This is a genomic window from Sulfidibacter corallicola, from assembly GCF_017498545.1.
GTDB lineage: Bacteria > Acidobacteriota > Holophagae > Acanthopleuribacterales > Acanthopleuribacteraceae > Sulfidibacter > Sulfidibacter corallicola.
Genome location: NZ_CP071793.1, coordinates 1,845,485 through 1,903,155 on the forward strand (window position 1 = coordinate 1,845,485; position 57,671 = coordinate 1,903,155).

General features: G+C 60.3%; 40 protein-coding genes (2 of these 40 running past the window's edge). 18 read left to right on the top strand and 22 right to left on the bottom strand.

The features are described 5' to 3' along the window. The 3 genes from J3U87_RS05325 to J3U87_RS05335 all read right to left on the bottom strand — a co-directional run. On the bottom strand, nt 1-579 hold the 5' portion of the coding sequence (locus J3U87_RS05325; protein WP_237381996.1) for a TlpA family protein disulfide reductase. It extends 525 nt beyond the left edge of the window; only the first 579 of its 1,104 coding nucleotides appear in the window; the start codon lies at nt 577-579; its stop codon lies beyond the left edge, outside the window. A 165-nt stretch (nt 580-744) separates the two neighbouring features. After that, nucleotides 745-2,973: a winged helix-turn-helix domain-containing protein gene (locus tag J3U87_RS05330; protein WP_237381997.1), complete on the bottom strand. Its 2,229-nt coding sequence runs from the start codon at nt 2,971-2,973 to the stop codon at nt 745-747. 69 nt (nt 2,974-3,042) lie between these two features. Further along, nucleotides 3,043-3,732, bottom strand: a complete 690-nt coding sequence (locus tag J3U87_RS05335) for a hypothetical protein (protein ID WP_237381998.1) — start codon at nt 3,730-3,732, stop codon at nt 3,043-3,045. A 268-nt stretch (nt 3,733-4,000) separates the two neighbouring features. Between J3U87_RS05335 and J3U87_RS05340 the strand changes: the two genes are divergently transcribed. From J3U87_RS05340 to J3U87_RS05355, 4 genes are all read left to right on the top strand, one after another. After that, complete coding sequence (locus J3U87_RS05340; protein WP_237381999.1) at nt 4,001-5,254, top strand: sensor histidine kinase; 1,254 nt, start codon at nt 4,001-4,003, stop codon at nt 5,252-5,254. Further along, on the top strand, nt 5,251-5,919 hold the full coding sequence (locus J3U87_RS05345; RefSeq protein ID WP_237382000.1) for a response regulator transcription factor: 669 nt from the start codon (nt 5,251-5,253) through the stop codon (nt 5,917-5,919). Before J3U87_RS05340 ends, J3U87_RS05345 begins: the two co-directional genes overlap by 4 nt. 454 nt (nt 5,920-6,373) lie before the next feature. Then, nucleotides 6,374-7,378: a tetratricopeptide repeat protein gene (locus J3U87_RS05350; RefSeq protein ID WP_237382001.1), complete on the top strand. Its 1,005-nt coding sequence runs from the start codon at nt 6,374-6,376 to the stop codon at nt 7,376-7,378. Between the two features lie 45 nt (nt 7,379-7,423). Beyond that, nucleotides 7,424-8,980, top strand: a complete 1,557-nt coding sequence (locus J3U87_RS05355; protein WP_237382002.1) for a carotenoid oxygenase family protein — start codon at nt 7,424-7,426, stop codon at nt 8,978-8,980. A 106-nt stretch (nt 8,981-9,086) separates the two neighbouring features. Here the strand turns inward: J3U87_RS05355 and J3U87_RS05360 are convergent, their stop codons facing one another. The 6 genes from J3U87_RS05360 to lexA form a co-directional block, all read right to left on the bottom strand. Next, nucleotides 9,087-10,364 carry a glutamyl-tRNA reductase gene (locus tag J3U87_RS05360; protein WP_237382003.1) on the bottom strand — a complete coding sequence of 426 codons (1,278 nt, stop codon included), beginning with the start codon at nt 10,362-10,364 and terminating at the stop codon, nt 9,087-9,089. Between the two features lie 261 nt (nt 10,365-10,625). After that, nucleotides 10,626-13,283 carry a response regulator gene (locus tag J3U87_RS05365; protein ID WP_237382004.1) on the bottom strand — a complete coding sequence of 886 codons (2,658 nt, stop codon included), beginning with the start codon at nt 13,281-13,283 and terminating at the stop codon, nt 10,626-10,628. A gap of 1,028 nt (nt 13,284-14,311) precedes the next feature. Further along, entirely contained in the window at nt 14,312-15,157 is an 846-nt protein-coding gene (locus tag J3U87_RS05370; protein ID WP_237382005.1) for a response regulator, read from the bottom strand. A gap of 460 nt (nt 15,158-15,617) precedes the next feature. Further along, nucleotides 15,618-18,623: a DNA polymerase III subunit alpha gene (locus J3U87_RS05375; protein ID WP_237382006.1), complete on the bottom strand. Its 3,006-nt coding sequence runs from the start codon at nt 18,621-18,623 to the stop codon at nt 15,618-15,620. After that, on the bottom strand, nt 18,623-19,780 hold the full coding sequence (locus J3U87_RS05380) for a DNA polymerase Y family protein (protein WP_237382007.1): 1,158 nt from the start codon (nt 19,778-19,780) through the stop codon (nt 18,623-18,625). The genes J3U87_RS05375 and J3U87_RS05380 overlap by 1 nt, the downstream gene beginning before the upstream one ends. Nucleotides 19,781-20,380: 600 nt before the next feature. Continuing rightward, a complete protein-coding gene (gene lexA / locus J3U87_RS05385; RefSeq protein ID WP_237382008.1) occupies nt 20,381-21,028 on the bottom strand; it encodes a transcriptional repressor LexA in 648 nt (215 codons plus the stop codon). Between the two features lie 749 nt (nt 21,029-21,777). Between lexA and J3U87_RS05390 the strand changes: the two genes are divergently transcribed. Next, the gene (locus J3U87_RS05390) at nt 21,778-23,106 is read left to right on the top strand and encodes a bifunctional folylpolyglutamate synthase/dihydrofolate synthase (protein ID WP_237382009.1); all 1,329 of its coding nucleotides are present in this window, start codon (nt 21,778-21,780) and stop codon (nt 23,104-23,106) included. Nucleotides 23,107-23,163: 57 nt separating this feature from the next. Here J3U87_RS05390 and J3U87_RS05395 read toward each other — a convergent pair whose 3' ends face one another. Next, nucleotides 23,164-24,108 carry an SMP-30/gluconolactonase/LRE family protein gene (locus J3U87_RS05395; protein WP_237382010.1) on the bottom strand — a complete coding sequence of 315 codons (945 nt, stop codon included), beginning with the start codon at nt 24,106-24,108 and terminating at the stop codon, nt 23,164-23,166. Nucleotides 24,109-25,126: 1,018 nt separating this feature from the next. On the opposite strand from J3U87_RS05395, the gene J3U87_RS05400 reads away from it, so the two are divergent. Then, on the top strand, nt 25,127-27,448 hold the full coding sequence (locus J3U87_RS05400) for an FHA domain-containing protein (protein WP_237382011.1): 2,322 nt from the start codon (nt 25,127-25,129) through the stop codon (nt 27,446-27,448). A gap of 1,017 nt (nt 27,449-28,465) precedes the next feature. After that, nucleotides 28,466-29,212 (top strand): DUF4097 family beta strand repeat-containing protein, encoded by a 747-nt coding sequence (locus J3U87_RS05405; RefSeq protein ID WP_237382012.1) that lies wholly within the window; start codon nt 28,466-28,468, stop codon nt 29,210-29,212. Here J3U87_RS05405 and J3U87_RS05410 read toward each other — a convergent pair. Together J3U87_RS05410 and J3U87_RS05415 are read right to left on the bottom strand one after the other, a co-directional pair. Beyond that, complete coding sequence (locus J3U87_RS05410) at nt 29,206-29,730, bottom strand: hemerythrin domain-containing protein (RefSeq protein ID WP_237382013.1); 525 nt, start codon at nt 29,728-29,730, stop codon at nt 29,206-29,208. The genes J3U87_RS05405 and J3U87_RS05410 overlap by 7 nt on opposite strands. Continuing rightward, nucleotides 29,727-30,311, bottom strand: coding sequence for a hypothetical protein (locus J3U87_RS05415; RefSeq protein ID WP_237382014.1), 585 nt, complete (start codon nt 30,309-30,311; stop codon nt 29,727-29,729). The genes J3U87_RS05410 and J3U87_RS05415 overlap by 4 nt, the downstream gene beginning before the upstream one ends. A gap of 337 nt (nt 30,312-30,648) precedes the next feature. On the opposite strand from J3U87_RS05415, the gene J3U87_RS05420 reads away from it, so the two are divergent. Then, nucleotides 30,649-31,425, top strand: coding sequence for a phospholipid scramblase-related protein (locus J3U87_RS05420; protein ID WP_237382015.1), 777 nt, complete (start codon nt 30,649-30,651; stop codon nt 31,423-31,425). 511 nt (nt 31,426-31,936) lie between these two features. Here J3U87_RS05420 and J3U87_RS05425 read toward each other — a convergent pair. Further along, nucleotides 31,937-32,311, bottom strand: coding sequence for a hypothetical protein (locus J3U87_RS05425; protein WP_420038284.1), 375 nt, complete (start codon nt 32,309-32,311; stop codon nt 31,937-31,939). A gap of 418 nt (nt 32,312-32,729) precedes the next feature. Between J3U87_RS05425 and J3U87_RS05430 the strand changes: the two genes are divergently transcribed. Further along, complete coding sequence (locus tag J3U87_RS05430) at nt 32,730-36,470, top strand: hypothetical protein (RefSeq protein WP_237382017.1); 3,741 nt, start codon at nt 32,730-32,732, stop codon at nt 36,468-36,470. Between the two features lie 45 nt (nt 36,471-36,515). Here the strand turns inward: J3U87_RS05430 and J3U87_RS05435 are convergent, their stop codons facing one another. From J3U87_RS05435 to J3U87_RS05445, 3 genes are all read right to left on the bottom strand, one after another. Then, nucleotides 36,516-37,850, bottom strand: a complete 1,335-nt coding sequence (locus tag J3U87_RS05435) for a hypothetical protein (protein WP_237382018.1) — start codon at nt 37,848-37,850, stop codon at nt 36,516-36,518. Nucleotides 37,851-37,895: 45 nt separating this feature from the next. After that, nucleotides 37,896-38,615 carry a KAP family P-loop NTPase fold protein gene (locus J3U87_RS05440; RefSeq protein ID WP_237382019.1) on the bottom strand — a complete coding sequence of 240 codons (720 nt, stop codon included), beginning with the start codon at nt 38,613-38,615 and terminating at the stop codon, nt 37,896-37,898. 117 nt (nt 38,616-38,732) lie between these two features. Next, nucleotides 38,733-39,002: a hypothetical protein gene (locus J3U87_RS05445; protein WP_237382020.1), complete on the bottom strand. Its 270-nt coding sequence runs from the start codon at nt 39,000-39,002 to the stop codon at nt 38,733-38,735. 923 nt (nt 39,003-39,925) lie between these two features. Between J3U87_RS05445 and J3U87_RS05450 the strand changes: the two genes are divergently transcribed. The 5 genes from J3U87_RS05450 (at nt 39,926) to J3U87_RS35210 (ending at nt 47,860) form a co-directional block, all read left to right on the top strand. Continuing rightward, nucleotides 39,926-41,830, top strand: coding sequence for a DUF1549 domain-containing protein (locus J3U87_RS05450; protein WP_237382021.1), 1,905 nt, complete (start codon nt 39,926-39,928; stop codon nt 41,828-41,830). Nucleotides 41,831-41,846: 16 nt separating this feature from the next. Further along, nucleotides 41,847-43,178 (top strand): DUF1501 domain-containing protein, encoded by a 1,332-nt coding sequence (locus tag J3U87_RS05455; protein WP_237384482.1) that lies wholly within the window; start codon nt 41,847-41,849, stop codon nt 43,176-43,178. Nucleotides 43,179-43,257: 79 nt separating this feature from the next. After that, complete coding sequence (locus J3U87_RS05460) at nt 43,258-47,106, top strand: proprotein convertase P-domain-containing protein (protein WP_237384483.1); 3,849 nt, start codon at nt 43,258-43,260, stop codon at nt 47,104-47,106. A gap of 203 nt (nt 47,107-47,309) precedes the next feature. Then, nucleotides 47,310-47,573 (top strand): type II toxin-antitoxin system ParD family antitoxin, encoded by a 264-nt coding sequence (locus J3U87_RS35205; protein ID WP_420038254.1) that lies wholly within the window; start codon nt 47,310-47,312, stop codon nt 47,571-47,573. After that, a complete protein-coding gene (locus tag J3U87_RS35210) occupies nt 47,570-47,860 on the top strand; it encodes a type II toxin-antitoxin system RelE/ParE family toxin (protein ID WP_420038255.1) in 291 nt (96 codons plus the stop codon). Before J3U87_RS35205 ends, J3U87_RS35210 begins: the two co-directional genes overlap by 4 nt. A gap of 21 nt (nt 47,861-47,881) precedes the next feature. Here J3U87_RS35210 and J3U87_RS05465 read toward each other — a convergent pair whose 3' ends face one another. From J3U87_RS05465 to J3U87_RS05490, 6 genes are all read right to left on the bottom strand, one after another. Beyond that, nucleotides 47,882-48,424, bottom strand: coding sequence for a phage tail protein (locus tag J3U87_RS05465; protein WP_237382022.1), 543 nt, complete (start codon nt 48,422-48,424; stop codon nt 47,882-47,884). An 11-nt stretch (nt 48,425-48,435) separates the two neighbouring features. Then, nucleotides 48,436-48,960, bottom strand: coding sequence for a phage tail protein (locus tag J3U87_RS05470; protein WP_237382023.1), 525 nt, complete (start codon nt 48,958-48,960; stop codon nt 48,436-48,438). Between the two features lie 22 nt (nt 48,961-48,982). Further along, nucleotides 48,983-49,492: a phage tail protein gene (locus J3U87_RS05475; protein WP_272932461.1), complete on the bottom strand. Its 510-nt coding sequence runs from the start codon at nt 49,490-49,492 to the stop codon at nt 48,983-48,985. A 511-nt stretch (nt 49,493-50,003) separates the two neighbouring features. After that, nucleotides 50,004-51,458, bottom strand: coding sequence for an FkbM family methyltransferase (locus J3U87_RS05480; protein WP_237382025.1), 1,455 nt, complete (start codon nt 51,456-51,458; stop codon nt 50,004-50,006). Nucleotides 51,459-51,612: 154 nt separating this feature from the next. Further along, nucleotides 51,613-51,969 carry a PilZ domain-containing protein gene (locus J3U87_RS05485; RefSeq protein WP_237382026.1) on the bottom strand — a complete coding sequence of 119 codons (357 nt, stop codon included), beginning with the start codon at nt 51,967-51,969 and terminating at the stop codon, nt 51,613-51,615. A gap of 72 nt (nt 51,970-52,041) precedes the next feature. Continuing rightward, nucleotides 52,042-52,536, bottom strand: coding sequence for a hypothetical protein (locus tag J3U87_RS05490; protein WP_237382027.1), 495 nt, complete (start codon nt 52,534-52,536; stop codon nt 52,042-52,044). 323 nt (nt 52,537-52,859) lie between these two features. Here J3U87_RS05490 and J3U87_RS05495 point away from each other — a divergent pair, with 323 nt between their 5' ends. The 4 genes from J3U87_RS05495 to J3U87_RS05510 all read left to right on the top strand — a co-directional run. Continuing rightward, nucleotides 52,860-53,984 carry a pyridoxal-phosphate-dependent aminotransferase family protein gene (locus J3U87_RS05495; RefSeq protein ID WP_420038285.1) on the top strand — a complete coding sequence of 375 codons (1,125 nt, stop codon included), beginning with the start codon at nt 52,860-52,862 and terminating at the stop codon, nt 53,982-53,984. Between the two features lie 3 nt (nt 53,985-53,987). Further along, nucleotides 53,988-55,448 (top strand): FAD-binding oxidoreductase, encoded by a 1,461-nt coding sequence (locus J3U87_RS05500; protein WP_237382029.1) that lies wholly within the window; start codon nt 53,988-53,990, stop codon nt 55,446-55,448. Further along, entirely contained in the window at nt 55,445-56,626 is a 1,182-nt protein-coding gene (locus tag J3U87_RS05505; protein ID WP_237382030.1) for an FAD-binding oxidoreductase, read from the top strand. The genes J3U87_RS05500 and J3U87_RS05505 overlap by 4 nt, the downstream gene beginning before the upstream one ends. A 91-nt stretch (nt 56,627-56,717) precedes the next feature. Beyond that, nucleotides 56,718-57,671, top strand: partial view of a (Fe-S)-binding protein gene (locus tag J3U87_RS05510; RefSeq protein ID WP_237382031.1) — the 5' portion only. It continues 483 nt past the right edge of the window; 954 of the gene's 1,437 nt are visible here — the first part of the coding sequence; it begins with the start codon at nt 56,718-56,720; its stop codon lies beyond the right edge, outside the window.

A 57,671-nucleotide genomic window follows, 5' to 3' on the forward strand; every position in this document is an offset into this window, starting at 1 on the left:
CACCATACTGGCCTTGGACCAACCGCCCCAGTCCGGAAAGGTCATGGCCAACTTGCGCAGAAAGCCACGGTCGTTCACGGTGGCGCGCGCCAGGGCGCCGTTCGCCAACTCGATCTCGATCGTGGTGTCGCCGGGATTGTCGGCGGTCACGATTCGCGGGGAGGGACTCGACGCCAAATAGGCCAAGCCCTCATATGCCAGGAACTTTCGACGATCGTCGTTGGGCATGCCGACGCGATGGAGCGGGTTGTGGAACACTACCTTGGCCGCGTGGTCATACCGGAACACTCGTTGATCCTTGACCATCAATTCGCGATCGCCGGACTTGAGCCAGGCCGTCGTGTACTGGCCGGGCTGCCCCTTTTTGGTGGGCCGAATGAGGACGACGCCTTCCTGGGGCGGGACCTGTTGGGCCATGACGCCGGTGCCGTAATAGCGGTAATCGTACGTCAGGGTCGATACCGCCATCATGGTTTCGATACAACGGCGAATGTGTGTCTTGGCATCGCTCCCCGGTGGGTCTGAATGGGGCCCGGCGAGATGGCCGACCGCGATGAGAACAGTGAGAAAAAGTGTCAAGAAATCCTCCCGGAACCAGTTTGGCGCCAGTGCGCTCTTGGCTTGGGAGATTCCCGTTTTTTGGCTGAAAAGTCCTTTGATCCATCCAAAAAAGATCTGAAATTCGAGGATGAATGGCCCTCACCCGAGGTTTTTCGCCGTTTGCGGAGGTCGGGCAGATACCCACTATTGACTGAGGACTTGACGGTTGCGGGTTTCCAGGTACACCAGCAGCGGATGTTTCAGAGGTTGGAGTTCCTGCGCTCGACCCGTCTTCAGGGCTTCTTCGCAGGCGTACCAAAAATTCTCCTCGGCGGGACGCCAGCGGTCGCCCTCGATCGAGCGGGCGAACGCCAACTGTTCCATCGCTTTTTCGAATTGGCCGAGCTGGTAGAAGCAGCGAGCCCGGTACACGTGGTGGAGGGCGGGGGCAGGGGTGGTCGTTTCTCTCCTGGTCAGGGCCAGTTCGTAATCCCCGCGATCCATATCCAGCACCATCAGGCAGATGAGGGCCATCCAACGGTCCTCGGGAACATCCAGGTCCGTTCCCAATTGGAGGGCTCGCTCGAATCGGTGCTCGGCCTCGTCGGGTTGTCGGCGTTCTCGCTCGATCATCCCCAGCCCGATGTGGTTGACCGTGACCAGGCGAATCTCCAACCGGTGACGTCGATAGATCGCCAGCGACTCCGAAAGACGGCGATGGGCCAGGTGGAGGCCGTCGTAGTCGCCGTGCAGATGGCCCAAAAGCGTGTTGAGGCCCAGGTAGAACAAGGCTTTCGCCTCACCGAGCGGGTCGCCCAGGTTTCGATACAGTGCGGTTGCGTGGTCCAGGTGCTCGCCGGCCATTTGGGTTTGCCCTTGAAGAAGACAAAGGTAACCCAAGTCGGTCAGGGTGCGGGCCGTCCCTTTTCGGTAACCGACCTCGGCAAAGAGATCGAGCGCCCCGTTCAGAAGGCGCCGTTTTTCGGCCAGGCTGATGTCGTCTCGATTGGCCAATTGAAGGAGGGTGACCGCCTCGTTGTGGCGATCGCCCAATTCGCGGTACCAGGCCAGTTCGGCATTCAGGTGTCGCGTTTCACCGGGCAGCCCCAACAGCGAGGAAATACGCAGGCGGCTCTGGGTGACATCCATGAGAGCTTCGACGGTTTCGTCGGGGTCGACCGTCGGGGACAATTGCCGCTCGCCGGCGAGGAAGCGTGCCATGGCGAGTTGTTTGACCGTCTCCGGCGCCCGGATCCCCAACGCTTCAGCCTCGTCCCGAGCGTGTGACAGGTGTTGGGTAGCCGCGTGCAACTCCATTTGATTCAACGCGATGAGGCCCAGGTTGCGATGAATGGCGAGGCGCGCCAGGGGATCTTCTGAAGCCAGGGGCAGCGCCTTTCGAAGTGAGGTGCGGCTGCCTTCGATATCGCCCAGGATGTCCATACAGAATGCCAGCATGATCTTGGCCCGCACGAAATGCGGATCCGCTGTCGAGGCACGCTCGAAATGGACCCGTGCCGTCGCGGCTCCGGAGGTGGCCAGCGCCCGAATGCCGTCGGCGTAGGCCGTCTCCGCGCGCGGTACCTGCGATCCCCGATGACCTGTCGGAAGGTGCAACCGCTTGACGATCTCGGCTACCGCATCGAGCGGTCGATCCAGGTTGCTGCGGTACTGCTGGACCTGGGTCCCATCGTACGATCGTTGCCAGTGGATCACATAGGCCCCCTGGGATGATTCGAGACGCGCCGACAGCCGGTCGAGCGGTTCCGTTTCGAGGAAGGACGCCGGTTGACGATTCCTGAGGTGTACCACGGGAAGGCCGTTGCGGCTCAGCTCGTCGGCGAGCAGGTCCGGCAGGCCCTGTTCGATCCAGTCCAATGAGGGATCACCGGTCTCGTTGACAAAAGGCGACAGGGCCAGCGTGGCAGAGCCTGGCGGTGGACTCGGGGCGGTCGACGGGTGACGGGCGGGTGAAAGGAAGAAGACCGGCAGGAGCAGGACCGCCACGCCGACAAGGGCCGGGCCCAGCCACCGCCTGCGCGGTCGATCGCTTTCGACGGGTGGCACCGGCGGGTCTGGTGTGGGTCCAGGCGTCGAGGAGGGCTCGCGGGGATCCGGATCCAGCATAACCGGGTGAAAGATCCATTGATAGCCCCGTCTTGGCCAGGTCTTGACGAAGTCGGGATTTCTCGCGTTGTCTCCCAGCAATTTCCGCAGCTCTTGAATCCCTTGCATGAGGGTGTTCTCGCTGACGACCACGTCGCCCCACACCGCTGCCATGATTTCGTCCTTGGTGCAGATGCGATGGTGGTTGTCCAGCAAATAAGCGAGCACGGCCGCGGTTTTCGGCCGCAGGTCATGGGTTTCGTCATCTTTGGACAAACACCATGTGTCGGTGTCGAAAACGAATGCATCGAAACTGTAGCGCGTCATGCTCCCTCCCGATCTGCCAGGCGCCGTTCCGGGTCGGTTACCGGCCTGGCGGCCAATCCCGCGAGCGCGTCACCGGGCATCCAGCGTGGAAAGCGTCCAGGCCTTGCGGGCCCGTTTTTCCAGGCCCCCGATAAAGCCCTTCCAGTAGGGCGTTTCTCGATCGTCGGATCCATAGAAATCCGCGATGGTCTTCGCCGCATCGGGTTCCGGCTCCACGTAGAAGAGGATCAGCTCGTGGCGTTTGGCCGCGTCGGGAACGGTCAACCAGCGGTACATGCGCCAGATGTCGTCGAAAGTGTACCCCTTTTCCCGCAGGAAGCGCACGGTGAGCGCGGCTTCGTTTTTGGGATTGTGGGTCGCTTCGTAGTGGTTGCTGAAGGCGTAGGGGTTGCCGCGGAAGCGGTAGCCGGCCATGGGTTCGGCCGAGGAAAGGTCGTAGTTGTATCGATGGTCGTTGCCGGGCAGGAACCCCTCGAATTGGGCGATGACCAGTCGCTTGACGTGGCGGTTTCGATCGGCCTCCACAAACACGTACCGTGTCCCGAACGCGATGCCCTTCAGGGTGAAGGAGAACGAGCCCACGTAGGTGAATCCGTCGGCCACCGCCATGCGCAGTGCGGGCAGTGTTTCCGATGTGAGTACGCGGCCTTCCACCACGCGTTTCGGTGCCGGTGCACCGTTTTGGCCGACGAGAAAGGTCAATGATCCCGCAAGGACGATCATCCACCTCAATCCGAGAACCAAGCAGCATCGATTCATGATGTCCTCCGATGTTGGGTTGCATGAAGCATAATCACGTATTCGGTGAAGACGGTCGGGAAAGTTGCCCCAAAGGTCCTTTCCCTCGGAGACCACCGCCGTTTTCTTCGCCGCCTCGTTCGCTTGGCGGTGGTCCAGGGGTTCCGCGTATGGCGGAATCGGGACCCTGTCGCGATGGCTCCATCGATTTGCGGCTACCTCGCCAAAAGCATTGCGGGTATGATGAGGCGCGAACCACCATATCCATTCCCCCTGACGAGAGACTCCCTTGGTCGACCCTTCGTTCGAGCATCGCCCGCTTTCGCCCTTTATGAACCGCGCCGCGTTCTGGGCCCTGATTTCCGTGTATGTGGCCGTGTACGTGTCCAGCTACATGGAGAACGATCTCAGCCTGTCGCAGTTCCTGTTGATGGGCCTGCTGGGCTTTCTTCTGCTCGGTTCCATCCAGTTTTCCACGCCCCTGTTCGCGCTCATCGGAAGCGAGCGCATGGGGTTCGCGGTCATCTTTCCCTTTCAGGTGTTGTTGAGTTTCGCGGTGGTGTTCATCGATATGTCCGGTACCGATCCCGGGGTGGTATGGCTGATCACGATGCCGCTGATGTCCTATATCTGCTTCCACAAGTTGCGCCTGCCAGTTCTCTTGGCCTGTGGTCTGTTGGTCATGGCCAGTTTCCTGGTGCCGTTGGGTTTCCGCGTCGGTTTCGAGAAGATCGGGCTCTTCACTTTCGAGATCCTGCCCGCCTATGTCTTCGTCGTGGTTTTCGCCCAGCTCGCGGTGCGTGAAATCGCGGCGCGCAACGAAAAAGAAATCTTGGCCAATGAACTGGAAGCCGCCAACCGGAAACTGCGCAACCATGCGGCCCAAGCCGAGGAACTGGCCGCCACGCGCGAGCGCAACCGGCTCGCGCGAGACATTCACGACAGTTTGGGACACTATTTGACCGCGGTACATATGCAGGCCGCGGCCGCCCAGGCGGTCCTCGATCAAAAGCCCGAAACCGCTTCGGCCATGTTGGGCCAAATCCAGGCCATGGCCAAACAGGGCCTCGAAGAGGTGCGCCACTCCGTGGCCGCCTTGCGCGAGGATCCGCTGTTGGGCAAGGAGCCGGGGCAGATGCTGCGGGAGCTGGCCACAACCTGCGAGCGAGACGGCATCGCGGTGGAGATTCATGTCGAAGGTGCGGAACGTCCCTTGACCGCCAAGGTGATGCAGACTCTGTTTCGCACGGCTCAGGAAGGGCTGACCAATATGCGAAAATATGCCGAGGCTTCGCGGGTCGTGCTGCGTCTGACCTTCGATGCGGACGCGGTCACTTTCGATTTGGAGGATGACGGTCGCGGTGCGGATGCCCTCCAGGGCGGATTCGGCCTGACCGGCATCCGCGAACGGGCCCAGATCCTCGGAGGTCGTGCCGCCTTCGTGACCGAGCCCGGTCAGGGGTTTCACATCCAGGTGGTCATACCGACCGGTCGCGCGGAAGGCGCGGGCGACATTTCAGCGCAGGAGCAGACGCCATCATGACCATTCGCATTGTCATTGCCGACGATCAGCCGCTGTTCCGAGAAGGCCTGCGGACCCTGCTTTCCGTGCAGGGAGACATGGAGGTCGTCGGTGAGGCCGCCAACGGCGCCGAAGCGATCGAACTCACCCGCGAGTTGGGTCCGGACGTGGTGCTGATGGACCTGCGCATGCCCGAAATCAACGGGGTCGCCGCCACCCGGCGCATTCAAAGGGAATGCCCCAAATCCAAGGTACTGATCCTGACCACCTTCGACGATGACGAATTCATCTTCGACGGTCTGCGCGCGGGCGCCATCGGCTATTTGTTGAAGGACGCCGATTCCGCCAAGTTGTTCGAGGCCGTTCGCGCCGCGGCACGGGGCGAGTCCACCCTGCATCCCCTGGTGGCGACCAAGCTCATTTCCGAGTACAACCGGTTGGCGCGGGGGTCCGGATCCTCCGAAAGCGAAAACCGCCAGGCCGAGGTGTCCCTGTCCCAGCGCGAGTACGAGATCCTGCGCGAGCTGGCCAAAGGCGTGGGCAACAAGGAGATCGGCGCGCGTCTCTTCATCGCCGAGGGCACCGTGAAAAACCACATCACCAATCTCTTCGCCAAGTTGGGTGTCGGCAGCCGCCTTGCCGCGGTCACCAAAGCGCGCGAGCTGGGCCTGATCCAAGATCCCTAGTCCGCGCCCATCCGGAAGCGGGTATTTTTGAAGGTCAACTTCGGGACCGGCAGGCTCTCGTTGCAAACGGGTATCGGTATCCAGGTGTTAACGAATTACCTGTGAACAAGTATCTTGCTGAGACCATAGACCAGAGACCAGAGACCAGAGACCAGAGGCCTGAAACCTGTGACCAAGCCCTTGCGGACGGACCGCCTGGGCGGTGGAAAGGATTTCGTTCCCGGGCGGCCACCAGCCCGCGTTCCACATGCCGCCGGGTGACGGTCATGGGTCGACCGTGACATTGGTCATGGGGTCATTCGTGACCTCGCGGTGACCGATAGCCTAAAGCCTTTTTCGAGCCCGGCGCCTAAGCTTAAGAGTGTGCTCGGGACCCTTGCCGGTTTCGCCGAAATGCGGCGCAAGCGAGAGGTTCCACCACTTCGGTGGCCGACACATTTTTTGGAGGAACAACATGGCCCGGTCTCTACTCACTACCGCTACCACACTCATTTTGGTGTTGATGCTGATCTCTTCATGGACGTCCATGCCGAGTTTTGCCGGGGAAACCGGTCCGGACTGGTCCCACATCGAAACTCTTTTGGAAACGCACCCCGATCGAGCCCTGGACCTGCTCGACAAATGGGAAGCCCAGCCGGACACTGTCGGTCGGGTTCTGACGCTGCAGACCCGCGCCTATACACGGATGAAGCGCGCCAAGGAAGCGATCGCGACCGGAAAGAAGGCGATCTCCCAGGCCCCCGACACCGCCCAGGCCCACCTGGCCTATGCCAATGCGCTGTTGCTGCGCATCTCCAAAGAGCCGATGTTCGCCATGGCCAACACGGGTCGCTATCTCAAGTCCCTGGATCGCGCGATCGATTTGGAGCCGACGGAAGGCGAAGCCTGGATCCACAAGGCCATGTTCTACCTCGAGGCGCCCGCGATCGCCGGTGGCAGCAAGGCCAAAGCGGTGAACATCCAGGAGAAGTTGGCCAAGATCAGCGAACCTCACGCGATATTGGTGCAACTGGCGATTCTCGCCAAGGAGGACAAGACGAAAGAGCAGGAGCCGCTGCTGGAACGGTTGTTGGTCTTGGATCCTGAATCGAGCGCGTTCGCCGTACGCTACGGCGATTATTTGAGACGGCACGAACGGCATGCCGAGGCCATCGCGGTTTACGGGCCGCGCACCGCCGAGGAGCCCGACGATTGGCGGCTGCTCTTCGGCCTGGCGAGCGCCCGGATTTCCGGCCGCCAGGATGTGGCCCGAGGCGTACGGGAAATGACGCGCTATGCGGAGCGGAAGCCTGAGTACGCGCGCGGTCCTTCTTCTGCATCGGCCTGGGTTTGGGTCGGTTGGGGTCACTACATCGAAGGCGACAGCGATCGGGCTCGGGCGGCTTACGAAAAAGCGTTGGAATTGGATCCCAAACACCGGTCCGCCAAAGAGAAGTTGGCCGAACTGGAATCGAATTGATCGAAAGGAAACGCGCCGAGCGCCATGAGTAAGGAGACGCCGACCATGTCCAAAACCGACGAGACGACCCAACCCGACCGACCGCCCCGATCCAAGCGAATCGGGCCCCTCATGAATCGCCGCCAATTCGCGGCCCTGGCTTCGGGGTTGGCGGCCTGGGGATTGCTCCCGCGTTCCCTCGAAGCGGCCCTGCCTGTACCGTCCTCTACCTTGCGGCTCAGTCGCCGTGCCCGGCAGGTGGCCGGCCGCCAGGGGAAATGGCAGCCGACCCACGTCGAAGGCGCCATCCCGCGCGACCTGAACGGCACGTTCTACCGTGTCGCGCCGGGCCAGGACGAAAAATTCGGCGTGACCCTGAAGCACCGTTTCGACGGCGATCCCTTCTTCAGCGCCTTTCGATTCGAAGGCGGCCGACTCCAGGTGACCGCGCGCTATTTGGCCACACCCGAATACCTCGCCGAGCAACAAGCCGGACGCATGCTGTTCCACGAGTTCGGAACCCTTGCGCCGGCCTCCGCCGATCCCGACGACGAGCCGCCGCGCTTCAAGAATTCGCCCAGTGTCAACGTCATCCGCTACGACGGTCGGTTGCTGGGTCTGTCCGAGGGCGGCCCGCCCACGGCGCTGGATCCGGTGACACTTGAATACCAGGGGTTTTGGCACTTCCACGGCACGCTACCGTCCCACACCAGCTTCACTGCGCACCCCAAGTTCGACCTTGGCACCGGTGAGGGTTTCGCCTGGGGCGTTCACCAAGGGGATCCGATGGAGCTGCGCGTCTTTCGCATGAAGGGCGACGGCCGGCTCGAGACCCTGCATCGGGTTCCGTTGTCGCGCTATGCCATGATCCACGACATGGCGTTTACCCGTCATTACCTGGTGTTCGCCGTTCCGCCGGTCTATTTCGATTTTTCACGTCTTTTCATGGGCGAAGCCAGTCTGGCCGACGCGCTCCGATTCGCCGAAAGGGAACCGCTGCGCTACCTGATCCTGCGGCGCGACGGCACCGGTGATCCCGTTTGGATCGAGGCGCCCACGGCGGTGGTCTTCCACAACGGCAACGCCTACGAAGATGGGGGCCACATCGTGCTCGATTCCGTTTTGTCGCCCGACGACAGCGTGCTTCGTCTTCTCTACGCCGCGAGTAAGGAGCGGTTGCCCGAGGTCACGTCGACCCGGCTGGCCCGCGTCCGACTGGACCCCCGGGCGGGCCGCCTCGTGCGTCGCGACCGGTTGGACGAGTGGTTGGAGTTCCCGCGCTTCGACGAGCGTCGCGCCTCCGAAGACGTACGTTTCCTCTACAGCGCCGGCGAGCATCGCCAAGATCCCCTGGGCCACGATCGACTCAACGCGTTCGATCTCCATCGCGGAAAAAAGCGAGTGGTTACCTTCGAGGCCCATCAAACCATCGAGGAATCGGTGCACGTGCCCAAGGCCGGTGGGGCGAAGAGCGAAGCCGGTTGGTTGCTCACCCAGGGCTACGACGGCCGCAAGAACGAGAACTTCCTGGACGTTCGCGATGCGCCCAGCCTGGAACGTGTCGCCCGCATCTGGTTGGGCACCCACCTACCACTCGGCTTTCACGGCAACTTCGTGGGGTGATGGGAGGTGTCCGGCGGGCATCGGATGTGGTGCATCTGTGTGATTCGGGAAAATTTTTTCTTGAATCACATCTATGACCTGAATGCGGGAAGTCCATCGACTGGATTCATCCAAGCCTGGTGAGGGAGGCGTCCTTGAACAAGGCGCTGCCGTCGCCGATGGCTTCGATCGCCGCCCGCACGCCCTCGGTGCCGTGGCTGCGGGCGATGCCGCGCATGCTCAGGATCGGAATGACGGCCAAGCGCTTGCCGATGCGGCTCAACAGCTTCTCCATCTCCTGTCGCGAGACGACGTCGCTGCCCGGATGGGATGCCTCGGCCAAGTACTTTCCGGCCAGGTCGAGCGGGACCCGTGCGAAATAGTCTTGGATCTCGCTGACCCACTGCGATATCTGCAGGGACTGCTTGCGCGCCTCGAAACGGGCCAGCTCCTCTTCGATGATGCGCTCGGCCTTGGGGATCTCGCATTGGCGCTCGCGCCAATTGCGTCGCAGCGCCTCCTCGAGACCGGCCGGCAGTAGGAGCGACACTCCGGGGATGTCCGCCGCGCTGGGATCGATGTCGGGCGGGGTGGCCGCATCGAACAGAATCCGGCGCTTGCCGCGCCCGGTTCGTTCGAGCCAGTCGCGGCCGAACAAGACGGTGTTGGACCCGGTCGCGGAAATCAGTGCATCGAACTCGGGAGGGTTGGCGAGGAACCCGTCCAACCCGATCGCCATCCCGCCGAAGTGAGCCGCCATGTCGGAAGGGGAGCGGTTCACGAAGATCTTTTCGAAGCGATGATCCCTGCCGAAGTGAGGCACCAGGCGGCGCATGTAAGGACCGGCTCCGACGAATACGATCCGCTTGCCGCCGAATGCGGCCAAGGCGCCGCGAACCTGCCGGTAGATCAAGCTCAGCGGAGAGACCACCTGGCGGCCGATCTGGGTTTCGGCACGGACCCGCTTGCCCGCCCGAACGGCGGCGTCGACCAGCGCGCCCAGATACTTGCCCACGAGGCCCGCGCTCCTGGCCGCGGCCACCTGCTGCTTGATCTGATGGGCGATCTCCGGTTCACCCAAGGCCAACGAAGCCAGGGAGGAGGCGACCTCGAACAGATGACGCACGCAGCTTTGGCCTTCGCGCAACCGGAACCCCAACACCCGACCCTCACCGGCAAAGCGGCCTTCGAAAAAGGGGACCCACCCGTTGGGATCGACGGGTTCTCCATCGGAAACCAGGTAGAACTCGCGGCGGTTACAGGTCTTGAGGAAGAACAGTTCCACGATGCCGAATGCATCGCGCAATTCCGCCGCAAAGGCCTCCAGTTCCGCTTCGGTGAGATCGACCCGGCCCAGGTCGGCAGGGGAGGCCAGATGGTAATCGATGGAAATGGAGTAATACACGGTCGTCGCTCCTTCATGAGGTCATGATGGAAGCGATAGAAGGCAAGCCCGGTACCATATGTGCAATCGTCTGAAATGTATGGTGTTACAGGAAAGTAGCGCAGTGATTCGATCCGCGTATTCTCGCGAAACACCGACATATCGGTGGGGTGTACCGATATGTCGCGACTTTATCACCGCGGCATCGGTGTCGGTTATTACCCCTGACCACGGATGGCGCCCCCACGCATCGCTGGGGAAGGCCTTCGCGAACCGGGCCGCTCAGCCCATCATCCACTTTTCCTCGATGGCACGGACCCTGGCCAGGATGTCCTTGGCGTGGAAGGGTTTGAGCACGATCGTGTCGACTCCGAATTGCGATACCTCGAGTAGCTCCTCGCGGTTGCGGTTGCCGGTCAGGATCATGGTGAATCGCGGTTTCACCTTCTGGTGGACCGCATTCTGCAAAAACTCGGCGCCGGAGAGCTCGGGCATTTTCAAATCGAGGATCAGGAGATCGAACTTGTGGCTGCTCAGGCGCTGCAGGCCGAGCATCGGCTTGTTCTCCTGGGCCACCTGGTAGCCCTTGGTCTGGAGAATGCGGGCCACCAGTTCGGTGATGTAGTGGGAGTCATCCATCACCAGGATGCTCTTGATCAGCGAGACGCGCAGCTTCTCGTTGAGCGGCAGTTGCAGGGCGTTCCGCGCCGCCTGTGACACCGCCATGTTGGGATGTTTCAGGTACGATTCGATCTTGCCCTTCAAGGCGGGCAACCCGATCTTGCCGGCCACGTTGATGGCCAGGATTTCCATCTTGTGGGCGTTCTCGTGGCGATCCAGAAACTCCCGCAGTTCCAGGATCAGGGGGAGCAGGGCGTCGGGATTGTCCTCGAGCATCTCGCGCTGATAGGCCTGTTCCAGTTCGCGCAGTGCCTGCAGTTTCTCGAATTGGGAATCCTGTTGAAGGCGTTCGAGGATTTCGTTGAACCGCTGGCGCATGGTTTCCGATTTGTGGATCTCCTCGAGGCGGACATTGATGCGCAAGAGGCTGCGACGCAACAGCTCCAGCTCTTCCTTGTTGCGATCGTCGGTATGGGTGTGCAGGGCCTGTTGGAAGATCGCGACCCATTCGGCGATGCCGTGCTCCTCCCAGGCGACCTTGTCCAGCAGCTTGACCGTGGCCTTGCGTACCGCGGCTTGATCGTGGTTGAGACAAAGCTCCCAGAAGTCTTGCAAGGCCAGGAAGCTCGACACGTCCTTGGAGCGGGGGACTTCCTGGATTTCCTCGACGAAGGCTTCGAACATCTCCGAAAAGTGGCGACCGGGATAATCCCTCAAGACATCGGTGATCATGCTGTAACGATTGGCGCCGCCGGCCTTGATGATGGTCCGCAGGGTTTGGGCGCGCACTTTCAAGGGTCGTGGCATCGTCATGAAGCGTTGCACGGCCTGGGCGGTGCGCTCGTCGTCGAACGATTCCAGCGCTTCGAGGATGACCAACAGGAAGCTGACCTGGTTGTCCAAATGGAGCAGATCCAACAGGTCCTTGTAGCAGGGTTCGACTTGATGCTCGGCGATCGCCTTGACGGCATCGGCGCGGACCACTACGGACTCGTGTTCGAGGAGCGGGCGCAAATGCGCGGGCCCGTTGGGGCTGTTGGCGATCAGCTCGATGGCGCGTTGACGGACCGGCCCATTTTTCGGGTCGCCGGCCAGGTCGATTACGGTCTCCGGAACATCGTCAAGGACGAACGTGTTGAGTGCGTCCAGCACCTTGGTCATGGCAGCGGGCGAGGAGTTCATGTAGTCCAAAAGGTGCTGTTTGGCGCTTTGGCTCTTCAAACCGGCGAGGGCGGAAAAGATCAGCGTTTCGCGCTCGGGCAGATCGGGAGGCATCATCTCTTCGAGCTGGCTGACGAAGGCCTCGGACTCCGATTGCCGGTTGATGTGCGACATGGCGAGCACGATTTCGTGCAGGCGTTCGATGAGGTGCTCGATTCGGGTGTGCACCGCCTGTCGCAGCTTGCCGCGCGCCACATCGTCGAGTTTCTTGTCGGCGTTACACAAATCCTCCAGCGATTCCTTGGCTCTCTGGTAGAGGGAGCCGTCGCGGAAACCGAAGGGAATCAGGAGGTTGACGATGGCGGCATCGTGGTTTCCCGAAAGGTATTCATCCATCAGGTCCATGCGATCTGCCTCGTCCCAGCCGGTGTCGATCGCCACATCGATCACGTCGATCAATTTGGAAAGGTCGAATTGTTCGACGTGCTCCTTGAAAAACGGCATGTCGAGAAAGACGTCGGCGTGCATGCGGTCGACCGCCAGTTTCCTGAAGAGCAGGCTCAGCGGCTCGTACGAGCTTTGGTTGCCCAGTTTCTGCAAGACGCGAACGGCTTCGCGGGCCACGCCGGCATCGTCCGCGGCCAACATCTCGTTGAGAAAGGGGATGTAGTCCGGATGAGGCGCCTTGATCATCATTTCGGCGGCCTGCTTGATGCGTTTGGGATTGGAGCCACCGCGCTTGAATTCGCGCATGTAATTGTATTCGCGGAAGTTCGCCTTGAGTTTTCCCAAGGAGCGCTGCCACTGCATGCGTGCTTCGGTCGGCAGTCCCTGTTCCAGTGCCTCCAAGGCGTCGATGGCTTCCGGATGATGGAGGTTGGAGAAGTGGAGCAGGTGGTTTTTGAAGTAGAGCGGATTTTTTTCTTTGCGGATGATGCTGATGAGACGGGGAATCATGTCGGCGCCGTTGTCTTTGACCATCAACTGGAAAAAGGTATCGCGCAGCTTGGCGTCGACGTCGAACATGAGGGTCTCGAGATCTTCGATGGCGCTCTCCCGGAAGCTCTCCAAGCCGCCGAGGACGATGTCTTCCAGTTCCTTGCGGCGGCCATCGCGATAGGCTTCCAGAATATGATCTTTAAAGGTCCCTGGTGTCATGTGGCTCACTCTCTTCCGGTGTTCTATGACTTGAACGATGATCGATAAATCGGGATCGAGGTAATGCGCCCTGTGCACTCGGGAAGGCTGCAGATCAAAGTGGTTTATTTATTTCAACGGCAGTCCCGAGCAGACCTTGAGAAACCCGAGGGATCCTCCCTCCGGCATCAATTCTCTCGCGGAAATGAAACGGCCGGGATCGCGAAACGCCCTTTCGATCCGCCGGCCGCGGGAAAAGGTATTTCGGATGGAGACGCTCGGATGGCGAAACTCCAGGCATCGATACAAATGGCTTCCGTGGTTTGTCGAACATTCTAGCACTTGCTGGAAAAGCTTTGGAGAAAGGTTTTGTCGGAAAACCTACTATTTTGGGGAACAGAGTGACTTTGTCAGGATAATTAATGAACTTCCGTGGGCGCCCCAAAGGGTCCACCAAAACCACGAATTGCTCGAGTGTGGGAAAGGGGTCCACTTTGTCCACTAAAACCTGTCCACCAAAACCTGTCCACTAAAACCACGAAAAGACACGAAAAAACAGATCCCTGCAGGGTCGGTTCCTCCCCGCGGGGGATCGCGGTCGACATTTTCTGTTTGCCCACGAATCACACGGACTGACACGGATCGACAGGAGCCATGGGTGCCACACGGCAGGTACCCTGAGAGGAACCCGAGCTTAAGGCTGAAAATAGCAACCGCTTATGCGGGTTTTGTTGTCATTTTGAATCATTTGGGATCGTGTTCCGTTCCGTGAAAACAACGCAACGACCTCGGCCGGAATGACCGTGTTCGAATTCGTGTGAATCTGTGTGATCCGTGGACAAGTCATCAAATGCCGCAGGTGACGCGTCGCCACGCAGGAACCGAACCCGTTGGCCTTTTGAGCAACGTTTCCTGAAACCCATCGAAGAAGCGTTCGGCTCACTGAGTAGGGAAGGCCGGGAGGTTCCCTTTCGTGTTTTTTCGTGCTTTTCGTGGACAAGGGTCTTCGTGCTTTTAGTGGACAAGCTTCGTGCTTTCCGTGGACTGGCTCAGTCCTCGTCGTCTTCTTCCTGGATCTCTTTCAGCATGGAGGACATGGCCGATTCGTAACACTGCGGGCAGACGCTATGACTGACGTTGGCCACCGTGTGACCCTGCAGATACTCGTCGACGCGCTGCCAGTAGTTGTCGTCGTCCCGAATCTTGTTGCAGTACATGCACATCGGCAGGATACCCTGCAAGACCTGGATCTCGTCCATCGCCTTTTGAAGCTCTTCGACCTTCTGGTTCAACTCACGGGTGCGATCGGCGACGGCCCGTTCCAAATCCTCGACGTATCGCCGAGCCTTGCGACCCAGGTTCCACTTCTTGGTGAGCGCCAACGCCATCTGCTTGACCGAAATCACGTCGAACGGCTTGCGCAGGAACATCAACTGATCGGTGGTCCCCACCTTCTGGAGGATTTTTTCCCAGGAATAATCGGAATAGGCGGTACAGATCACCATCTCGATGTGCGGCCACTTCTCCCAAATGCGCTTGATGGTCTCGATGCCGTCCCATCCCGGCGGCATGCGGACATCCATAAAAATGAGGGCGAACGGTTTGTCGTCGCCTTCCGCTTTTTCCACCAGCTTGTAGGCTTCTTCACCCTGGTACGCGTGCGTCAACTCGTAGTACGCGGGATCCGGTGTGGGCTGTGTGAACTCCGCATCTTCCATGTCGCCGAAGAGACCCTTCTCCAAGTCGTCGAAAGAATCCAGCTCTTCCGGTTGACTGGGCAGGATCTTGGTGAAGTCCTCGTGGATCGCGGCATTGTCATCGACGATGAGAATACGGCGGTTGTCCTCGTCTTCCGACATGTACAGCTTTTCTTCGGCCACCTTGGTGTTCTGCATGGATGTCCCCTTCCTTTCCAAATTGACCTACCTCATTTGATGCGCCATATGCGGGGATGAACCGTCACGTACCGTCTCTGCTTGACTCTGTGCGCCTTGGGGGGTGGTGTTGAAGGTCGGGCGCGTCACGCGCCGTATCGATGAAACTGGTTTCATTATAACTCTAATCGGGGAAAGGTTAAAATGTCGTTAACATTGATTCCTGTCGCCCATTCCCGGGCCCCGACGACCGTCGGTTTGGGCCCTCTGATCGACACGTGCGTTGTGAAATGGTTTGAGGCTGTCTGTATTTTGCTCCATAGCTGACGCCATTTCAAGTATTTCGCTGTGATTCTCGCAAACGGGTTGTAACGCTTGCGTTCAACCTGCACTACGAGTTTCCTTAGTTCGGTCCCCGTTCATATTTCCTTTAGTTTCGAAGGTCGCGGCTCGGTTGCGGCCTCGTGCTTTTCGGCGTCCGTCACGAGCCCGCGGTCTGGGGTGAGAGGCGAATGACCTCCTGCAGGGTGACCGAGATCGCCCCCATGTCCGAAGTTACCTCACCACGCAGAATATAGGCGTTGGCGTAATCGAGACAAGCGGCGAACTGAGCGAAGGGTTCGGGAAACAAGACGGTTTCGAACAGACCGCTCTCGTCCTCGAAGGTGAGAAAGCTCATGGGTTCGTCGTGTTTGGTGCGCACCGTCTTTCCCGTAACCAGCCAACCCGCCAGCGTCACCTTGCGGCCGACCTGGCGCGGCAGCTCCGTGGCGGCGATGCGCGGCACGCGTTCCAGCGCTTCGCGGTACAGTTCCAGGGGATGACAGGAAATCAGGAAGCCCAGCAGCCGCCGTTCCAGCGCGAGTTTGGTGCGCCGATCGTAGTCTTCCATGCGCGGCAGATCCTCGACCCGAATCGGTTCGGGAAACAGATCCTCGCTCTGGCGCCGGTGTAGGGCGTGCCAGTGCAGTGCCCGCCAGATGAGCGAGGGTCGGTTGAGGTCCGGCTCGAGGCGGTCGAAGCAACCGGCGAGAATCAGGCGCTTGGCCTCTTCCAGCGAGGGACGTACGCGGAACATGAAATCGCCGAAGTCGTGAAACAGCCCGTCCTGACGCGCCTTCAGAATGCGCTCGCCGGTTTCGCGCTTGAGACCCTTGATCTGCATGAAACCGATGCGAATGCGGCCCCGATAGCCGCGATAGGTCACGCGGCTGTCGTTGATGTCGGGACCGAGCACCTCGAGCCCGTTGCGACGGGCGTGTGACAGATAGGCGTGCGCGGAGTAGAAGCCGCCCTGATTGGAAATGACGGCGGCCATGAATTCGGCCGGATAGTGGAATTTGAGGAAGGCCGACTTGAAGCTGACCATCGCGTAGGATGCCGAATGGGGCTTGCAGAAAGAGTAGCCGGCGAACGAGAGGATCATGTCCCAGATGTCCTGAATGCGCTCGTCGGCGAGACCGTTGGCGCGGCAGCCTTCGATGAAGCGGGCGTGATAGTCGCGCAGCACCTTCTGTTTGTCCTTCTTGCTGATGATCTTGCGCAGGCGGTCGCCGTCGCAGGCGTTGAAGCCGGCCAGTGCCATGGCCGTGCGCGTCACGTCCTCCTGGTAGACCATCAGCCCGTGGGTCTCCGCCAGGACCTCCTCGAGATCGGGATGGATCGGCCGCCAGTTGGGTTTGCGGTTCGGGCGCGGGCGTCCCTGTTCGTCGTGCATCCAGCGGTGGCGGCGCACCCACTCGGCGGAAATCACGTTGGCGGCGGGGCGAATGATCGAGGAGACGGCGACCAGCGTTTCGTAGTCGCCCATGCGCACCTTCTGCAGCAGTTGACGGGTCGCGGGGGATTCCACGTAGAAGCAGCCCATGGTGTTGCCCTCGCGGATCAGGGTCTGGGTTTGGGGATCGTCGATGGGGTTCAGGGTGTCGTAGCGGATGTCGACGCGATAGTTTTCGCGAACCGATTGCAGGCAGTCGCGAATCACGGCCAGCGAGCGGTTGCCCAGGAAGTCGAGTTTGACGAAGCCGTAGTCTTCGACCCCGTCCTTGTCCCAGGGCACCACGTCGTAGCCGATCGGCATGGGGCGCAGCGGACAGTGGTGGGTGATGGGGTCGGGTGTGATGACCACGCCGCCGCAGTGGACGCTGATGTGGCGGGGAAAGCCTTCCAGGCGGCGGGCCATGGCGAGGATGTCGGGCCAGGGGTCGGGCAGGTCCGTGGGGCGCGTGTCCTTGTGCTTCGGCGAACGCTTGAGCTGGAGGAGGTGGTGGGCCATCTTGGCGATCTCCTTGTCGCCCAGTCCGTAGACCTTGGCCATCTCGCGCACCGCCGAGCGGGCCTGCATGCGGTTGTGGTTGCAGACCATCGCGATGTGGGCCCCGCCGTATTTGCCCCAGAGGTAGTCGCGCACGCGATCGCGCTCGTCCCACGCGAAGTCGATGTCGATGTCGGGCGGGTCCTTGCGGCCGGGGTTCAGAAAGCGTTCGAAGAACAGGTTGTGGGCGATGGGGTCCACGTGGGTGATGCCGAGCGCGAAGGACACGATGCTGGCCGCGGCGCTGCCGCGACCGCAGGTCAGCGAGAAGCGGCTGACGACGTCTTCGATGACGAGAAAGCAGTTGGAGAAATTTTTACGGCGGATCATGTCGAGTTCGTAGTCGGCGCGCCGGGTGATGGTGGGCGTGAGTCGTTCGTAGCGCCGGGCCAGGCCGGCATAGGTCTTCTCGCGCAGGATCTTGAAGTTCTCGTCGTACTCCGAGGGGGGAAAGATCAGCTCGCCGATGGTGGGCGTGAAGGTGCAGGCCTCGGCGATTTCGACGGTGCGGGCCAGGGCCTGCGGTTCGGTCTCGAAGCGTGCACACATTTCCTCCGGCGAGGCCAGATAGCTCGCGCGCGGCATGAAGCCGCCCGGCGGCAGGCGCGACAGCTTGCTGTTGGTGTCGATGGCGCGCAGCATCAGGTGCAGCGGATAGGCGCGCGACGAAACGGTGTAGGCGTGGGCGGTGGCCACCAGCGGCAGCTTCCACTTGCGATGGCAGGCCCGCGTGCGGGTTGTATCTCCTGGCCACAGATCGATGTAGACTTCGGCCGTGTCGTGGATCGCGTGCAGCACGTCGTCGTCCTGGGTGATGACGACGAGGCCCTCGTAATGGTCGCGCAGCGCACGGGGTAGCTTCCAGGACGGTTCGTGGTACTGGTCGGTGAGCATGTGGCAGAGGTTCTGGTAACCCTGACGGGTCTTGACCAGGCACAGCGCCTGATGGTCCTTCGTCACCAGTTCGCAGCCGATGATCGGCTCCAATTCGTATTCGCGACACAATTGCAGGTGGTCGACCAACCCGTAGAGGCCGTTGCGGTCGGTCAGCGGGAAGAAACGCTGGCCGTTTTCGCGCAGGTGTCGGGCCAGCCCCTCGATGGGGGCGGTTCCCCACATCAGTGAATAGTTGCTGTGGACGTGCAGGTGCTGAAAATCGGTGGCAGGGTGCATTACGACGCCTGGCCCCACAGCGCGCGGCCGCGCTGGATGGCATGTGATCCGAAGCGTTTCCGGATGCGATCGAGGTGTGGCGACAGGGCGTCCGGTTTCGGTGCGGCGAAGAGCGACAGTTGTTGCTGGTTCTCGCGCGTGGCTTGGAAACTCAGGCTCAGGTAGCGCACCCGTTGGCGACGATCGCACCAGCGCGTGTAGCTCTCGAGCAGTGTCTGGTGAATGGTACGCTCGGTTTGCGTGCGGGTGAAACTGAAGCGCCGGTGGCGCCAGACGTCGTCGGTGAAGCGCAGTGCCAGCCGCGCGCTGGCGGTGCTGGCCCGTTCGGTACGCAGGCGTGCGCACAGCCGTTCGACCAGTTGGAACAGCGTCGCCTGAATCACTTCGTCGTCGTTGGTGTCCGGCTGAAAACAGTGTTCGGCGGCGAAAGCGTCGTGATCCTGCGGCGGGGTGACCGGACGGGGATCGACGCCGTAGGCGTGACGGTGCAATTGGAGTCCGGCGGCCCCCGCCGCGAAGCCCATGAGTTGCAGCGGCAGGGCCTGGATGTGGCGAATGCGGCGCAGATTGAGTTCGAACAGCAGTTTGCGGATGGCGCGTTCGTGCCACTCGGGCAGGGCCTTGGCGGTCAACGGCGCCAGGAACTTGGGCTCCGTGCCCGGATCGACGGTGCACAGCGGTTCGCGGTATTTCTGGATCTCCTTGGCGGCGATGGTGCTCACCAGCTTGTTGGGCGCCAGCCCCACGGTGGCGGGCAGGCGCGTTCGCGTGCGCAGTTCGCGGTTCAGTTTCAGGGCGGCGTTTTCCAGGTTGCCGTAGAGCCGCCGCATGCCGCTCATGTCGATGGCGATGTGACCGTAGCTGATCGGCTCGACGACGGGGCTGAAGTCGCGAACCAGATCGAGCACCTCGCGATGGGCGCGCCGGTAGCGATCCGGGCTGGGGACCTTGATGTGGATGTCGGGGAAGTAGCGGCGCACGTACTGGATCGGCATGCCCTTGTCGACGCCGATCTGTTTGGCGTCGGGCGAGGCCGCGACCACGGTGGCGCGTCCGGTCTCGGGCGCGATCACCAGGGGACGGCGCGCCAGTTCGGGATCGTCGATGCGCTCCACGGTGGTGATGAAGGATTCGATGTCCAGATGGAAGACGGTCATATGAGCTACCTCGAGACGGAGTTCTCCCCGTGCGCGGGCGGACCGCGCCAGGCGGAGGAACGATGGTGACGGATGGGATCCGATATCGGGAATTCGGGCACACGGGCACGAACGGCCCGCACGGCGATGCCGTGTGAACGGGGATGGACGATTCGCGATCGAATCGCCGCGGGGGATCGTTTGGGCGGAATCGGGGCGCACCGATGCCGAGGCGCACGGAGACCCGGTGGTCTCGGCCGGAAGGGGCCGCCGCGGTATCCGCGAGGAGACGGAGCTCTGCCGCATGCCCGAGAAGCGTGGGCATCGTCGCGATGAGCGTGGTGACGGCGGCGTGGATGCGATGCGGTTGTCACATATCGTGATCGGTGGGGCGCGGGTGGGGGGCGCGCCGCGTGTGTGCGGTACCGGCCGGCATCGTGCGCGGGGTGAACCGGTTCACGGGGATGGGCCGAAGTGGCGTGGGACCTTGCGGAACTTTGTGTGCCTGATCGGCGGGCGTCGATCAGCTACACAAAGCGCCGAAGCGGCGGATTTGCGACATATGAGGCGTGAATAAAAAGGGTTGATAGTGAGAAGGGGGGCCGGTGCGGCCGCTGGGGATCAGTCGGTCGCTTCCTGCTCCGCTTCGGTTGCGTGTCCGGACGGGTTGGCCTCCTCGAAGCGGCGGTACAGGGCGTAGACCACACCGCGAATCTCGAAGGCATCCTCGGGACTGGCGTAGATCGGTGAGAGTGTCGCGTTGGCCGGTTGCAGCCGGATGCGGTCGCCCTCGTGATAGTAGCGTTTGAGGGTGGCTTCGTCGTTGACGACGGCGACCACGGTCTGGCCGTTGAAGGCCATGGTCTGGCGCCGGATGATGACGATGTCGCCGTTCAGGATGCCGTCCTCGATCATGGATTGGCCCTGGACTTCCAGAGCGTACACCTGACCGCGCGGGACCTGGTTGGCGGGTACCTCCACGTAACGTTGGCTTTCCACCGGTTCCAGCGGTTGGCCGGCCGCGATGCGTCCCAGCAGGGGAATGCGTACGGCCTGCGGTGGCGGTTCGACGAGTTCGATGCTGCGTCGCTTGTTGGGATCGCGGACGATCAACTCCGCTTTCTCCAGGGCTTTCAAGTTCTTGGACATCGCCTGTTGGGTGATGCCGAACATCTGACCCAGCTCGGCGACCGTGGGTATGGGTGCCCCCTTTTCCAAAATCTCCTTGAGTTTGTTGTAGATGGATTGCTGGCGTTCGTTCAGTCGCAAAAGGTATCCTCACCATTGATGGATCCGGGGGTCAGGGACGCCCGGGTTTGATGTCTGTCGTGGGTGTTGCGGTTCGGTTCGCCATTGTCATCAGCCCGAAAGTTGCCAACGCGTTGATCAGCCTTACAAAACCTATCTTAGGTTGTGGACGGGTTGTTGTCAATGGATGATTTAGGGATTTTAGGTTGTAAAAAACACGTCGAATCAGGCAGTTAGATGCCGGTGACGAATCGTGTTTTCCCATAGTTTGGATGGTTCGAAAATCTGTAATTTCCGTAGATCGGAGCGGAATACATATTGGAATTACTGAAGTTGGTCACGCGTCACCCGGGTCGCGGGAGACTCGCAAACACATTATTTTAGAAAAAAACGGGCAAAAGTGATGAGAGAAAAATAAGGTTTCCTTGCCGATAATTCAGGTTTCTTCTTAACCGTGACATGGGATACCGTCTGGTGAGGCTTGGGAATGGCCCTTTTCCCGAGCCCCACGGCCCCAGGTATCGGGTGTCGGGTATCAACAGGTAAGGCGCATGCTTGCAGTGGCTTACCTGAGACCTGAAACCTGGCGCCTGATACCTTGCGGTCGGGTATCAGCAGATAAGGTGCATATTCGTAGTGGCTTGCCTGAAACCTGGCATCGGCGGCCCGAAACCCGAACTCTCCCTTGTTGATTCCGGATCGCTTCCCGGATATGGTGGAGCACGCGGCTCGCCCGCGTTTCCCGTCATTCCCGTTTTGGAGCCTGCCCCATGAGTTCTCGTCGCGACGATGCATCACCCACTTTCCCTTTCGATCCCGAACGCTTCGACCCGGCCTATCTGGTGACGCTCGACGAGCTCTACCACAGCGGCTGGGCGGCCCGTAAAAAGCGCCGGATCGCCTTCATGCGCGAAGCGGTGGCGCACTTCTGGCCCAAGGGTCATCCCACGCGCCTGATCCACATCACCGGTACCAACGGCAAGGGCTCGGTGGCCCACTACCTGTGCGGCGGTCTGCGCTTTGCCGGCGGTACCGGTTCCTGGACGGGGCCGCACGTCTTCGATTACGCCGAGCGCTTTCACCTCGATGGTGAGAAGGTGGGTCACGACGAAATCGTCACCGTGTACCGCAAGATCATCGAGCCCTATCAACAGGCGTTCATGGCGCGCCATCCCGGCGAGTCGCTGACGTTCGCCGAGCAGGGGATCCTGCTCGCGCTGCACCTGTTCCAAAGGCACGCGGTGGTGTGGGGCGTGATGGAAGTGGGTGCCGGCGGACGTTACACGCCGCTGATGGCGCTCGACGTCCACGCCTGCGTGTTGACCAACGTGGCCGAGGATCATCCCAAGACGTTGGGTGAGCACGGCTGGCAGCGGGCCCTGGAGAAGGCCGGGATCGCGCGGCACGGCAGGCCGTTCTTCACGGCGGCGGAAGGGGTGAACCGGCCGTTCGTGGAGAAGACCGCACAGGCGGAGGGCGCCGAGGTCATCGGTGTCGCCGACGGCGATCCGGACGCGATCCAGGCGGTGCTGCCGCGTCGCGAACCGGGGTTCAAGCTGCGCAACCTGGCGCTGGCCTGCAAGGTCATTCGGCATTTCTACCCGGGCTTGAGCCTGGAGGTCCTGACGGAGAACATGGTCCATCACCTGCCGGCCCGCTTTTGGCGCCTGGCCCCGAACGTGGTGGCCGACGTGGCCCACAACGCCGACAAGATCGCCAAACTGGCCGAGCAACTGCGCCTGGCGTACCCCTCGGAATCGTTGCGCCTGATCGTCGGCCTGACGCGCAACCGCGACGCGCGCGCCGTGTTTCGGCCGCTGCTTCGCATCGCCGATCACGTCGTCGTCACCAGTGCCTCGTACGTGGGGCAGTCACCGCGGGACATCGCCGAGGCGTTGCGGCCCGAACACGATCGGATCGAGGTCGTGGACGATCCGGCGGAGGCCTATCGGCGCGAACGCACGCGCTTGGCGGACGGGGAAGTGCTGGTCCTGACCGGTTCGGCCTACATGATCGACCAGGCCCTGAACGAGAATCCGTTTCTGCGCCACGTCAATGCCAGCTTCGGCTGGCGCAACGCCCCGAGCGACATGAATTGAGCGAGTGCGCCGTTTCGGGCCCGTTGCGGGAAAGGTGGGGGAAACGGCGCGTCGAAATCAGGGCGAGCCGCAGCGAACGCTGCGCAGTTCCAGAACGCGGCGATTGTGCTCCAGGCCGGTGATGCCACCGCCCTCGGTGATATAGAGCGAGCACGAATCGAACCCGGGCCCCCTGCCCCAGGCGATCGCGGTCGGGTTGGTGACGCCGTCGTCGAGTACGACGGAAATGGGCAGCTCGTCGTCGGGTCGCGCGTTCAAATCGACCGAGACCACCCGACCCTTGGCGAAGTCGACGCCGTAGAGCCGCTGGCCGCCGGCGTCCAGGACAATGTCGTCCAGCCACTCCAGGTGCAGGGGTTGCAGCACCTGCACGCTGTGCAGCCGTTCGCCGTCGCGGAGGTCGTGGACGTGAACCTTGCCGGTCGCCAGTTCGCCCACGTAGAGCTGACGGGTGGCGTCGTCGATGGCGAGCCCGTTGGCGTGGGTCAGGCCGTTGACGAAGGTACCCACGATGCCGGTGTCCAAATTGATGCGGTAGACCGCGGCCTGGCCCGGCAGGAACGTGCCCGCGGTGGTGATGTACGCGTGGCCTCCGTGTAGCGCCAGGCCGTTGCCGGCACACGACAGCTCGGCGACGATGCGGTACATGCCGGGGTAATCGGCCTTGAATCCGACCAAGTAGTTATGGGGTAGTCGCCAGCGCCCGTCGAGCCGTACGACCACGGCAAAGATTTCGTCGTTCTCCGGATCGTAGGCCATGCCCAGTACGGACTTGAAGTCGTCCTGCATCAACTCCATGGCGTACTGGGTCTCGCCGCGGTAGATACGCCAGATCTCACCGTGCGTGTTCTCCGAAACGAAGAGGTTCCCTTTGCTGTCGAAGCACAGATTCTCCACCCAGGAAAATCCGTTGGCGATGGTGTTCAGGGCATGCGCCTGGGGGAGGCACAAAATGCAGAACCATCCCGCGAGAACGAGAAAGAATCGATGGAATCGTGTCATGAGCGTCTATCTCCTCGGCACCACGACCATCCAGCCAGCGAGTCGGGTGCGGTAAAGCAGGCATGTCTAGATTCATTACAAGGAGCAGAAGGGCAGGTCCGGAAGACCTGGAAAAGGTTCAGGTAGCGGGAACTAAATGGAGGAAGGACGTAAGGGCGGGGTGGCAAAAATTCCGAGATAGATCGGTGTGACGGGAGATGGCGTTTTTTGCCGAAGCGTATGCATTGATATTTGAAATCGCCTTATTCTAAGTGAGTCAAGCGTGAAATTCATCTAAATCTTACTCGTTTGTTACGCTGGACACATTTTTTCCCAGAAGAAAAACCTTTGGCGTTGGTACGGCGGTGTTCAGATTTTTGCGGATCGGATCTATGGCATTTTCGGAAGGCTTCGCCAAAACAAGGCTGGTGCCTGGCTGGACTTGAAGAAAGGAACCGCGAGGCGACGGCCCAAAATCTAGTCTTTGGCCTCGATCGGCGGCGGCTCCGGATGTTTGCCTTGAATGTTAAGATGTTTAAAACGTGGTGGCTGGATGTTTTCGTGCCTCGAGGCGGCGTCCGGCAATCGGTCAATGGGCAGGAGCGACCGTGCGAAGGTGATTCCAGGCGACGACTGGGACCCATCTTCCCGGCCTGCTCCCTGGGTTCGTTCCTTCATGGTTTTCCGAATTTTCCACGGACGTTCCGGACGGCGACCGCTTTTGCGTTCGGTTTGTGGGGTTTCCGCGTGAGGACGGCCGTGATCGGCGCGGATCGCGCACCGCCGATGTTGCCTGTCGCCGATTTTAGGAACATGCTAAATGCTTTGATCCAGCAGGTTTAGTTTTTCGTGACGGAGAGGTCCGCGTACTTCTGGTTAGCATTTCGATGAGAATCCATTAGAATCATAGGCGTTATCACGGTTTTCCGAAGATACTCCGGTTATGGGATCTGCGTGTGACGGTCTCTTCGAGTTTGGATCGAGTCATGGTGTGTGACGTCCCGGATGGTATGTGTCGTACCGGCAGGTGGGCCACGTGTTGAAACTTCATATTATTCCCGGCGAAAGCGAGCCCTTTTTCCACATGGTCCAGGGAACCAATCTCGTGATCGGCCGATCGCCTTCCGCGGATCTGGTGATCCCGGAGCAGAGCATCTCGCGCCGCCATGCCCGCATGTTCTGCCGCGAAAAGCAGTGGTTCATCGAGGACTTGGGTTCGCACAACGGCACGGTGGTCAACGATTACCTGGTGCGGCATCCCACGGTGTTGACGCCAGGAGCGGTGGTGCGGCTTTCCAACGCCAAGATCATCGTGAACAAGTATCAGGAGGACGAGACCCTGACCGGTGATCACGACCGCCCGATGGGGTCGCATCGCCTGTTCAAGAGCGCCTCCGAGATGCTCGACAGCGCGCCGGGCAACGTTTTGACGGTAGAAGGGGAGCAGGAGCTGCGACGCGCTGCCGATCGGCTCAAGCTGCTCAACGACATTCACGCCGCCCTCAGCCACCCGATCACCCGGGAAGAGTTGTTGGATCTGGTCCTGGAGCGGGTTTTCGGACTGCTGAATCCCGAAGAGGGCGCTATTTTCCTGAAGGACGCCGACGGCGAATTCACGCCCGCGGCCACCCGAACGGTCTATCCGCCGGCCAATCCCCATACCTTCACCTATTCGCGCAGCCTGGTTCGCGAAGTCACCGAAAAGCGCATGGCGGCCCTGGTGGCCGATGCCGAGAACGACGAACGCTTCTCCGGTTCCAACAGCATCGTGGGCATGGGCGTGCGCTCGCTGGTCGCCGCGCCGCTGTTGGATTCCGAAGGCGCGCTGGGCATGATCGTGCTCGTGTCGCGCGCCTTCGTGCGCCAGTTCTCCGAGGAGGACATGGCGCTGCTGGTGTCGCTGGCCTCGGTGGCCGCGCTACGGCTGCGCAACATGATCCTGGTGGACGAAGCGGCCGAACAACTGCGCCGCCTCAACCGCACCCTCGAAAAGAAGGTGGCCGAGCGGACGCGCGAGTTGCAGGCGCGCAACGAAGAGCTGGCCGGACTGGATCGCGTCGTCCGTATGACCAATCGCGAGCTGGCCCTGGATCGTGTGGTCCAGACGATTCTCGACCAGGGGCTGATCCTCTTTCCCCAGACCGAGCGCGGCGCTTATCTGCAGTGGGACGAGCGTTGCGAGGTCTTCCGGTTCGCGGCCACCGCGGGATACGAAACCGAACAGTTGGGCGATGTGAGCTTCACCCGCGCCGAACTGGAGAAAAATTACATGACCAGTGCCTCCGAGGTTCACGAGGGCGTCTTTTTGCGGCGGACCCTGACCGACGAGCTGGATACGGCGATCCAGCCCGGCGCCACGCTCTCGATGGCCGTCAACCTCAACGATCGACTGGTGGGCTATCTCGTGCTCGACTGTTTTTCGCGCGCCGATGCCTTCGACGAGGCCGACGCCCGCAAGCTCGAGCGCTACCGCGAACACGCCATTTCGGCGGTGGCCAAGGCCCGTTACGTTCAGGAGTTGCACGACAAGAATCAGGAAATCGTGCGCAAGCAGAGCCAGTTGATCATGAAGGAGAAGATGGCCTCGATCGGGACGCTCGCCGCCGGCATCGCCCACGAGATCAAGAACCCGCTGAATTTCATCAACAACCTGGCCGAAGTGGCGGACGAGCTGGTGCGCGATCTCGAGGACAAACTGGGCGAATGCCGCGAGCAGTTCGAAGCGGACGATTTCGACCAGATTCGCGACCTGGTGCAGGATCTGGAGCAGAATGCCGGGGTTTCCCGCGAGCAGGGACGCAAGGCCGACCGCATCGTCACCAGCATGATGGACCTGGCCCAGGCCTCCAGCAAGAACCGCCGTTTGGTGGATTTCAATGCGCTCATCGAAAAGTACTCCAGCATGGCCTATCACGGCATCGGCGACCTGGAGCAGAAGAACTGTCCGCTGGTGATCGAAAAGGAGTTGGACTCCGAGGTGGGCATGGTCGTCGTGGGCCCGCAGAGTCTCAGTCGCACGGTCATCAACCTGGTCACCAACGCCATCGAGTCGGTCCTGACCAAGTGGATCAACCTGGGCGACGGCTACCAGCCCCAGGTGCAGGTGTCCACGGTGACCCAGTCCGAGGTCATCGAACTGCGCGTGCGCGACAACGGGATGGGGATCCCGGCAGCCGATCGCGACCGCATTTTTACGCCCTTTTTCACCACCAAACCCGGTGGCAAGAACATCGGTTTGGGCCTTTCGATCGCCTACGACATCGTGGTCCTGGAACACCACGGCAGTTTCGACGTGCAGACGTTGGAAGGCGAACACACGGAAATGATCGTGCGCATCCCGAGGACGTTGCGGGAAGAATAGGCGCCGGTGGCTCGGGTAATCCGAGCGGGGCGACGAGCGCCTGATCCGAAAAATGACGACCGTGGTTCGGTGAAAACCGGATGACGGTAATTACCTTTTGCGAGGCAAAAACAGGTAATGCCTGTTGTTTGCGAAAATTTGGAAAATGATGATTGACCCGACAATTGAGTCGTGTTTATGATTAGAGGTGTTGCGATAGCCAACGAGATCGGGCGTAAATCGCATCCCCTGACCCTTCGTGTCGATTTTTTCGCCCGATGACCCTGTGCTTTTTCATGTCGCACAACCGGTCCCGTTTCCTTTCCGGTACGGCAACCATTCGTGCTTCTTTTCACAACCCTGCTGATCGCCCCTCTCTCCATGAGTTTCCCATTCACGAAGGGATCGTGTATCGCATTCCGTCATTCGTTTCCACGAAGCGAGGCCGGCTTCGGTACCGCGTTACCCGTAGTCCTTGAGAAAATAGTGTTCACCGGTTTTCTCCCGAGGCACGAGGCGCTTGGGATGGATGTTTCTCGATTTTTTCGAATCCGGCAGTGTCGCAGTGGCGACCTTGAATTATTGATGGAAAGAGGCGCGCAGCAGATGGCATTCCGCCGTGTCCGACAACCGCGGTCTGGTATGCGCTTCCGGCGACAGTTCTCCTATCACCATGTCGGACGCCCCAAGCGAGGCCTTTGATTCCCTCGCCATCGGGGGAGGGGACAGCGCGGGTGCGTCGCTCGCTCGTTCGCCGAGCGGTTCAAGATTATATCTCCCTCGGGCGGGTCTGTCTTCGGATCGACCTGTTCCACCACCGGGCATTCGTCTCCCAGCGGATGTCCGGTTTTTTTTATTGTGAGCTTCCTCGCGAATGGTGGTTCCGATGGCTTGACCCGGCACCCGGGATCTGGGCATGATATGGAATTCTCGTCCTGTCCCCATATATCCTGCCTATTGGGCAAGCTAAATTATCGATGCGGAACCCTGACGCACCTGTCTCTTCTTGCGTCCTGGCGCCCGAAAAGGAGCCCCCACATGCTGGCCCCATTGCTCTGTTTGCTTCTGCTGCCGAGTGGAGAGCCGCCGGCGACAACCGATTGGCACATTGAAAAGTACGAGTGGGAAGGCGTCGTCAAAGCCCACCACCCGATCGAGATCGTCAACGATTACGGCGATGTGCGCACGCGTTTGGCCAACGATCAAACCCTCGCGGTGTCGGGCATGATCCAGCGCGCACCCACCGATCCCGACAACATGAAAATCAAAGTGGAACAGACGACCGAGAAGACGGTGATTCGGGTTACCTTTCCCGGTGAGGTGCAAGGCGCCCCCCTGCGGCGGCGAATCGACGTCACGGCGTTCATTCCCAAGCAGTCACCCCTGACGATTCGCACCTATCGCGGTTTGATCGAAGCCAAGGGCCTCGAGAGCGACCTGTTGCTGTCGACGGATCAGGGACGCGTCGTCTTTTCGACGACCGGCACGGCGGAAGTCAGCACCCGGCAAGGTGATGTGAAGGGCTACTTCAAGACGGCCAGCTGGTCCAAACCGCCGCGGTTCACCTCGGTGCTCGGCAACCTGATGCTTCACTTCCCGAAGGCGACCGATGCGGTGGTCGATGTGGCGACGCGCGGCAAGATCACCAGCGACTACACGATGGAACTCAGCTTCGAGGATGCCTCACGGCTGAAGAAGGCCCGGGTGAAACTGGGTTCGGGCAAGGTTCCGGTCACCATCGACGCGGGCCGCGGCAACGTGGAGCTGTTGCGCGGCATTCACTGAGTCGGCGACGTGCGATCGAGGTACGCCTGCCAGGTGGCCTCGATCTGCGCGAGCCGATCGCGGCGTTCGGCGATCGTGGAAACCTGGTCCAGGAGAGGGAAAAGCGCCATTTCTTCGCGTTGCTCGTGGTGCTCGCACAGGTGCTTGAACGTGGTTTCGAAGTCCAGAAGGGCCAAGAGGGCGCGATTCTCGTCGCGGCGCCCGGTGGCCTGGGGCAGGGCTTCCAACTGGGTGGTGGCGCGTGCCAGCAGGCGTCGCAATTTCTCGTGTTCGCCCAGGTAGACGCGGGCGGGCCAGCGCTCCACCTTGCCCGCGCGGGCCATCAACGGCAGCAACAGCCCCTCCTCGTGCTCCATGTGCAGCAGCAGGCCCTCGCGGAACCTGGCCAACGCCGACGAGGCGCCGGGCCAATCGCGATCGAGCAAGGCTTCCTGGTGGCGTAGAAACAGTTCCGCCATTTGGACGTGGATCTCCGCCAGCATCGCGAATTCGGGGGTCGGGTTGGCCTGCTCGCTCATGGGTGACGTTCCGCGTCGCGGGGGACGAAGCTTTCGAAATAGTCGCGGCCGGCATCGCCGCTGAGTGCCGCGGTCTCCGCGATTAGGGTGCGGTCGTCCCCGGCCGCGCCTGGCGATCCGACGTTGTGGCAGGCGCGAATCAGATCGTTTGTGGCCGCATCGATCCGGCGGTGGATGTCGCGATGGTCGAGGATGGCTAGCAGGGTCCAGATCTCGCGGGCCTTTTCCGGAGCCAGGATCTCGTGGGCCAGCAGGGATACGGCCGTTTCCACGATGGTGAGCCATTCGGCACGGGCCATGGGGGCCTCGTCCAGCAGCGTGCGCACGGTGGCGCGATCCTCGGGATCGGCCTCGCGATAGCGTGTCGCCAGCGACCACGCTTGTGCGGTAAAGGCCTGCCATGCCGGCGCGAAACCCTGGTCACCGGCTTCTTCGTTGAAACGTCGGTAGCTTTCCCGGCCCTTGGTGGCGGCCAGTCGCAAGCCGTTCAGGTAGTCGCGGGCTTCAAAGAACCGTTCGCGGCGGGCACGGTCGAAGTCTTGAAACGCCAGGCGATAAGGGCTCACGTCGAGATTGCTCATCGCGAATTCCTTTCGATCCGAATGACGCGTGGACACATCCCGACGGTCGGTGGAACTCGGGACGACGACGCGCGGCCATATCTTAGCCCGAAGCGGGGGTGACGGTCCACCGGCCGCCTCGTTTCGGCGCGATCGAAGGGATGCCGCGTGTGGGAATCTCGCGAAGTTCGGGTGTCCTCTTCTGTGAAATCGGGCGTCGATCCGATGGGTGAAGAAGGTGCGGGGTCATGGATGACGGCGGGTTCTTCGGTGTTCGGCGGCTGCGGATCGAAGGTGTTGGCCTTTCCGCGCCGATGATCGCGCCCAACCTTCTGAACGAACGCGAGAAGGAGTTTCGATGAGTCATTGTCCCAATTGTGGCGCCCAGCGGCAGCGTGAAGCGTTGGAGTGCGCCGCCTGCGGTATTGTCTACGCCAAATTTGCGCGGCGCCGGGAGCGTCCGAGCCCACGATCCGAAGGGATCTTTTCGCCGGAGGATGGTCACGCTCCTGGTCTGCTGCGCCTGATCGGCAACCGCCGCCGATTGTTCATCGAGCAGCAGTTCGTGAGTTGGTGGGAGGTGTTGACCGAGTGGGAAAAGCCCAATCAGTACGCCGTGAGCGGCGAGGACGGCCGCCTGTTGGGCTCCATTCAGGAGCGGCGCAAGGGCATCGGCGGGCTGCTGCAGCGCCTTTTCCTGGGCTCTCATCGTCCCTTGGATGTCGCGGTGATCACGGGTAACCAGGTCGTCCTCGATTTGATGCGCCCGTTTTTCTTCTTTTTCTCCGAGTTGGACGTGGTGACCCCCGAGGGCCGGTTCCTGGGTCGCATTCGTCGCCGCTTCAGCCTGTTGAACCGCCGCTACGACCTGGAAGATGGTGACGGGCACATCTTTGCGGAGATCCGCAGTCCCTTTTTCCGAATTTGGACCTTTACGATTTTCGGGATCGACGGCGAGCGTTTGGGGGTGATTTCCAAGAAGTGGTCGGGTCTGGGCAAGGAGATGTTTTCCGACATCGACAACTTCGTGGTGGACTACGGCGACACGGGATGGAGTTCGTCTCAGCGCGCGGTGATCTTCGCGGCCGCGCTGAGCATCGACTTCGATTTTTTCGAAAACAACCACCAAGATTGAGCCCCAAAACTGTCCACTAAAAACACGAAAAAACACGAAATGGAACCTCTCGGCATCCCCTACTCAGTGATCCGATCGCTTCTACGATGGGTTCCCCGAACACATTCTGTTGTTTATCAGTCGGTTAGCTCCCAGGACAAAAACGTTGCCCAAAAGGCCGACGGGTTTGGCTCCTTTGAGGCGACGCGTCACACGCGGCATTTGATGACTTGTCCACTCATCACGCGGATCCACACGACTACGAACACCATCATTCCGTTCGAGGCCTCTTGCGTTGTTTTTTCTGGAACCGATCACAAATCCACATGACTCATAATAATAAATAGATGTTCATAAGCGATTGGTACTGTTGATTTTAATCTTGTGGTTTGTCCGGCGCACCTGTCCTGTGCCACGCATGGGTCCTGTCTATTCGTGTCATCCGTGTGCATTCGTGGAAAAAATTCTCTATGTCGCGGAATCGTGGGCTCTTCCCGGCATTCTTTCTTCCGTTACCGAAGTGGACGGCGAATCAGGCGTGCGTGGCGTAGATGGCGAGGACGCCGATGGCCAAAAAGAGCGGCCAGGACAGGTGTTTGCCGCGAGACCCGACGACCGAAATGGCGAAGTGGATCAGAAAGGTGCCGCCGACGATGAGCCCGAGCCCCTTCACCGTGACGGGCGGGTGCGCCAAGGCGATCAGGACCGAGGCGAGTCCCAGCCAGGCGACGGTGGTGACGTGCCACGCGAATCGAAGCGTGCGCGCGGTGAACTCGCTGCTGCCGAGGACTTTCGGAAGGTTTTCGCGGCGAAACAGGCGGGTGAGGATATAGCGCTCGCCGAGAATCGAATGCGCCATGCCCACCAAAAGAATGAGGAACGCCGCCAGATAGAGCCCGATCTCCATAATCACCTGGAAACGATCGATCTGTTTGGGTTGCCGCCAGCCTCGATCGGCTGTCGGTGGCTTCGAGTATAGGCCCGGCTTCCCGACCGAGGCAAGATCGGAGTTGGCGCCGAACCACATCGGTTCGATCGCGGATGTGGTTCGATCGGTCCCGGACGGGCGTGCGTGGCGAATGCCGTCCTGGATTCGAAAGGTGGTAACCCTGCGGTCCCAGTCGACTTTGACGAAGTACTGTTTTGAAGAATTTGCCGATATCGCCAAAAATACGGTGTTTTGATGATATCAATAATCCTCTAGAGGGTTTTTTAGTCTTGATTTTCAATGTGACTTTGATTTTTCAAATTGTTGTCGTTGTGGTGGAGGTGGGCTAGAATTTTTGAAATTTCCCGAAATATCACTGCTCGATGGAGGTCTTTCTTTGCCCTGCATGTACTTGCGACCCACAGGCACATCCGTCCTCATCGGCTTTATCGAGATTCCACCCAGCAATATCGATGATTTCGTTCAGTATCTGCACCCTGTCATGACGCGATGGGGTGAGCGATCGATCAGGGAACTGAATTCGGCCGAAGGGGGCTCCGCCGCCCACCACGCTAGAGAAAAGACCAAATTGCATCCTGGAAACGCGAACAACGCCTGTGGTTACGTCGGTATCGGTCCCTGGAATCTCCTGACGCTCACGATGGTGTCCGAAAAGGGTTTGGCCACGAATCTGTCTTTCATCGGCCATGCCCGCGGTCAGAACTACACCCATGCTCACGATTACTCGATCGTGCTCGACCTGCAGGATTCATCCTGGACGGATGAGCTGGGAGGGGCCGTTCGGGATTTTCTCGAGATCACCACGCATGCCGGGCTCACCGATGTCCTGGGGCTCGACCTGTCGAAGGACATCCATCTGCAGTTACTGCGGGACATTCAACCGGGACCGCCGCATCGAAGAAGGCGCGAACCGGTGTTTTATAAACAGGAACCACCAAAGGACTTGCGCTTTCTGGCCGAATATCGGCCGTTTCTTTTGAATCATATCTACAGTGGTTCCGAAAGTATCTATGGCCTTTTGAAAGACGATCCGGCGGCGCGAGAAAAAATATTGTCCGGTAATGAGGCGGTGCATTCCGGGCCCACGGACCTGCCGACGGAAGATGCGCTCCTCGGATTGTACCAACTCAAGTTCGAACCGCTGCTGAAAGTGAAGGACTATCGCCGTCTCAAACTCTTGGTGTTCTTGGCTTCCGCCGTCATTTACAGCGAATACCGAAAAGGTGCAAGTGCCCGGCGGGAAGAGGGTCTACCCACTTTCTTTCGGCCACTCTTCACCGATGGCTTCTTCGATATGTTCTTCTTGGTTCGGGGCAAGCACCTGGCATCGATGGATGCGTTGATGCTTAAAATCAAAACCCTTTCGGTCCATCGAATCGATCATGTGCTTCGGGGTCGGCGCACCCAGGAGGGCCAGGTCGAAGGCATCGATCTCGGGCCCTTGATCGATGAGGAGTTGCGTGCTTTCGTCTCGTCGTTTCCAACGGATGTTCCGATTTTCTCCGTGTCGCATACGACGGCCGGCATTCCCTGTTCCATGATCAAAAAGGCCGAGACGGCGGTGATTGATCGGGTGGAGGCTCTCAAGCGAAGCCACCCAAGATTGATCGAAGCCCCGCGACAAGAGATGTTGGAGATTTACGACGCCTTCGCAGAACATTTCCAGGGCTATGCTTCCAAAGTTCCCATTAAGGATGGAGACGACGATCGCGGCACCATGCGCATTTCGACCATGATGTCGGTGAAAGTGGGCATGCTGTCGCACACCCAGAGCATGATCGAAAAATTCTACGATTTGATATACGGAGATGCGTCCAACGATTCGCCTCCCCGGCTGGCACCACCTCACTTGCTGAATGGTCGCTACGACTTCGAACTGTTTCGCGAAAACGATTTGATGGACATGAACGAGTACGTCAGCCGCCTTCAATTCTTCAAAATATTGATGAACAACCAATCCGGCGCGGACAAGACCTTCCATATGCGAAGCTCCTCTCCGATTTTGGCGCTGAAAACCAAAATCGCCTTTCCCCATCACGACAACCTCTTTTCCATCGAGAGCCGGAACTATTTGTTGAAGCGCGACGTGGAACTCACGTTTTTCTCCCGAGAAAATTTGGAACGTGTCTTTGCGGATTTGGAGGCTTCGATTTCGAAGCTGTCGGAGGACGATAAAGTCACGGTCGATGCCTTTCGGGAGTCGTGGCAGTTTTGGAAAGCGCGACTAGGCAATGGCGCACACCCGAACATGGAATACCAGGCCCACTTTCACACCTTCTTGGAAATGCGCCTGAAGCACCTCGTCTCACCGGAGACGATCGAAATGGTCAACACGGTCTACTGCTCGGTGGAACGGTTTCTGTCCGACCCGCTTCTGTTTTCGTTCTACATCGACGTGTACCACTATTTATCTTACTTCTTCCAAATGATTTGTACGGTGCAGTGCGACTTGGACACGAAAAGCCGTTCCGAGATGGCACTTACGATTCGGGGACCCGAAGAAACGGATGAGCGGATTGACGAGGATTTCGAGAAACCGGAACTCGTGAAGGTGACATACGAGCATTTGAAAGTCACCTATTTCGACCCTGAATCGGAATCGGTCGTCCCTTTGGGCGATTTCAACGGCGTCTATAAAGGCCTCGAAGCCTTTCTGCTGCATTTTTGCGAATTGACTCAAAAAGCGTTCAGCCAGCGTCAATTCGGGAGCTTTCCCAATCACGATCGCAGCTTCTCGCGTTTGATGGACTTGAAGATCACCCATTCGAAAAAGCTCAAGAGTCTCTCGTGGCTCATCCGCGATTTCATGAAAACCCAGCGCGATTGGCTGTTCGAGTCGATGGAGCATTACCTTTCGGAGATCGAACCGGACCAGGGGCACGCCTTGCAAGAGCGACTCGGGGAATGGGAAAGGCCCGGGTTGTCCTACCTTCCTTATTTCAGCAATTCTCCCGAGCTGATTTTGATGCGAACGAGTCGAAGCATTTCGGTCAACGCACGCCACCTCACCTCGTTCGAGAGTCTGTGCATGGTCGCTCATGAAATGGGGCATATCTTCACCGATAGTTTTCGGTTCGAGGATGCCCCTCACACGGCGACCGGCACGCCGAAGGTTCACGGGTTGGAGCGAGATGGTTCCTTCGACACCATTTGGGAGGAATGCTGCTGCGACATGATGGTTTTCCGTACCTGCTTTTCCGTGTTGTCGCCGGCGATTTTAGACCCGCAATTGAAGGGTATCTTCGATCCCGAATGTCCCCGTACCACGTCTTGGCCCGGAGAGCGCGAGTACGACATTTGTGACGACTTCGTCTTGGCCATGTTTTTTCAATTGTTGTTGCATCCCGCGCCGCTTCGCAAACGAGCCATGTTGGACAATGTGCTGCGCCTGGCGCTGGGGCTTTGTGTCACGAAGTATTTCACCCATGAAGACCATGTGTCGGAATGGTCTCTCGACAAGCTCATCGTGGCACTCGTGGATCAGTGGGATCTCTTCGCGGAAACAAAGCTGCGCAGGCTGTTCCGAAAAATCCAAAAACACGAGGATAATCCCATCAAAGACAAGCAATGCTTGAGTTATGGGTTGCTGTTCGAGTGCTCGGAAAACCGCAAGGCGGGCTTGCTGCGAACCGAAGCGACTTTTTTTCGTGATCAACTCGAAAAACGACTGCGTTTTTTGTTCGAAAGTCGAACCCGGTCTTTGCTCTTTACCTATCTCAAATGCCTCTGCCTACCCTGGAATCGATTGCCTTGGGATCAACTGCCTGAACGGGCCCGCTCGGAATATTGCATGCCGCAAACGCTACGGGAACCCACCGATCTGTTTCGCTGGCTGAACGGCCTCACTCCGGATCACGCTCAATTCGACGATGCCTCTTCGTGTTTCGCCGCGGTGCTGCAGCTTTCCGGAATGATCAACTTCGGTTTTTCCCAAGCCCTGAAGAAAGAGGAATACAAGTTCCCCTATGGCTATCCCGGCCATCGATACCACCAGGAACAACAGCAATTGTGTCGCACGCGGCGCTTGTTGAATACGCTGCTCTATCGAGGTGCGACGGCATCCATACGCGAAGAATTGGCACGAAGAGGTGCTTGGCTCGACGAAGAACTTTCCTGACGCGAGATCGCCGCGCGCGGCCGCACAGGGGTCTTTCGGGGCTGGTCAGGGTCGAGACCGTTCGGGAATCTCCAGGGCTAGGGTTTCGGTGACCTCCGTGTCGAACTCCGTGGGCCACAGGTTCGGGAAGGCGTGCCCGAGTCGCGTGACGTGCCGATCGAGTTCCCGCTTGTACGTGAGGACTTCCGAGGAGGACGTTTCCGGAGTTCTCGCTTGATATGCCAAGTGGATCGCCCGCAGATAGGCATAGAGTTCCACCGAATCGAAGCTCTGGGTTTCCAGGAAGCCGGGCATCCAGTCGCGGATGTGCTCCAGATAGACTTCCAGAAACGCTTCCGTGGAGGGCTCTCGGCACAAAACGTCCAGGGAAAATTTGAGGGTGAGGAAGCGCAGGAGGTGTGGATCTTCCAGGAACAGTCCCGTCATGACTTCCGACGTATCGCGGGCCAACGAGAGCATTTGTTTGGTTGCCTCTTTCGGTTCCCGAGGTATGCGAACGAAAGCTTCGAGGTGGGGCGCCGTCGCGAGCAGGTGGAGCTTGCGACAGAAACTGTAGACTTCGTCGCAGAGGCTGGCGAGAGAGGGGGTGTTGCGCAGGTAATCGGAAAACGTTCGCAGCCGGTCGATCCAGTATTGAATGTCGCGTTGCCGCCGTTCCGAAGTGGGCTGAGTCAGCAATCTCCTCAAATGGTTGAAATAGGGATCGATCGATTTTTTGAAAACGAGTTTCCCTTCGTGGGAATTCAGGAGATCCGGGGAGAACAGGTGACAGGAGGGCCGGTATTTCAATGGCTGCTGGAGCCCTGAACGCTCGAGTGTCTTGCCTTCGAAAAAATCGTCCAGGTAACGTTGCGGCGTTTCGTGTCCGTCTACGGTGGTACGCGTTTCCACCTCGCTTTCTTCGTTCAACTTCTTCAGCAGGAAACGCGTGTACGCCACGATGTTGCTGAGCCGTTCGCCCCGTGTGAAGTGGCCGATGAAGCGGTTCAGGAGGACGTCGTTGTCGATGTGCTCCGTGACGAAGTCGCGCGAGGGTCGATGGTGGGTCAGCTCCGCCAGGAAGTCCGGCGCCAGGCGCAGCAATCCCTCGCGTAGGAGAAAGTGGAAAAAGCACTTTTGGTTTTCCTCGCTCAGGGGTAGGGCGTTGCAGGTATGAATGGCACTGTTGACCAGTCGAATGGCCGCCCGCGGATTCCCGAAACTGGCCTGGCGAATCCATTCGGCGCATGTGTCCAGGAGTTTGGGATCGGTGGTTTGGATCCGGGCCCGCGTGTGGGTCGCCCGGGTCTTGAGCAGGCCGTCGATGAATTGGTTCATGCCGAAATGGGCCTTGGGTACCACGATGCTTTGCTGGACCAGCTTGTCGATGTAGCGGTCCACCGAGAATCCCGCGATGCCGTATTCGTCGAGGTAGAGTTTCTTCAGTTAATCGTCGAAGAGCCGTTTGTTGAGGGCCAGGATGATGATGGTATTGGGGAGGTCGAGTATGAGCTTGATCTGTTCCAGTAGCTTGATCGCGCGAGCGGGTGTGCAGCGATCGAGATCGTCGACGAACACCACCAGTTTGACTTTTTTCGATTGCTGCATGGCTTGGGACAGCTTGCGAAAGCTGGTCGCGAAGGGCATTTGATCGGTGAACCTCGCATTGAGCTGCGCCTCCCTGTCGATCGCTTTCCCCAAATCGGTTTCCAGTTTGACCTTTCCGGTCCCCGGCAGGTTGATTTCCAGGCTGGGTTTGGTGCCGTATATCAATCCTTTGAATCCGTTGCGAATCGCTTTTCCCACCACGCGGCGCTTGGTCTCGATGCGGTCTTGAATCGTTTCGAGGAGATGGAGAATCGGGCTTTCGCGATCTTCGCTGCGCCACGCGTTGAAGCGAACCCAGACGATTCCGCTCGCCATCGTTTCCAGGTGACTGCCGATCAGATTGCAAAACGTGGTTTTCCCCGAGCCCCAATCGCCGAAGACGCCCAGGGTGAAGGCCCCCCGGGTTTGCTGCAATTGATGGGCGATCTTTGCGGCGCGGTCGGTGAAATTGAATTCGGTCTTTCCGTAGGCGGGCTCCTGGAAATCGAGTGCCTCGGGGGACAACTCTTCCGCGATGAAGGGATCGACCGGAGATGATCCGCTCTGGACGGCAGTCACGTGCCACCTCGAATGTGTTTTTGATTCGGCTTGAACAAACCCAGGCTCCCGACTGGGCTTGTCGAAACCGAATGGAAGAGGTCGCCGGAGGGGATGGTTCCCTTCCGGCATGGTACCTCAATACAAGACGACCGCGGCGGGATCCATCTTTTTCGTGCCGGCGACTACTTCAAATATTACCTTGGTTTTAATAGGTTTACCCGGATGTTCCTGTTTCATGGCTTGTTCTTGTTCCAAGATCATCAAATGGGTTCTCAAGGCGTCGATCACCAGTTGCTTTTTGGTGTAGCCCAGCTCCTTGCCGATTCGATCCACGTCCTCCGCGAGTCGAAGCGGAATTTGAACGTTGATGGCCCGCGTGTTGGGCATTTCTTTTTTTTCAGTCATCTCACCCAGAGACCTCCTTTTGCAATAGTTCGGTTTGTTTGTCAGTGTGTCCGGCGAATGAAAGGGAGTGCGAAAGATGGGTGCCGGAAAGGGAAAAGAGGGGCACAAGCCGTTGGCGGACGACCGGCCCGCACAGATTCTCTTCGGCAAAGAAGAGATGATGCGTGAAAATGGCCCTTTCACCGACCGGGCCCGATGCGCCCCTCCGGTATGCCCGGACGGTGCCCGCCGTGGACCCACGGGGAAGGAAAGCCGGGGTCGCATGCCAGGAATTCCGCCGGGGGCCGGCGCTGTGGCATCAGGTTGCCGTGCGATGGTGGACCTCCTGAACGAGAAAACGTATTCGGACCGCCTTTGGGAGAGATCGCTGACGGTCGGAAGGGGAGGATCGGATCGGGCATGATTGGATGTATCGCTTTTGGGTTAGTTTACCAAAAACACAGGATACAAGCCATGTATTCTGCATGTTTTGTAGTTATATGCAACAGAGAATGTAGTTTATTACTTCGTTTTATGTAGTAGAAATTTGTTTGGGGTGGTGGCTTGGCTCTTTTTATCATGAATTAATTTATTTGCTTTGAGTGATTTATATGAAATCGATTCCTGGTGGATCGATGTGTTGGGCGATGTGATCGGTTTCGGGTGCTCGGGAGAGGAAGGCCAAGACGCGTCGGGTGTTTCGTTCCGCTGTCCAGGGATCGAGGCCTGATCCCCTGTAGATTAAGGCGCGGTTGCTTTCCCAATGAGGCATTCACCTGATTTTTTTCGTCTTTTCGTGGCGTGAACGCGTCCATCATGACCGAAACCGAACCTATTTTTCGCGACAAACTGCAGTGAGCCGAACTTCGACCATGGGTGTCATTGGCCCGTTTCCTCGTTGTTACTCCTAATTGAATGTGTCAGCCCTCTTCTGGAGGATTCTATTGATTGTCTCGTTCCGAAATGCACGGCCCCCACGATTGAGCCACCTGCTTCTCGCCCTGATCCTCACCTGCGCCGCCCATGCCGGCGACCCTCATTGCCCCAGGACATGCGAACCCCGAACCACCCCATCGATCCCCACCAAGCGTTCGCCGGCTCCGGCGGCGCCTCTGTTCCCGACCCGCTATGCCGGGGTTGCGCGCTCCGTCCCCGAACAACCCGCCAATTTCATCGATGCGATTCTGTTCGAGCTCCAGGACCAGGCCGGCATTTCGCGCACCTACCTGTGTGACGACCTCGCGTTCATGCGACGGGTCACCCTCGATCTCACCGGCCGCATCCCGACGCTCGAGCGCATTCTCGCCTTTCAGGCCGATACCGCCTCCGATAAACGCGCCGCCTACATCGACGAATTGCTGGCTTCCGAGGCCTTCGTCGTGCGCTGGTCCCACTGGTTCAACGAGTTGTTCGAAACCACCTACAAGGTCCAGAACACCCGCGGCGCGGCCGGTTTCACCCTCGGCTACCTCTACGAGGCGCTGCGCGAGAACCGGCCCCTCGACCAGATGGCGACCGAGCTGATCACGGCTCGCGGCAATTCCTATCGCGATTACGAAACCAACTACCTGCTGCGGGCCGGCGGCCTCGGCGGCATCCTCCAGGATCGCGCCGACAACGAAGCGACCCACATTGCCGACAGTTTCCTGGGCACCTCGCTGGCCTGCATCTCCTGCCACGATGGGCAGGGTTACCTGGACGACATCAACCTGTTCCTGGCCCAGCAGAAGCGCGAAGATTTCTGGCGCATGGCGTCGTTCCTGACCTTCAAGTCGATCACCAGCCAAAACAGTCTCGCCTACGGCTTCAACCTGAACGATCGCGAAGACACGCCCTATTACGCGGGGACGACCGACGGCATGCGCCCGCCCCGGTCCGGTGGCGTGATCCAGCCGGCCTACATCTTCGACGGGGCACCGCCCGAGCCCGGTGAAAATCCGGCCCACGCCTTGGCGCGCATGGTGGTGGCCGATCGCATGTTTGCGCGCAATTTCGCCAATCGGTTGTGGGGCCATCTCATGGCCCAGCCGTTTGTCTCGCCCTACAACGAACTGGACCCCTATCGGCTCGATCCCGACAACCCACCACCCGAACCCTGGACGCTGCAGCCCAATCGGCCGCGGTTGTTCGAGGCCCTCGCCGACCACCTGATCGCCAACGGCTTCGATCTGCGCCAAACACTGCGAACCATCGCCAACTCCCACAGCTACCAGCTCTCTTCCGATTATGCGGACGCCTGGCGACCCGAGTACGCGGCCTATTATCCGCGCCGGCAAATCCGCGAGCTGACGGGCGAGGAAGTCTACGACCAGTTGATCGTGTCTTCGGGCATGTACAGCCTGGCCGGAACGGCCTATCTGCGATTGGATCTTTCCGTGCCGTACGACGCCGCCTTTCCGTTCCATTTCGCCCACGAGTTGCCCGATCCCAACGGCGAGTACACCTACTTTCGTACGGCCGCCTTTCTGGAGACCTTCGGTGCCGGGAACCGCTATGACCAACCGCGCAGCAGTGATCCGAGCCCCGGCCAGGCGCTGTTGATGATGAACCATCCGCTGGTCGTCGAGCGCATCGGACCGGCCGCACACCTCGAAATCTGGCGCCCCGGCGACGGCTCCAGCCCCGGATATTACGAAGAGATTCCCGGTAGCCTGGCCATTCTGGCGAATTCGGACCTCGACATGGCCGAAAAGATCCGCCGGACCTTTCTCGCGATCCTGGTTCGCGAACCGACGCGGGCCGAACACTTCCGGGTCCGCCAGTTGATCGGCAAGCGCCACTTCGCCAAGGCCTGCGCCGACCTGCACTGGATTCTCTACAACTACACCGAACTTCGGATCAATTACTGAGGGGGCTCATGTGACGATGGAACGACGTACCTTTCTGAAACTCTGTGCCGCCCTCGGTGTGGGCCTGTCGGCGCCTGCCTTTCCCGTATTGGCCGGCGTACGGAAACGGCGCGACACCCCGCTGCACGAGACCGCGCGGAACTGTATTTTCATCAACATGCTCGGCGGCCCCAGTCATGTGGACACCTTCGACTTCAAGCCCGGTACCTGGACACCCGACACCTTCGGCGGCACGACCCTGCCCAACGGCGCGGCCTGGCCGGACGGGATCATGCCCCGTTTGGCCCAATTGAGCGATCGCTTCAGCCTGATTCGCTCGATGTATGCCGGCGAGCGCAATCACCAACGGGCCCAGTACCTGATCGAGACGGCCAATCCCTTCAATCCCGCCTCGCTGTTGCGCGCCGAGATTCCGCCCATGGGCTCGCTGGTCTCCCACGAGTTCGCCGGTTCACGGACCGCGGACGACGTGCTGCCGACCTTCTTCTCGATCAACCACCGATCGCGCGGGACCGGCATGTTGGCCCGGGAGCACGGCTCCTATTTCGTCTCAAAGCAACTCAGCTTGGATTCGTTGGCCCATCCCCACGGGGACCAAATCTTCGACCGCCGCCTGACGGCACTGTTCGAGATGGATCCCCTCAAACGGCGCAGCGACGATCCCGTCGGCCTGAACCACCTTTGGGAATCCGGCGCCAAGCTGATGAGCGACGAGCGGGTCGTGGACACCTTCACCATCGACTCGGCAACCTTGGAACGCTACGGCGGCGATAGCTACGGCTCGAACATCGCCTTTTCGTTGGCCCTGGCCTATCAACTTCTGGCCTCGGAGGCGGGGGCTCGCTTCATTCACGTCGGGTATTCGGATTGGGATCACCATTTCGGGGTCTACAACAATCTGTCGCTGCTTCTTCCTCGCTTCGATCAGGCCCTCGCTGCCCTGATTCACGACTTGGCGGCGACTCCGGGCAAGTCCGTCGGAAAAACGATGTTGGACGAAACCGTCATCGTGGCCATCGGTGAATTCGGGCGCACGCCGGGCGCGCTGAACTCCCTGGAAGGACGCGACCATTTCAGCGATGCGTTTGCGGCCCTGATCGCCGGTGGCGGCGTTCGGGGTGGGCGGGTGATCGGGGAGACCAATGCACTCGGCTCCGAGATCGTCGATCCCGGTTGGCAGGCGGGTCGCCCCGTCAGCTTCAGTGACGTGGCCGCCACGATCTACAGTGCGATGGGCATCGACTACCGCGGCTCGATCGACGATACGCCCTCCGGTCGGCGCTATCTGTACGTGGCCCGCGAGGCCTGGGCCGGCTTCCCGGAACCGATCGAGGAACTGTTTGCCTGATGGGTGCGGTTTGCAGGCGAGACCCTGTAACGGACCCGATTGATTGCTTTTCATGTCATGGAAGGAGCGAGCATTGAGCGTGCGAACGAAATTTTGGAACGCGATTACCGCGGGAATGGGCGTGTTCCTGTTCTTGGGCCCGATTCCGGCGTGGGCCGGTGGTGGCCCGATTGGCCTTGCCGAACCCGGAGGATCGTCCATTTCCGAAGGCGTCGTGTGGGCAAGGGCCGCGATCGCCAAACGGGGCGGGCCGGCCGCCAAGGCGCTCGCCGCCGGATCGCTGACCCTGGTGGAGGTCCGATCCAGTTTGACCGGAACCCGCTACCGGTTCCAACAGACGTTCGACGGCGTACCGCTTCATCGGGCTGGCGTCCTGGTCGTTCTGGGCGGGACCGGTGGTTCGCCGGTGGCCTTTTTCGATCATTGCCATGACCTCGGAACTACGGCCGGATTGGCCGGTCACCGCCGTGCCGAGAAACGGGCCACGCAGGACGCGATTGATCATTTGAAACGGACCTACGGAAGCGGTGTGGAGGTTGCGGTCCATTCGAATCAAACGGTTTATTGGCAAAGTGAAGACCGCGTGGCACCCGTTCGCCGCCTGCTGGTTCAGGTAGGTGGCGACGTCCGCGAGTTGCTGGTGGGTGAGCATGGCCGCATTCTGGCCGACGAGAGCCTTCTCGCTTCGCACCGCCATCTGGACCAGAATACCGCGACGGCGCGGCGGTCGATGCCGGCCAAGGCGACAGCCACGCTCCGTGAGGCACTCGATGCCTCATCCAACGGAAAAACGGTTGTCGGCAAGGGATTGGTCTTCGATCCCGATCCACGTACGGCATTGGGGCGTCACGATTTGTACGACGATTCGAATGCCGGCGACTTCGAGCCGGCCTATCGCGAGGTGGCCTTGCCGGACTTGCAGCAGGCGGCCGGCGGCATCGGCCTTTCGGGACCTTTCGTTCAGTTGACCGATTTCGATGTGCCCACCATTCCGCCCTCGACGCGTGAGGACGGGCAATGGTCGGCCCGCCGCGGCGACAGCGCCTTCAACGAGGTGATGGCCTACTTTCATATCGATCGCAACCAGCGCTACGTGCAGAGCTTGGGGTTCACGGGCGCCCGAGCCATTTGGAATCGACCGATCGCGGTCGATGTCCACGCCTTCAACGGCGCTGACATCTCGTATTTCGATCCGATCAATCGCCGTCTCGCGTTCGGGAACGGCTGTGTCGACGACGCCGAAGATGCGGACGTGTTGCTGCACCACTACTTCCTGGCCCTGCTACACGATGTGGCACCCGAATGGGGCGGTGGCGACAGCGTCGCCATCGCCGCCGGATTCGGGGATTTCTGGGCCGTTTCGCGCAGCCTTGCCGGGCCATCGGGTCGGGATTTTTCCCCGGAACGCGTGTTCCATTGGGATGCCTACGGCGGGGCCTATGCCTGTTGGGAAGGCCGCCGATTGGATTGGACCGAAGCCCGTTACCTTCCAGAACGGCTTTACGGTGTGACACGCGACGAAGCGGGCTATAGCGGAGCCGAGCTGTGGGGCAGTGCCCTCTACCTGGCCGGTCTGGAGTTGGAAGCCGCCGGTGCCAGCCTGCACGACCTCGATGCGATCGTCCTCGAAAGCCTGTTCGGCGTCGGTTACGGGGTGACCATGCCCCAAATGGCGCGTGGCTTGGTGGCGGCCGCGCGGGCGCTCTTTCCGGAGGGCCCCCACGACGAGGTGCTGCGACAACAATTCCTCCACCATCAGATCTTGCGTACCGACGTGCCTGTGTTGGCGTTGCAAGCGCACGCCTTTCAGCGGGCCGGTGCCAATCGCAGGCCCGATCCCGGCGAGACGGTGGGCCTGATCGTCACCATCGCCAACGAGGGGGAGGCGGCCCTGAGCGAAATTTCCGTCGAAATCGGGGCTGTCGAGGGAGTCGTCGCCGCCAGTGACTCCGTGACTCTAAACGATTTGGATCCAGGACGGCAGGCGAGCAACAGCCGGCAACCCCTGCGCCTGACCGTCGACAGTGCCGTGAATTGCGGTGCCGGGATTCTGGTGCCGATTCGGGTGCGAGCTTCGATCGACGGGGTGCCGGCCGAGCCGATCGAGCTGTCGTTGCCGGTCGTTCTGGGTCAACCGTTGTTCGAACCCGTGGGGATCCAGCCCGGCTTGGTGATTCCCGACAACGACGAGACGGGTGTGTCCAGCACGATTCACATCGAGGACGCACCGGCGGCGAGGTTCAATGGAACTTTTCGCGTCTACCTGGACATTCCCCACAGCTATGTCGGCGATCTTCAAGTCAGTCTGCGCACCCCGGATGGCGAAGTGGCGATGCTGGTGGATCGGCCGGGGGACGGCACGGATGAAGGCGATCGATTGGAAGGGTTTTTCCCCGACTTCGTCCATTTCGGTACCGTGTGGGCTTCAACTCTGAACGGGGACTGGACGCTGATCGTGAAGGATCTGGCGCCGGGCGATACCGGCTACCTGGACCGTTGGTCGATTCACATGGATTACGGCACGATCTGCGATGTGGACCGCGATTTCGAACCCAACCATTACCGGCACCTGGTGCTTCCACCGGCGGAGGATGGTTGGTTGACGACCCTCCAGGTCATCAATCCCGGCGAGACGCACACGAATCTCTCCCTGAGCGGCTACGATGCGAGCGGTACGCTCTTGGACAGGCTGTTTTACAACCTGGCCGGCAAAGGAAGCCTGAGCGGGCGGGTTGAAGAACTGTTCCCCGGCAACCGACCTGCCTACGTCCAGGTGGCGGCCGAGCGCGAGGTGTTGGCCTACGGCAACAGCGAAGATGCGCAACAGCGGCAGTCCGTGGCCATGAACGCACCGGCCCAGGGAACGGAGACCCTGATCGTGCCCCACATTGCCGAGGATCCCGCGTTTTGGACGCGCGGCACACTGGTCAACGTCGGTGAGGGACCCAGTGCGCCCTACTTCGCCGGCTTCAACGATTACCCGATCCCCATCGAACTTGGCGAGCCGGGGCAAGCCATGGCGTTGGATTTCCAGAACGATTTCTTCAGTCCGCCCATTGCCGCCGGCGCCGGTTGGGGACGGTTGGCAGATCCGCTCCACGATGGTGGGGCCTTGGCCGGGGTGGAGCTGTTCGGGCTGGGACCCGAATCCAACTACGCGGCGGGACTGACGCTCGACGACCGCCTGAACGAGCACCTGATCATGCCCCATCTTCCCGCGGACAAGGCGACCTGGTGGGCGGGCGTGGTCCTATTGAACCCTTTCGAGGAGCCGGTGTCGGTCACGGCCCGTATCTACCCCGAAAGCTTCGATTACCAACCGGTCGTGATGTTGGCCGAACAGTCATTCGTTTTGGAGCCGCGCACCAAAATCTCCAAACTGGTGGACCAGTATTTCCCCGGGACGGATATTTCGGCGGGCGTGTGGATGGAGTTCCTCGCCGATCGGCCGATCGCCGGGTACACCTTGTTCGGAACCGCCGATCAGCAGGGCGACATGGCCGGATTGGAAGGTGTCTCCGGGGGCGCCTATCTCCAGGCCTTGCCCTACCTGCCGCACGCGGTGGACGGCGCCTATCGCTGGACGGGCCTGGGTTTCCTCAACCTGTCCGATCAGCCGACTTCCGTCGTCCTGCTTCTCTACAGCGAGCAGGGTCTTCTGACAGGCCAATTCTACGAATTCCTGATGCCCAAGGGAAAATCGGTTCAACTGCTCGACAGCGAGGACTTTGATGGATCGACTTGGACCGACGCGCGCTGGATCGAGGTGCGGTCCTCCGTGCCGGTCGTCGCCTTCCAACTATTCGGCAACGCCGGATCGGACATGGTCAGCGGCATCAACGCGTTGCGGGCCGAGGGCGCCGAGGTGCGCGACAAGGCTTCTGCAGTCGGTTCGGATCAGACGCCCAGGGCGGTATGGTCCCGGTAGGGGAGAGGCTTCGCGAAGCATCCCCTCAATGGTTCAGGGTAGTCTCTCGAGGGCTTATGGCGTTTGGTGAGAAGCGTCTGCGATTGGCGATTTCGAATCGGACGATGTATGCTTGAAAAACAAACTTCGCCTACTCGGATTTGCTGAACATATCGAGCGGAGAATGCAATCAGCTCTGGGCACCCTTATGTTGGAGGCTTGCCATGTCACACCATACTAGATTGGTTCTCGGTGAATACTTCGATGACTTCATTGCTTCTCTGATTCGCTCTGGGGCTTTTCGATCACCGAGCGAGGTCGTCCGCGCCGGCCTAAGACTCCTGGAAGAACAATCAGATCGAGCGCGAGTTGTTCGGGAACTGGTTCGAGTAGGGACGGAGGCTGCCGATCGCGGGGATTTCGTGGATCTAACTCTTGAAGATCTCTATGCCGAGATCGACGCTGTCGAGCCAAAGTCCGTACCTTGAAGCTCAAATTTACAGCACCTGCGGCTCGGGATTTACGGGCGATTTCCCGGTTTACCGATCATCGTTGGAGTGCCGATCAGAGAAAGCGGTATGTTGGATCCCTTTACGAGCGTTGTCGTTGGCTGGTGGAAAACCCGTTTCTTGGCAAGCCTCTCCCCGTATTCAGTCCAAACCACAGAGGGTACCCTGAAGGGTCTCACTACATCGTTTATCGAGTTGTGGAAGATCGATTGGAAATCATTCGCGTATTGCACCAGCGAATGGATATCGACAGCATGGTCGACTAAGTGAACGTTGAGAGACGCTTGTTACGGGCGCGGTGGAAACACACCCGTGTGGGCAATGCAGTAGCGAAGGACTTGGTAGGGTTGCATGTTCAGGTGTGCTTCGCCGCCGCCGGTCTCGGTCAGCATTGCGTCGTTCATTTGGACAGAACTCAGGGGATCGGAGAGCTCTCCGTAAATCTGGACACCGACCCCTCCGGAATCCTGAAAAATGGAAATGAAGCCATCTTGCGGAGATGCGTTATCTGCTAAATCTTGCTCCGCGAAGGCCTCGTGTCTGTGAGTTGGGAGATGCGCATCTTCGAGGACAACGAGGTTGGCGCCCACCTGATCACCCAGGCTAGCGGGCGTCAAATCGGGCCCCTCACCAAAGCCCATCGCCGCTCTGCCTTTGATGTCCGGTACCGCGAACGTCGTTTGCCCATCCCCGCCGTAACGCGCCCCGATCACCGCAAAAAGTGCGGGAAATTCTTGGATATTCCGCGTCGCACCATCGCAATCCAGCCAGCCATCCGGAGCATAGGTGTATGGAAAGGTGCGTATTTCACCAACGTACGGTTCCGACATCCGGTTCCTCCCTAATTTCGCTCCGGGTAATGCCCCGTCAGCGAGATGATGTAGTTGACGGCGATGGTCGCCATTCGATTTTCGTGGGCCTGGCCTTCCCCTGCGAAGCTAATTGTTCCTTCAGGGAACGCCTGTAACCTGTTTCCCTCCGTTTCGGGTTCGTAGAACACCCCTTCCACGGTTGCCACAAGGGCGTTTTCCGGGCTCGTCGCCGTGGCCGGATCCGAGGAACCCTGCATCGAGTGGTGGTGTTTCGGAAGGTCCAAAATCGTCAGTTTCACCGTTTCACGACCGGCCCGCGAGCCAACGTCTCTCGGGATGCGAGGATCCAGACTGTGGTTACCCACGGGAATGCGCCCGCGTAAGTCGGGTAGGCCAAAAGTGGTTCTACCATCGCCGCCGAATGTTGTGCCCAACAAAGAGAAGAGTGTGGTGTGCTCGCTAATCGAAAGCAATTTGCCATCACAAAACGCCCAGCCTACCGGCGCGTAATCGCCGCCGAAAATACGAACCTCTCCCAAAAACGATTCACTCACGAATGCCTCCTTCCTCGCTCATTCAAGGTTTTGGTGGGAAAGCGCCGGCCAAGGCAATGCAGTAGTTCATCACCAGGGTGGGCTGCACATTTTCGTGGCCCGATCCACTACCCGCGTCGCTCACTGACTTGTCTGCGAGCTTGACCAGGTTGGTCGCGGCATTGACGTAGGCTGGTTTGGGTCCGGCGGCCAGGTATCGATCCCTGGCGATGGCGAACTGGGTCGCCTCGGTTTTGAATGCTCCGAAGGTGTGGGTGTGGGCAGGAATCTGGTCCTCCGTCAAGTGAACCAGGGTCTCCCCACCCTCAGCGCCGATTTGAAAGAGACTGCCATCCATGCCAATTGGGGTGCGTCCCCGCAAATTGGGCATCCCGAACGTCACATTACCATCTCCCCCAAATATGGTCCCAATCAAAGCGAACAAGGCCTGATTCTGGGAAATGGGAAGCACTTGCCCGGCACATTGGGCCCAATTCTTGGGTGGGAAATCAAATCCGAAACACCGAATTTCTCCCAAATAGGGCTCTCCCATGGTATGTCCTCCTTTCAGCTCGACACCGCCCAAGCCAACAGAGTTCGATGGTCGCGATCAATCCAACACTTTGCACAAAAAACCCAATGCTTGAATCTACTTCGAGCAGCACTTAGGCGATGTTATTTTTTTTGGATCTTGTGTTGAAAACATATCATAATTTTGAATAATCCGAAAAACATAACAGTTATTTTTTGATGAATGCGCTATTTTTCTTCGTAATGCTATCTGTAAACCAATTTACGGCCGACACTTTCGGTTGCAGATTTACACCACCGAGTGGCTGAGAAGACCAAGTCTCCCTGAACAAGGAAGAAACACTTGTCCGGTTCCGTGTAACCGGACAATTTTGTCCACGAATCCCTTGAATTACACGAATCAAGGCATTTCCACGAATGATTCGCGCAGTGCGGCCGGTCCTTCAAAAATTGGGAATGCGGGATCCGAGGGTGATTTTTACATTCGTGTCAATCTGTGTGATCCGTGGACAACTTTTTGGGCGCGCCTTCCGCTAACTCATGCGCTCGCGCAGGCTTTGCAAGCGCTCGGCGAGGTCGAAGAAATGGTGGCGTTTGAGGTGGGCCTCCACCTCGGTGTCCTGCTGCGCGACACCGAAACTCTGTCGTCCCTCGAGGATTTCCTGGTAGGTCAGCGTTCGTCGCGGGCGGTCGCCTCGGATGCGGCCCACCTGACGCGCCAGTTCCGGTCCGTAGCTGTTGCTCAGGATGAGCACGAAATCCTCGGGGGTGAGCGACTCGGGCGCATGGACATCGTGGCCCGCCTCGCGATGGCGTGCGTATTGGTTGTCGAAACAGGCCACCGGTACGGTCGATTCTTCCGCGTGATCTGCGTTCAGGGCCTTCAACTGGCGCGCATAGTGCCCAAACGGCAGCAGGCACAGGCGCCGGCCGCCGCCTTCGCCAACCTCGCGTCTCAGCTTTTCGACCAATCGGAAGATCGCCGCCCGCTCGGAAGAGGTGGCCCGATTCGGGTCGAAGCGGGCGGTGCTTTCCGCGTGGGAATAGACCTCGGTGAACAGTGGCGGCAGCCGCTTCGGGTGGGTTTCCGCCAGGGCTGCGAGGTCTCGCAGAAACGGAAAGTAGGCGCGCTCGCGAAGTTCCGGGCCCGCGTGCTCGAATGCCCCGCACCCCGCCAGGCGGCGCAGGCAGGTCAATGCGTATTCGAACTGACCGCCACACAACGCGATCAGGGCCAACTTCCACAGGCGGGTGTCTGTGGGCGTGCGCTCCTCGGGATTGGGCAGGCTTTCCGGTGCGCGGAGGAACAACGCCTCCCCGTAGGTGAGCATGTTCTGCGTCCGAAGACCGATCGCTTCGCGCGATGGCGACATCCGCTGCAGCGAAGTGAAATCGATGAATCGGAACCCGCGCTGAATCAAATAGTTGAAGATGTCGCCGAAACACTTCTGATCCTGGTACAGCGGCTGGAACTCCACTTCCAAGGCGATGGCCAGGATCGATTCGCTCAAGGCCTTTTCGGCGCCTGTCAGGATGTCGAACTCACTGCCCTGGGTATCCAGGGACAGGTAATCGGGTGGGGGCGGGCAGGGGCCGCCTCCGTAGCAGAGCGCGTCCAGGCTCGTGGCTTCCAGGGTGCGGGTTTCCATGATGCGGCCGGTGTCGCCGAGCTGGTAATCCATCGGCCCTTTTTCGAAATCGTAGTGGTACATCGCGAAATCGCGGCACGTCTCCGAAATCTCGAGCAGGGAACTCAGGTTTGGGTCGTAGCACAGGTGAAACGGTTTCGAACCGGTGCGGGCATCGATGCACCGGGAGAGCGCGGTGCCGCCATCGCCCGTCGCTGACTTCATCTCCGCCAGGCAGTCGGTGTCCGCATCGTAGTAGACCGGGTGCACGTCTCGGTGAAACGGTTCCGGCGGCACGAAACCGCCGCTGCCTTTGCGTCCGCCGATATGATGGGCGACGATCATGGACGGGTGGGGCATGGCCCTGCTCCTGGGTGGATGGTGCGAATTCGAGATCGAGTCGAACGTTCAGGCCGAGGACGCGGAGTCGAACACCTTGTCGCCTGGAGTGATACCTCACCGATACCGGAGAGCCCCGTGGCGGGACGCGCGGCGGGGTGACCCTTTGCGGCAATCAGAGGTTGAAGGTGTTGTCGGGCGGTTCCTCGGAGACCACGCTCAGATCCTCGATGACATGCTCCAGGATCTCCTTGTCCCACTCCAGGAACTCGAGGCCGAAACGGACCTTCATGTCTTCGATCAAGCTCCAACAGATGCGGCCCGTGAAGCGGAAGTCCCTGCCGGAAACCCGCATGCCGCCGGCGACCTGGCTCATGTCCTCCAACGCCGCCCAGATTTCGAGGTCGACCATCAGGCAGGCGCCGCCGCGGCTGAGGTTCACGACCTGCATGCCGGGCCGCTCCTCGGGAAAAATGAGAAAGCCGTCGCCGTCACAGGGAATCCGCTGGGAAACCCGTTGGTTTTGAAACATGAGCTGCACCACCTGTCGCCATTCGATGAAGCGCGCGGTCAAACCTGCCGGCAGGTCGCCGCGCCGCTTTTCTTATTTCGCGTCTTCAGTACTCGTGTCTGCCTTTTTTTCGGCAGTTTCGGGAGAATCTTCACCCTCTGGTTCGTTCGGAACGGCCGCTTCGGCCGCGGGCGCCTCTTCGGTGGTGTCGTCGGATTTGGGCGTCGGATCCGTGGGTGTCAGGTCCAGGTCGCCTTCCTCCTCGGCCTCTTCTCGCATTTCCTGCTCGAGGATTTCGATTCGGTTCTCGCGATTGACGATCTCGTTTTCCAATTTGGCCAGGTCGTCGAAAAACTCTTGAAGGGTGGCCTTGTAGGCGTCCTCCTCGAGCGCTCCCGATTTGACCGACTCGTACACGTACCGACCCAATTCTTTGTACTTGACGTTGATACGGTGTCGGATTGAAGCGATTTCAACGCGCAAGGTATTGATTTTCCAGTGTTTTTCGGCCTTGCGGGAAACCTTGACGGAGATATCTTTGGTGAATTCCCAGATACGATCCATCAAGGGGCGTTCTTGTTCCGCCATGCGTGCTCACCTCCAGGATTTGGGACCCAATTATAGCGCCAGACGCAAGGGGTTGGAAAAAAAATCGGGTGCCTGGGAAACTGCCGCGAACGCATCGAAAACAGGCCGCGATGCAAGCATGCCGCAGGAAGGCAAAACCGGGGAGGTTTTTCGCAGGAGAACGATGAAGCCGCGTTCAAATCCCGCCCGGCCTCGTGTAGAATCGGGGCCAACCCGCAGCTTCGATCATCCCCTCGTGATCTCATGATCCATTCAAGGAGAGCTTCGTGAATCAGTTTCCCCGCAACGATTTTTCGCAGTTGAATCCCCCGGTTCGCACCCTGATGGGCCCCGGCCCCAGCGATATCCACCCACGTGTCCTGCAGGCGATGGCCGCCCCGACCATCGGCCACCTGGATCCCGCCTTCATCCGCATCATGGACGAAATCAAAACCCTGTTACAAAGCCTCTTCCAGACGAAGAACGACATCACCTTTCCCGTGTCCGGCACCGGTTCGGCGGGCATGGAGGCCTGCATGGTCAATGTCGTCGAGCCCGGCGATCGCGTCGTCATCTGCCGCAACGGCGTGTTCGGCGCCCGCATGGCCGACATCGCCCAACGACTCGGCGCCGAGTTGGTGGAAGTGGTGGTTCCCTTCGGAGAAGCCTTCGACCTGGGTATGATCGAGGAAGCGATCGGCGGAAAGCCGACCAAATTGGTGGGGGTCGTGCACGCCGAAACCTCGACCGGTGTCTGCCAGGCCCTGCCCGAAATCGCCGCGTTGGCCCATCGCGTGGATGCCTTGCTGCTGGCCGACTGTGTGACCTCGCTGGGCGGTATGCCGGTGAACCTGGACGCGTGGGGCGTGGACCTGGCCTACTCGGGTACCCAGAAATGTTTGAGCTGCCCGCCCGGATTGGCGCCGGTCAGTTTCTCCCCGCGCGCGGTTCAGGCCCTCAAGGATCGCAAAACGAAAGTGGTCTCCTGGTATCTGGATCTCACCATGCTGCTCAACTACTGGGGCGGCGAGCGGGCCTACCACCACACGGCCCCGATCAACATGCTCTACGGCCTGCGCGAGGCGCTGCTCGTGGTCCTGGAAGAGGGGCTCGAGGCGGTTTATGCGCGCCATCGCCGCAATCACGAAGCCTTGGTGGCCGGCATCGAGGCCATGGGCCTCCGCATGTTGGTCGAACCGCAACTACGCCTGCCCCAGCTCAACACCATCGTCATTCCCGACGGTGTCGACGATGGCGCCGTGCGCCGCGCCCTGCTCCAGGATTACAATATCGAGATCGGCGGTGGCTTGGGCGCGTTGAAGGGTAAGGTTTGGCGCGTCGGCTTGATGGGCCACGCCAGTCGCCGGGAAAACGTGGTCACCTTTCTGGCCGCGCTGGAATCGATTCTCAGCGGGCAGAAGGCATCCATTCAACGCGGCAAGGCCTTGGAAGCCGCGGCGGCGGTGTAACCCATGGCACTCGATCCCCGCGTTCGCAAGAAGTTGATCCGGGTGTTGGGCTCCGATTACGTCAAGGACGACCCGATCACCTGCTACAGCTACCGCTGCGACGGCCTCACCTTACATCCGGCCGAGCCCCAAGCGGTGCTGTACCCCGCCGATCGCGACCAACTGGTTGCGGCGGTGCGGATCTTGAGCGAACAGGGGATCTCCTTCCTGCCGCGCGGCGCGGGCACCGGCCTCTCGGGCGGCGCCGTACCGCGCGAGGGCAGTGTCCTGATCGAGATGGTGCGTTTCCGCGCGATCGGCCCCATCGATCCGGTCAATCGCACCATCGAGGTCGAGCCCGGAGTGGTCAACCTCCACGTCAGCCATGCGGCGCAACCGCACGGCCTGTACTTCGTGCCAGATCCCAGCTCCCAGAAAGCCTGTTCGGTGGGCGGCAACGTCGGCGAGAATTCCGGGGGGCCGCACACCCTCAAATACGGCGTGACCGTCAACCACGTGGTCGGCCTGGAAGTGGTGCTTCCCGACGGGGAGGTGGTCGAGCTGGGTGGACCCGCCTGGACGACGCCAGGCCCCGACCTGCTTTCCCTGTTCATCGGCAGCGAAGGCACCCTGGGCATCGTCACCAAGATCATTTGCCGCCTGACGCCCTTGCCGGAGCGGGTCCACACGATGTTGGCCGTATTCGGTTCGGTGCGCGAGGCCTGTGAATCGGTTTCGGCCATCATTCGCGCCGGGATCGTGCCCGCGGCGTTGGAGATGATCGACCGCATCGTGATCCAAGCGATCGAGCAGACGATTGGTGCCGGATTCCCCACCGACGCCGAGGCGGTCCTCATCGTCGAATTGGAAGATCTTCGCGAAGGGCTGGACGCGGAAGCGGAACAGATCGAAACGATATTGCGCGCCAACGGCGCCGTCGACGTGCGGCAGGCGGCCGACGAGGCCGAACGGGCCCTGATTTGGCGGGCCCGCAAAGAAGCCTTCGGCGCCTTGGGCAGCATTTCACCCAGTTTCTACACCCAGGACGGAGTCATCCCGCGCAGCGCCCTGCCGCGCGTGCTCGAGCGGATTCTGGCGATTGGCGCCGCCCACGGCCTGACCATCGCCAACGTGTTTCACGCCGGCGACGGCAACCTGCACCCGCTGATTCTGTACAATTCACGCGACCCGGCTGAGATCGAGGCGACGCACCAGGCGGGCCGCGAAATCCTGGAAACCTGTTTGGCCGAAGGGGGTTCGCTGTCCGGGGAGCACGGGATCGGTCTGGAGAAGTCGCACCTGATGGACGGCGCCTTCGATGAAGTGTCTCTGAACCATATGAAACAGGTACGCGCGGTCTTCAACCCTCGGGAACTGTTGAATCCGGGCAAGATCTTTCCGCAGCCGGGCCGATGCGGCGAACTCAAGGGCCGGCCCGGCGATGCCGCCGCACAGTTGCGCGCCAAGAGCGGTATTCGGGTATGAGTCCGTCTTCCTCTCCCGGCGCATTCACCGTCTTTCAGCCCGGTAACCCGGACGAGGCCGCCGCGTTGCTGGCCGATCGCACCCGCACGGGCCAACCCCTCGCCGTCGTCGATCGGATTCCCGAGCCTGGCGAGCTTCGCCGCGACGTTTTGTCGGTACGACAGTGGCGCAACCAACGGTTCTTTCATCCTGCCGACATGGTCGTCGGCGTGGACAGTGGCCTGCCGATGGCGGAACTTCATCGGTTGTTGGCCGAGCAGGGCATGCGCCTGCCGGTCGGCTGCTGGTTCGCCGGCGATTCGGTGGGCGCGGTTGCCGCGGCCAATCGATTCGGTCCGGAGCGCTTGATGCGCGGCGGTTTGCGCGATTCCCTGATCGGCATGGAGTATCTGACCCCGACCGGCGAATGCGTTCGGGTCGGCGGCAAGGTCGTCAAGAACGTGACCGGTTACGATCTGGGCCGCATGATGTTGGGCAATCGCGGCGGTCTGTGCTTGATGACCGGCTTGAACTTCAAGGTGATGCCGGCCCCGGTGCAGCCCCACGGGCTCTTTCTGTCCGCCCCGGACAGCTCCTGGCGAGCGGGCGTCGCCGCGGCCCACGCGGCGCGCTTACCGCTGGATTGGCTGCAGGCCGTGTGGCGCGACGGCGGTTGGTTGGTGGGCATCGGCATCTCCGGCAATGCCGCACGCCGGGAACGTCTGGTCACCGAACTCCGCTCGATGTTCGGGCAACCCTTGACGCTGTTCGCCGACGGCCGGGAAGAGGCGCCGTTCGATGTGTTCGCGCCGGAGCACCGACTGTGCGGTTTCCTTTCACCGCATATCCCACTGTCCCGGCTTGGCCTCCACGTCCACGGGCTCTTCCCGACGCGCACCTTTTTGGAGTCTGTCGACCTGGATGGTCTGGCGACGCCCGGAGACATCCTGGTCGTTCATCCGATCGGGGGCGATTTTCACCTGCTGGCGCCGTCGGATTCCGCGGCGGAGCGCCAGGTCTCTCAGCTTCGCGACCGGTTTTCCGAAGAGCGGGGAAGTCTGGTTTTCGAGAAGGTACCCACCGCACTGCGTGAACGATGGGGGCGCGTCGATCCGCTGCCGCCGGAGCGAATCCTGATGAAACGGCTCAAACGTCAGTTGGATCCGGCCGGGATTCTGGTATCGTCCTTTTTTGATTGAGATTCCCCACCAAATGCCGATGCCGCAGGTATAGGGCATCACGCGAATGCGGCGTCGGACGAAACCACCAGGCGAAGGTAGCGACTTTCCCATGAGCAGCAATCCCGAAGATATCAAACCGGCCGAACCGGTTCACGAAAGCACGCGCGAAACCCCTGAGCGGGAGACCGGTGCCGCCTTTTCGGGCAGCGATCTCTACGCCGGTGTTCCCTTCGAAGATGTGCTGCAATGCGTTCACTGCGGGCTTTGCCTGGATGCCTGTCCCACCTATCGCACCCTCGGGGCGGAACAGGACAGTCCGCGCGGCCGGCTCTACCTGATGCGCGGATTGTGGGAAGGCGATCTTTCCGCCGATGATGCCGTGACCGCACCACTTTCGCGTTGTCTCGACTGTCGCGCCTGCGAGACCGCGTGTCCGTCCGGAGTGCCCTACGGACAATTGCTGGAAAAAACGCGCGGGGTCTTGGCGCGCCATCGAAAGCCGGGCCTCGGAACGCGCCTCTTTCGCGATCTGCCCCTGGATTTGCTGCCCGCCCATACGAACCGCCTGATCTGGTTCAGCCGGTTGATGCGACTCTACCGCAAGTTGGGTCTCGCCGCGCTGATCGCCCGTTCGCCCTTGAGCCACCTGCTTCCGAAGCGCCTCGTTCACGCCCATCGCCTGTTGCCGAACTTTTCCGGGCGCTCGTTCAAGAAGCGGCACGCCGACAAGGTCTTCGCGCCCTTGCACGATCGGCTGCCCGTCCGGCGGGTGGGCCTGTTCACCGGATGTGTGATGGACGTGGCGGACAACGACATCCACGAGGCCGTGCTGCACCTGCTGCGTGTGGCGGGTTGCGAAGTGGTGATTCCCGCCGGGCAGACCTGCTGCGGCGCACTTCAGGTTCACGCCGGGACCCGGGCGGCCCCACGCGCCCTGGCAAAACGGAATTACGCCGCCTTTGCGGAGGATTCCCTTTCGGCCGTCATCGTCGATGCCGCCGGTTGTGGCGCGCAGTTGAAGGAGTACCACCATTTGTTTTCCGATGCGCCGGCGGATACCGAT

What these genes read in the sequence shown, in the direction of transcription:
- J3U87_RS05395 (WP_237382010.1), bottom strand. Translation starts at nt 24,108, where the DNA reads ATGACACGATTCCATCGATTCTTTCTCGTTCTCGCGGGATGGTTCTGC.
- J3U87_RS05445 (WP_237382020.1), bottom strand. Translation starts at nt 39,002, where the DNA reads ATGACTGAAAAAAAAGAAATGCCCAACACGCGGGCCATCAACGTTCAA.
- J3U87_RS05375 (WP_237382006.1), bottom strand. Translation starts at nt 18,623, where the DNA reads ATGCACCCTGCCACCGATTTTCAGCACCTGCACGTCCACAGCAACTAT.
- J3U87_RS05345 (WP_237382000.1), top strand. Translation starts at nt 5,251, where the DNA reads ATGACCATTCGCATTGTCATTGCCGACGATCAGCCGCTGTTCCGAGAA.
- J3U87_RS05365 (WP_237382004.1), bottom strand. Translation starts at nt 13,283, where the DNA reads ATGACACCAGGGACCTTTAAAGATCATATTCTGGAAGCCTATCGCGAT.
- J3U87_RS05420 (WP_237382015.1), top strand. Translation starts at nt 30,649, where the DNA reads ATGAGTCATTGTCCCAATTGTGGCGCCCAGCGGCAGCGTGAAGCGTTG.
- J3U87_RS05355 (WP_237382002.1), top strand. Translation starts at nt 7,424, where the DNA reads ATGTCCAAAACCGACGAGACGACCCAACCCGACCGACCGCCCCGATCC.
- J3U87_RS05390 (WP_237382009.1), top strand. Translation starts at nt 21,778, where the DNA reads ATGAGTTCTCGTCGCGACGATGCATCACCCACTTTCCCTTTCGATCCC.
- J3U87_RS05465 (WP_237382022.1), bottom strand. Translation starts at nt 48,424, where the DNA reads ATGTCGGAACCGTACGTTGGTGAAATACGCACCTTTCCATACACCTAT.
- J3U87_RS05490 (WP_237382027.1), bottom strand. Translation starts at nt 52,536, where the DNA reads ATGGCGGAACAAGAACGCCCCTTGATGGATCGTATCTGGGAATTCACC.
- J3U87_RS35205 (WP_420038254.1), top strand. Translation starts at nt 47,310, where the DNA reads ATGTCACACCATACTAGATTGGTTCTCGGTGAATACTTCGATGACTTC.
- J3U87_RS05410 (WP_237382013.1), bottom strand. Translation starts at nt 29,730, where the DNA reads ATGAGCGAGCAGGCCAACCCGACCCCCGAATTCGCGATGCTGGCGGAG.
- J3U87_RS05475 (WP_272932461.1), bottom strand. Translation starts at nt 49,492, where the DNA reads ATGGGAGAGCCCTATTTGGGAGAAATTCGGTGTTTCGGATTTGATTTC.
- J3U87_RS05500 (WP_237382029.1), top strand. Translation starts at nt 53,988, where the DNA reads ATGGCACTCGATCCCCGCGTTCGCAAGAAGTTGATCCGGGTGTTGGGC.
- J3U87_RS05405 (WP_237382012.1), top strand. Translation starts at nt 28,466, where the DNA reads ATGCTGGCCCCATTGCTCTGTTTGCTTCTGCTGCCGAGTGGAGAGCCG.
- J3U87_RS05415 (WP_237382014.1), bottom strand. Translation starts at nt 30,311, where the DNA reads ATGAGCAATCTCGACGTGAGCCCTTATCGCCTGGCGTTTCAAGACTTC.
- J3U87_RS05480 (WP_237382025.1), bottom strand. Translation starts at nt 51,458, where the DNA reads ATGCCCCACCCGTCCATGATCGTCGCCCATCATATCGGCGGACGCAAA.
- J3U87_RS05330 (WP_237381997.1), bottom strand. Translation starts at nt 2,973, where the DNA reads ATGACGCGCTACAGTTTCGATGCATTCGTTTTCGACACCGACACATGG.
- J3U87_RS05485 (WP_237382026.1), bottom strand. Translation starts at nt 51,969, where the DNA reads ATGTTTCAAAACCAACGGGTTTCCCAGCGGATTCCCTGTGACGGCGAC.
- J3U87_RS05350 (WP_237382001.1), top strand. Translation starts at nt 6,374, where the DNA reads ATGGCCCGGTCTCTACTCACTACCGCTACCACACTCATTTTGGTGTTG.
- J3U87_RS05495 (WP_420038285.1), top strand. Translation starts at nt 52,860, where the DNA reads ATGGGCCCCGGCCCCAGCGATATCCACCCACGTGTCCTGCAGGCGATG.
- J3U87_RS05505 (WP_237382030.1), top strand. Translation starts at nt 55,445, where the DNA reads ATGAGTCCGTCTTCCTCTCCCGGCGCATTCACCGTCTTTCAGCCCGGT.
- J3U87_RS05370 (WP_237382005.1), bottom strand. Translation starts at nt 15,157, where the DNA reads ATGCAGAACACCAAGGTGGCCGAAGAAAAGCTGTACATGTCGGAAGAC.
- J3U87_RS05455 (WP_237384482.1), top strand. Translation starts at nt 41,847, where the DNA reads ATGGAACGACGTACCTTTCTGAAACTCTGTGCCGCCCTCGGTGTGGGC.
- J3U87_RS05425 (WP_420038284.1), bottom strand. Translation starts at nt 32,311, where the DNA reads ATGGAGATCGGGCTCTATCTGGCGGCGTTCCTCATTCTTTTGGTGGGC.
- J3U87_RS05335 (WP_237381998.1), bottom strand. Translation starts at nt 3,732, where the DNA reads ATGAATCGATGCTGCTTGGTTCTCGGATTGAGGTGGATGATCGTCCTT.
- J3U87_RS05380 (WP_237382007.1), bottom strand. Translation starts at nt 19,780, where the DNA reads ATGACCGTCTTCCATCTGGACATCGAATCCTTCATCACCACCGTGGAG.